Origin of the sequence: Shewanella sp. Scap07 (assembly GCF_013394145.1) — a bacterium.
Taxonomy (GTDB): Bacteria; Pseudomonadota; Gammaproteobacteria; order Enterobacterales; family Shewanellaceae; genus Shewanella; species Shewanella waksmanii.
The window spans coordinates 1914800-1972470 of the sequence record NZ_CP041329.1 but is presented as its reverse complement, the minus strand read 5'-3'; the positions used below and the strand labels follow the sequence as shown (position 1 = coordinate 1972470).

Sequence of the window (57671 nt, the reverse complement as noted above, 5' to 3'; positions counted from 1 at the left end):
TACCACAATATCAAGCTGATATTGCCAATACAGTGCACTACCTGATGTTTGGCCGCTGGCGATCCCTACTACATCATTTGCAGTGCCTTGATACTGATTATCACCCAACTTCTCTAACTGCCAAATTCGGGTCGACTTTTCACCGTCATTAAAACGAAACCACTCTTTAATCTCGCCTTTATTCCCTTGCCAACTGGCAAAGAGATCAACCTCGAACCGACGGATCATTTTTCCGCTTCTATCCAATACAATGCCGTAGGCCACCAGCTTTCCATCGAAAAACTGTTCGAGTTTCAGATCGGGACGAGTGCCTTGGTAATCATCTAGCTCAACAGATGAGCAGGACGCTAGCAGCATGCTAAGGCATAAAACCACCAATATCCTCATTGCGCCGCTCCTAACAGTGCCTGACGTAATTCAGGCTCAGTGGTATTTTCAGACAACCAAATCGCTAAAAAAGCCGGACCAAAATCGCGACTATCAACGCGGCCTAATGCAGTGTCACCATGATAAAAGTCACTCATGCCTTGCTCATCCACAATAATGGTTAACACATCACCCTGTTGAATATCGGGCCATAGTGTATTTAACGGTTGTGACCATCGACTAATTTGCTCGTCACTGTAGGCTAGGTGCTGCCACTGATCTTGTGTCGCTTCAATCAGCACATCGCTATCAATATCTCTTAAATATTGGATCTGCAGCGCCAAAGGATAGTCACTTTCAGCACTGCCCTGCAAGGTTTGCCCGCTACTGTACAAGGATGCACGATAGACATCCCAAAACAGGTAACTCATCTGCCCTTCACCGACTTTTCTCATCGCATCTATCGGCGCTGCGACGGCCATTGAGCAACTTAGCCACAATGACACCGCAGCGATACATAATTTACCCATGCTATTTTCCCCCGACTAGGCTAGTGCCAGCTTCGCGGCGCATACCTGCCATCAAAGTGCGATAACAACCTGCGAGTACAGGTAACAAGATACTCCATACCAAGGCCAAGAAGGCTATCATTTGCGGCATTGGCCAGCCTTGCCCTAAGCCACCGGCTTGAATACCAACCCAATAAGTCAATGGACCGGCAACGGCGCCAACGAGTGCAACCACAGCCAAAGACTGATGCATCAACCACTTTAAGCTATGGTTGAAAGTTAAAATAAACATGTACCATAACAACGCCAACCATAGCGGTAATAATGATGAGTCACTAGTAAACACCTGTAGTGACAACATTAATTGGTCAACCGCGATGCCAATAGGCACCAATAGAATCAACAGTAGATCACCACGCCGACTCGGTGATAACACGAAGTGCAACGCCAAATTAATGAAGATGACTGCTGCGGCAACATCAGTATATTTAGCTGCCGCAAACCAGCTCAATTGAAATAACAGTAAGTTAATAATCCAAAACGCTTTCATCTGACTTCCCCACATATTGTGGTTTTCTGGCCACTAAATGATGAGTACTGATCACACGTTGCTTAAATGCCCCTTCGCAATAGGCAAAATAAAACAACCATAACCTCTTGAATTCGTCGCTGTAGCCTCGCTGAGCCAGTTCATCCCACTTGGCTTCGAAATTAACTCTCCAATCGTTTAACGTTCGAGCATAGTGCAAACCTATGTCTTGCAGGTTTTCGACCACTAAATCTGTTTGTGTCGCCATATGGTCAGTCATTATCGCGACAGACGGTAGGCAGCCACCTGGAAATATGTACTTTTGAATAAAGTCTGTACCTTTGCGATAGGACTCATACCTGCCATCAGCAATCGTTATCGCTTGGATCAACATTTTTCCATCGGGCTTCAATAGGCTGGAGCACTTGTGGAAAAAGCCTGCTAAATATTCATGGCCAACAGCCTCAATCATCTCAATCGACACTAGCTTGTCATACTCGCCAACAAGCAAGCGATAATCTTGCTTTAACAAGGTGATTTGACTTTGTAGTCCCAGTTGATTGACTCGCTGTTGCGCCAGCTCGAACTGCGCATCTGAAATGGTTGTGGTGGTGACATGACATCCATATTCTTGGGCCATAAAAATCGCGAGTCCACCCCAACCGGTACCAATTTCAATGACATGCTCACCTTGGGCTAGCTCAAGCTTTTCACAAATAGTGCGCATCTTATTTTGCTGAGCTTGTGCTAATGTTGAGTTCGCTTGGTCATATACGGCACATGAATAGAGCATGGTCTCGTCTAGAAAGCGCTCATAAAGGTCATTGCCAATGTCATAGTGAGCCAAGATGTTGCGCTTTGAGCCAGCTTCAGAGTTGCTATTTTTGATTCTGAGCAGTTGTTTCTTCAACTTACTCAACCAAGCCGTGCTTTGCTCAAGTTTATCTAACTGGTGCTGATTTCTGGCCATGACACCGATGAGATCCGTGAGATTTTTGCTGGCCCACTTACCATCAATATAGGCTTCAGCGGCGCCAATACTGCCATTGACCACCATATCTTTATAAAAACTACTGTCGAACACAGTAATTTGTGCCTTAAGATCAGAATGCTTGTCGCCAAAATGGAAATGCTGGCCTTGATCATTAAGCTCAATTGCACCATGACTAATATGATTCAGGACGGAAAAAACCAGTTTACGATAACGCTGCTCTAACCAATTGAGTGGCTTAGTCGTCATGACGGTATTTTGTATTTGTTCCATTAATAACCTCGTAAAATGCTAAGCAATCCAGTCTAAATTAGGCTTCAGGATGGGCGATAAACGGCACCCGCTTCCAAAAAAGTTTTAATGCTTGCCAGTAGATCCCCACAATCATCTTGCCGGTCATCATTGGCGTACTAAGCCAGGTTTTAAGCAACGACTTAGGCGTTATCTCCTGGCGACTCATCGCCAACGTGGCATCAAACACTTTAGTTTGCTGATGATTCTCTATGTGCACCATAACTTTGCTTTGCGGTGCCATAATCTTCCAGTGATATTGCATGTTCATTTCCATGAACGGTGACACATGAAAAACTTTATCGGTCTTACAGCTGCCAGCTAAGTCAATCAAGTAGTAGTGGCGTTGATTCCAAGGGGTGTTACTGACCTCAGCTAACAGGTACTGACAGTCGCCTTGTGTGTCATAGCAAAAGTAAAAGTTTATCGGGCTAAAGTAGATCCCAAGACAACGGCACTGAGCCATCATGACCACTTTTCCTCCCTGCCACTTACCACCAAGTTGTTGCACTTTATTGCTAATACGCTGTTTAAGTGTACCCGGTTCACTTTTTAGGTAATCTTTTTCACAAAAACGGATCGGGTTGTACCATTTATTACCAAAAACCAGACTCTGCTGGCACACGCTATCGAGTTCACCTAAATCAATAGCCATCATGTACATGCCATAATTGAATCGATGGGGCTTATCACCAAAGCGACGGTGTCTGACTTCGCCGCTATACACTGCACTAGATAACGCCATAGCAATTCTCCCTACAATGACAGACCAAACCGGCGAGTCACATCCAGGGCACTGCGTACCCCATCTTCATGAAAACCGTTGTACCAATAGGCACCGACAAAGTGAGTATTGTTTTGTCCGCAAATGGTATTGCGCTGTTGCTGACAGGCAACTGTGTGTTGATTTAACGTGGGGTGATGGTAGACAAACTGCCTAAGAATTTTATCGGGATCGATCTGTTCCGTTTGATTGAGGGTGACACAAAAGGTGTCACGGCTATCGAACCCTTGCAGAATGTTCATGTTGTAGGTCACACAAGCTGGACGCTGATTATTGCTGTCGAGTTGGTAGTTCCAACTCGCCCAAGCTAAACGTCGCCTTGGCAACAAACTGACATCGGTATGCAGCACCACATGGTTTTCACTATAAGGAATACCGCCTAAGATGCGCTGCTCATCGTCGCTGGGTTGATTAAGTAGGGCCAGCGCTTGGTCTGAATGGCATGCCATAATCACTTCATCAAAACGTTGCGTCACGCCACTTTTAAACACCAACTCAACGCCGTCATCGTCACGATTAATGGTGGCTAAATCCACTCCGGTAACCACTGGCTTTGACAATGTTGCCAACAGCGCAGTAACGTATTCTCTAGAGCCACCAGGTACCACGTACCATTGTGGTCGGTCGGTAATATTCAGTAAGCCATGGTTGAAGAAGAACTTGATAAAGAAAGCCAGCTCAAACTGTTTCATCTCCTTTAAGCTGGTTGACCAAATCGCAGCCCCCATAGGCAAAATGTAATGCTCGCTGAAGAAGTCTGAAAAGCCGTGTTGTTCAAGAAACGCACCAAGCGTGTCCCCCTCTGTGTACTCTTGATTATGAAAAACATGCTTACACAGCTTATTGAACTTAATGATCTCTAAAATTAATCGCCAGAAGCGCGGCTTAAAAATATTACGTCTTTGGGCAAATAACGTGTTAACCGTATGCCCATTATATTCAAAACCACTGGCCATATTAAATACGCTAAAACTCATCTGCGTTTTCTGGCCACTAATATTGAGTTGTTCGAGTAGACGATTAAAGTTGGGATAAGTACGGTCGTTAAAAACGATAAACCCGGTATCAATGGCATAGTCTTGCCCATTGTGTTCAATATCGACGGTGGCTGTATGGCCGCCAACATAATGGTTCTTTTCAAAAACTGTGACTTCATATTGCTTATCAAGCAGGTAAGCACAAGTCAGACCGGAAATGCCCGAGCCTACAATAGCGATTTTTTTCATGATTGCATCCTTAGCGCAATTGCGCGCCACCAGCTTAGGGGCAAAGCCTTAAGTAACTTTAAGATAAAAATAAAACCGCCGGGGAAAGCGATCTCTGACTGGCGTTTTTCCACGCCATCAATAATATGTTGCGCGGCTTGCTGAGCGGTCACTTTAAAGGGCATATCGAAGGTATTTTTGTCGGTCAGTGGGGTAGCCACAAATCCGGGATGCACTAAGCTGACCCCTATTGCATGTTGTTGTAACTCAATTTGCATAACCTTAGCTAAATAACTCAAGCCCGCTTTAGACGCACCATAGGCTTGCGCCCGAGGAAAAGGTAAAAACTGCGCACTAGAGCTGACAAAAACTAGCTGCCCACCAGCTGATAGCTTACTTGCCCATGCTTCTAAGCAATAACCGATTGAAATCAAGTTAGTTTTTATCACTCTTTCAAACAGCGTACTGTCAAAATGCATCACATCATCTATGTACTCGCAGTCACCGGCGTTTAAGATGACCACGTCGAGCGACGGCATTTGTGCCACAGTGGCCAGCACCTGTGACTTATCGGTCACGTCAAATTGCAAAGTATCAACGTTGGCAAGTTCGCCTAAAGCCGCGAGTTTTTCAGCATTTCGACCACAGGCTATCACCTGCTCTCCACGCGCTTGATAAGCCAATGTCAGTGCATGGCCAATACCTGAGCTTGCGCCAGTGATAAGTACCCTAGCCATTATGCACCCGCTCGTTGTTTGATTTTCCGCACCATAAAGCCCAGCACAGGCAAGTGTTCGTATAGCATCGCCCCCACATCGAGATAATCGCGATGATAGACCACTTTGTTGTCTTTGCCTTTGAGCATCGAATGACCTTCAACCACTATAGGCTTCGCCCCATTTAATTGTTTATGTCGGTAGGTCATGGTCCAATAAACAGCCGCATATTCATCAATGGTAAAACAGTTATCAATATGGAAACTACATTCGAGAACATTTTCATAAAGACCATCAAAATAGCCCAATAATTGCTCGAGCCCCTCGACCTTATGCATTGGATCTAAAAAGGTCACATCATGGTGATAAACCTTATCGAGTGCGACGAGGTTGTCAGTCCCTAGCCGCTCATAGACAGCAATGAAATTTTCTAACCATAGCGGCTTGGTCATCATGCGAGTATTTCCTAAGCTTGTTTGTAAAAAGAGAGTGCCCGTTCTCTGGCCTGTTTATGCTCAACAATGGGCTTACAATATGTCCCAGATTCACCTTTATCAGCGAGAAAATCATGGGGAAAATGAATCGCTTTATTCGGTACATTTTCTAGTTCTGGTAAATACTTACGAATGAAGTCACCATTTGGATCAAACTTTTTACTCTGTAGCAGTGGATTGAAAATACGAAAATAGGGCTGCGCATCACAACCGGTACTTGCCGCCCACTGCCAACCACCATTGTTAGCGCTAAAATCACCATCAATCAGGTGTTCCATAAAATACTGTTCACCTAAACGCCAATCCACTAACAGATGTTTGCTGAGAAAGCTGGCAACAATCATTCTTAGGCGGTTATGCATCCAACCGGTTTGATTGAGCTGTTTCATCGCAGCATCAACAATCGGATAGCCAGTTTGGCCTGCGCACCAAGCGTTAAAATCACTATCAGTTCCTGGCCAACGCACATTTTGATACTGCGGCAAAAAACTGTCACCTTTAATTAAGTTGGGATAGAAAGCCAATAAGTGCTTGTAAAAATCACGCCATATTAATTCATTAAGCCAACTAAAATGAACGTGTGAGGGGTCGCGAAGCACATCAGGATCGCGTTGAATTAACTGCGTAACCAACCATCGCACACTAATGGCACCAATCGCTAGATAGGGCGATACACCGGAGGTTCCCTTAATACTGGGGATATCTCTATCATCATGATAATTCACTATTTTATTTTCAAAAAAATTCGGAATCACCGTTTCAATAATTCGCTGACTTACAGGCCAAGCGGCAGAACTTACCAGGGGGTAATTGAAATCATCAGGCGCTATTTCGCCGACCTCTGCAATCGCTTCAATACTTGGCTTTGCGGGTGCAGGGATACACGTCACCCCTCTAGCAGCAACCTCACTAAGCCAAGCGCGTTTAAAAGGAGTAAACACTTTGAACATCTGTTGCTGCTTATTGAGCACCCTACCTGGCTGGACGATAGGATCTGCGTCATAGAGCTGCAAATCGATACCTGCAGAACGAATCTGCTCATCGCGGCGCTGCTCGTTAACTTCAGGTTCCGTATTGGCGAACACTTGCTTATCATTTTGGCGGTGACAAAAGTCGCGCAGCACTTCTGCTTGATGCGCAAATGTTGTCGCCTGTAGGTGAACAAGTTTTATCCCTAATGCAGCTAGCTGCTGAGCATATTGATTAAGGTGGCGACGAATGAAATCCACTTTAATGGCTGCTTGATGATGTTCACGCCACTGCTCTGGCGTAGATATAAAAACAGCGATAGTGGCATGATGCTCTATCGCTGCGATTAATGCTGGATTGTCATGGGTTCTCATATCCCGCCGAATCCATAAAATAGCCATTAGTAACCGTACCTTAACCGCAATGCCTGCGGATGTGGATTGAGATAAGTTTGCTTGGCTAGATACTCGTTAGGATACTCCATCAAATAGTGTTTGATGAGCGTTAATGGCACTAAGAGTGGAGTCACACCGTCACGGTAATCCGCTATCTGCTCTGTAAGCTCTTTGCGCTTAGCGGCATCGAGTTGTTTTTTAAAGTAACCCTGTAAATGCTGCAGTGTATTAGTATGACTGCGACGTGTCGCTTTATGCTTTAGCGCCGTCATCAGCCCACTGATATAGGCATCTGCTTGGTCATCCAGGGCCATATCGGCTCTGGCTAACAGGCGACCAAGCTCTCGATAGCTTTCTACATGATGACTCATCACTAAGTATTTGTGTTCACTATGAAATGCAATTAAATTATGTTTGGTAATCCCCGCCTCTTTCAAATCTAACCATTTCTGGTAGGTAAAAATTCGGGTGATAAAGTTCTCTTTAATCACAGGATCATTAAGGCGACCGTTTTCTTCGCAAGGCAATAACGGGTTGGCCAGCATCACTTGTTCCGCAAATACTCCCACTCCCGTGGATTCTGAACCTTTGCCATGGTGATGATAAATTTTCACGCGCTCCATCCCGCAACTAGGGCTTTTGGCGCAAAAAACAAAGCCAGATAACTTATCGTATTGCTTAGCTGCTTTTTGGCCAAACTCTTTGAGCGCATCAGTTACGTCACCGCTGCCATCTGGGCGCGATACAGTAATAATATTGTCGCGAATGATCTGTCTAATTGTCGGTCTAGGTATTGGCAGTCCTATGCCCACTTCAGGACAAACCGGTTTAAAGGATGCAAATTCACCTAACTGTTCAACACAGAAATTAGACTTTTTATGTCCCCTATCAAAGCGTACTTGCTCACCCATGACACAGGCACTAATACCGATTGTTAGCTGCTTTTCCATAACCTACCTCTCCTGCCAGATTGCCACTTAAGCCTAATAGATAAATCGACCAATTGGGTTAAGTATTTGGCTCACACCTTGAGTAAAGTGAATCGCGTCGCTCGATACTGTCAAGCAAACACAGCCCTCTTGAGTTACTGGTTGATGTGTGTGCTCACCATCTAGCCAAATAAAATCGCCTACGCTGTAGTGCCCCATCTCATCATCAAAGCTGCCTTCTAGTAACAAGGTCACCTCAAAGCCTTTGTGAGTATGAGTTGGTACACTGCCACCTTTATCGATATGCAGCAGGCTCATGCGCATTTCATCGTCATCTAAATCAAATCGCGCCCGAGATAGCTTTCCTAGCCCCTGCCATTCCTTGAGACCAACTTGACGCAAGGCACTTGGTAAGGTCAGTAGCTTGTTATTAACAGCCACTTCGACTGGCGCAGTCTCAACGCTGGCGGTATCAGGCTCTAGCGCGGTTATCATGTCAATCATATCAAGCTCATCGATCTCACTCTTAGAGATGGGAGCTTCACCAATTAATGCGTTATCTGAGGCCGAGTTAAAGGCGCTTGCGGCTTGTTGCGCTGTGATTAATTCAACTTGCTGCTGACAGTGCTCACAAAGTTCAACATGGCTGGCCACAACCACCGATACCGACGCTGGCAATTGCCCGCTGACAAAAGCAGTTAAAATGTCATTTTTGGGGTGATGATTAATCATTGGACTCTCCCAGCTGTTTCTTTAATTTTGCAAGCGCTAATCTCAATCTCGACTTAATGGTGCCTACTGGCACGCCCAACTGTTTGGCGAGTTGTTCCTGGGATAACTCTTGGTAGTAAACGCCTTTAACCACGGCTTTTTGAGCCTCGGGTAGACTGTCGACATAGTTAAACATCTGCTTTTCCATCAGATGATCACCAAACATGACCTCTTCAGGTTGCTCATCGGCAAAAGTAGGCCAGATGTCATCCGCAAGTTGAACCTCACCTTTACTCTTGATCCGTCTCAACATATCAAACGAGGCATTACGCATAATGGTGTAAACCCATGTCGTTGCCGCACCTTTGTCTGCATTGTACAAATGGGCTTTTTTCCACACATTAGTCATTGTGTCTTGAATCAGCTCATTGGCTTGAGCTTCATTACCCAACTGTTTAATACCAAAGCGTTTGATTTTGGGAGAGAAAAACCGGAACAATTCAGTAAAGGCGCGTTTGCAGCGCACATTAGCAACGTCTACCAGCCACTGAGACAACTCGGGCGGTACCTGATTTTCCATGGTGTTCGCGTTGATAGTGCAAACCTCTTTTTTGTCGATTGCTGCGACTGATTTTTGCATAGCTCGTGCTTTTAGTTGTTCGACATAATCATCAATACGCAGCAAATAGTTAAAGGGATCAATTTTTATTTACTTGACCTAAAATCAGCGTTTGAAGAAAACAAACTAGATTATCAAACTCATTTTCACCTATGAATTTTTCCTTCTCTATCAAAGATAAAGGAATGATCTCTAGAATTCTAGCACAAACCCAAATAGGGTCATCCAGATGCAGGGCATCATGTAGCTGCTGTAATGCTGGTTGTCTTTCATAAATTTCAGCCAAAAATAGTGCGAATTCATCTGTTATGTCGTTGTGATGACGTGGAGCCCAATTAGGGAGCGTAGTCGCCATGGCGCTTAGCAGCCCATTATCACGATAGTTAAAATCATTTAATGCCACCAGCTTTTTGGCGCGTACCTCAATGACTAAGACATTGTCTTCACTGGTGTGAAAATCAACGATTTCAACATGACAGCCCCACTTAGGCACATTAAAGGCGAAATCCTTGTCATAGCGGGCAATAACAAAACCGCCTTCTTTATAACTAGCGGTGACCATATCCAAATATTTCGCTTCAAAAATACGCAGATGACTCACCGCTCCGGGAAGCAGAAATAACGGTAACGGGAAAACACTTAATCGTGTGCATTCCCTATGCTGGGAGTGCTGATTAGCGACAGATGAGGAGTTTGATAAATTTTCTACAACCACAGAATTATCCTATTGCGACGGCTAATAACTAATACGCGTGGGACAAAACTTGCGATCACCTGTGTATCTTTTAAGCGTGAAGTCAGCAAGAAAAACCCGTTTTACTCTATCGCTTGCAACGGGAATAAATGGGTTTTAAAGCGAATCAAATACCCACCAAGGGCCTTACAACAACCAGATAATCATTAAAAATGTGAATATCTAAGGTTTTTTACAACATAAAAGACATTATTTTTGTATCAATTTGCATCCACCCGTTAACGCGCGAAACGAATGGTCGATATGCGATATCTGAGCAAAAAATCAGACGTAACCGTTTTAAATGCTATAACTACCCATATAAAAATCTATACTGAGACTAACTGACAGCAATTTACGCCACCAACCAACAACATCCCATACATTTTTCAACCGTTATGTACTTCAACTTATTTTACTAAACAATCAATCGTTTCCAGTATATTTATCGTGATTAAACAAACCTGACAGTATAAACGCCAATTATCAGTAATGAGTAAACTAACGGCCTTCTACACCTCGTTAGCAATTGGAGTTTTCACTCAATAGATCAGGTTAATTAACTCCTGCATAATAATACCATTACAATATTTAGGGTTTTCTTTAAATAATGATACGCCTGCTGTTATATATCATTCCTTCTGCCATCTTAATCACCGTGGTGATGGCTTTTGTGACGCTCGATATTCACTATAACCATCAAAAGGCTGAACAAGACGCCCATAGTAAACTAGTGGCAAAAGCACATGCGATTTCAACTTTTGTGGCGACCCAAATGCGTCAAGATCAGCAGGAAGTCGACTACTTGGCGCAATTGATCAGCACCCGTAATGCACTCAATACCAGTCGATATAAATATATCGAAGATATCTTTACGCAAATGATGTTAAGTAAACCTCGAATTGTTCAAGCTAGGTTGATTGATAATCAGGGGCTAGAGTTATTTAAAATCGTCCAACGTGGTGGTGCGCCTCAAACCCTTGATAGACAAGAGCTACAAGATAAGTCAGGCCATTTCTATTTTAAAGAGATGAGTACCCAAAGTGACCATGAACTCTATATCTCTAAAGTTAGTCTTAATCGCGACTACGGCGTGTTTGAACTGCCCCATCGTCCGGTTGTACGGATTGGTAAAGCCGTGCTTGATGACACTGGTAATAAACTCGGCAGCGTCATCCTTAACTATGACGTCAATACCTTGTTTAATAGTCTCAATGACCTAGCAAGTCCCAACATCAATGTCATCATTGTCGATAAACAGTCGCAATTTCTACTTCACCCTAATCAGTCAATGACCTTTTGTGAAGACTTAGGCTGTAATAGAAAGCTGGACTTTAATAACTTCAAGATCAATCAAAATGGCCTACTTTATTACGAAGATATCATGGCTTTTTCAGATATATTTAAACATGCGGACAACAGCCATTATTTCGACCGCATTGTGCTGCAATACAAAGCAGATTATCAGCCAACAATCACAGCGAACAACCGCCACTATGACTTGTACCTAACCTCTCACAAGTGGTGGGGATACATGGTGTTTTCCTTTATGTTTTGCATTTTATTGAGCACGCTGCTTTATAAAAACTATCAGCGCATTCAGTCGCAGATACAGAAAATGAAAATGCATGCAGTATTAGAGAAAGTCACCGAGCTTATAGAGCGATTACATGAAGGTGATGATCCGGTCACGGGCAGCCATGTGCAACGTGTCAGCCACTTCTCTCGATTAATGGCAGTAAAAGCTAAGTTGCCAAAACCTGTGATAGATGATATTCATCGCTATGCATCACTGCATGATTTAGGCAAGATCACTACACCCGATGCCATCTTAAGCAAACCAGGAAAATTAGATCCCCATGAATGGGAAGTCATGAAATTACATGTGGAAAATGGCTATAACTTGATTAGAGAGTTTAATCTCAGTCCGGTGGCAGAAAACATCGTCTATTGCCACCATGAAAGATGGGATGGTACGGGTTACCCAAGAGGGCTCAGCGGCAATGAGATACCAATTGAAGCGCAAATAGTCAGTATTGTGGACTGCTTTGATGCCTTGATGTCCATCAGGCCCTATAAGCCTGCATATGATTTTGAAAAGTCTTCAGCAATCATCAACGAACTCAGCGGTAAGGCATTCAACCCTGAACTTGTGGCAACATTCAATCAACTTGCCCACGAATTTAGACATAGCCGTAGCCAAATAGAAGACCGCACCGTCAAAGTCATGGCTGCCACCCTCTCCTAAAACAAAAAAGCCAGCAATGATGCTGGCTTTTAGTTCTACGCATTACCGTAGTGAAGATGGTTTACATCTCGTGGCAATCAGCACACTCAGTGATCGTAAGATCTGGAGTATGTAGGTCCATATCAATCTCGTGCGCATCTGCAATCGAGTGACAATCTGCACAATTTGCTAGCGTTGCTTCAGACTCAACGTGCATAGTGGTGTCAATTTTTTCGTGACAATCAGTACAGTCTACTGCTACCGCTGAACCAGCGAAAACCAATGCTGCTACCATAGTTAAATATTTCATACATGCTCCTCATCAAGATGGGCTATCGCCCTTAATTGATGTCATCTCACATCAATTTATGAAACCATTAATCGCTAGTTACTCCGCTAAGCTAGAGTACTTCTGCCTAACCCTAATGTTTCACTTATTAGTTAATTTTCCCTGCCAAACTGTGCATAAAAAACCATGTAATTAATAGCGTTACCACGGAATTCATCAGCAAGTTAAGGCTATTTTTAGCTACGTTCCTTAATTGAAGCTTAAGAATGTTATACTTGGTAGTAACTTGTCTAGCAGTTAACGTTTTATCCTTCGACGTTGTGAGCTACATCCAATTATTCTTAAGTTCCAATATACAAGAATACCATACCAGCAAAATAAAAAATTAACATTTGCAACATTTTGTTTGAACAAGCTTCTAATAGCGGCTAGCATGATAACTAAGCAGAAACAAAGCAAAAAAACCATGCCCAAAGTCCATTTATCGCGTCTCAAGTTCACTATTTTGCTCGGCCTTATCGGCTTAGTTATCAATCTGTATCCCATCCCGCTGTTTGGCAATGCACAATTGATTGTCGGTAATGCCGCCTATGTGATCGTGGCAATTTTACTTGGCCCTTGGTACGCACTACTTGCCGCTACAATGACTTCAATTGGGCTATTTATCGCCTGGCAAAGTTGGCATATTTTTGTGTTGTTTTCGATTCAAGCACTCTGGCTAGGCTTTGCTCGGCGTAAAGATATTTACTCCCTATATGCCGACATTGCCTTTTGGTTAATCGTTGGCATGCCTCTATTTTATGGTTATGTGGTCATGTTCTCAGACATGCCTGGGAGCCATTTAACTTTTGTGACATTAAAGCAAGCAATTAACGGTATATTTTGTACGTCTTTGGGCTCGTTGTTGGTCACTTTTATCCCGCAACTGTGGCAGTGGCCGGGTAAAATTGCCGATAGTCAGTCACGCCCTTTTAATGCCCAGCTCACCTATACGTTTACGCAAATTTTGACCATGGCGCTGATCTGCTCAGCACTCCTTTTTAATAACTACTTTATCGATAACCAGCAGGTTCATTTAAAACGCAACCTCGAAGACACAGCAACTCAGATAGGTATTGCAACCAACAAATACATTGCACACCATCAAACCGCCATCAACAATGCGGCGAGTTGGCTTAGTTTGTCGAGTCAACAAGACCAGCAATGGCAAAATATGTTGTCACGTATGCATCAAAATTACCCCAGCTTTATCACTATGTTGATGGCCAACGCTGACGGTAATATCAATGCTGCAAGTCCCATTAGTCGCCTAAACCAACAAAAAATTGCTAAAGGTAATATCAATATCAGTGACCGCGACTATTTCCATGAGGCGTTTTACAACCAGAGAAGCTATGTATCACCGGTTTTCCAAGGTCGCGGGTTTGGCAGTGACCCAATAGTAGCGATTAGTGCACCTATTTATCAGCAAAATCAGGTTGTTGGTATTATCGAGGGGTCGTTAAATCTCAACAATTTTGGTCAGTTTGATATTAAACATGGTGTTGATGGCATCTCTATGGTGATCATCGACAATGACAATCGCGTTATCTATGCCTCTCCTGAATTGGGAATGGCAGCGCTCTCAAGCTTTACATACAGCTTAAGTGGTGAAAACTACAAAACAATTTTGCAAATGATTAACTTCGGTGATATTGACAACCAAAGTCCAGAATATGTCTTTACCCAGTTCGGGCTAGACAACGGTTGGTCACTTTATACCGTTAAACCTTTCTCACCACTGCTAAAACTGCTTGAGACACAATATTTATCTACGTTTGCAGTGCTGGTTATCTCGTTAATTATCACCGTCTTTTTAATCCAAACGATTAGTCAGCGATTAACGAGACCGCTAGAACTTATTGCTAAGAAGTTCTCTGAAAAGCGTACCGACTTTGAAGATGAGGCTGTCATCATTGAAGCTGAAGTACCGCTTGAAATTCAAGCGTTACATAGCAGTATTCGCCAAAGTAAGCGGCAACTCATTAGCTATCAGCTAGAGCTTGAAGAAAAAGTAGCCATTCGCACATTTGAATTAGAAAAAGCCAATACTATGTTAAAGTCCCTTGCAGAGCGTGATGATCTCACCGGGCTTTACAACCGTCGCTATGCTGAGCAGAAATTTGCCAGTATTCAAGAGATGTGTCAGCGAACGGATGAAGCTATGACCCTTGCCATTATCGATATCGATCATTTTAAGGACATCAATGATAGCCATGGTCACTTAGTCGGTGATGAGGCGATTCGCATACTTGCTAAACAGATGCTGAGGTCTTTTAAGCGTGATACTGACATGGTTTCTAGATACGGCGGTGAAGAGTTTTTACTGATTTTGCCGCTATGTAATGTCCTTAAAGTTGAAGCGCACCTTAACCAATTTAAACAACAAGTGGCAGCACTATCGATTCCAACCGCTAAAGATGATAAAACCATCTCGATGACAATCAGTATTGGTGCTGTGATGGGGAATGCCAGCTACTCAAAAGATCTTGAAGATTGGTTTAAGATTGCGGATAGAAACCTTTATCACGCCAAATCAAATGGCCGCAATCGAGTGGTAACCTCAATGCAGCCAGACGCACCTTTACAGGTAACAAAAATTTAGCGCTAGTGACCTATATGTTGCTCAATTCGTTGCAACATATAGGGATAAAAAGGGTTCCATTTTTGCCGTAATATTTCATTAGCCGGCACGCTTAACAAGCCCCTTTCGCCGCGGGAATCTGCGGCACCAATATGCACCCGTGGCAACTCATCCTTTGCAGTAGGGCCATACAGACTATCTTCTTTAGGGATAGGTAAAGCCACATGGGAAAGAGAATACACTGATGGCGGCCAAAACAGCGACAAAGCCTCTATTTCGGTCGTGCCAGATTGATAGCGTACCGCTTCGACTTCATTTTGTGGTTTTAACCCCATGTAAGTCGCTAATGATGGCTGCGCTTTATTTTGAATCAAAGTAAATTCAAAATTGAACTGATTGGCTGCCAGTAAACTTTCATATGGCACCCGTGGATCTTCTGGAATAAGTCCCATATTTATCTGAGTTCGATTGATATCAAACATCACCAGTTGGTGCGCTACTGATTGCGGCAAATGCAGATAAAAATCATTGACTACGGCAGGGCTAGATACGGTCGCATCCATGAGTGATTGAAATGTCAGTGTCTTCGGTATTCGCTCACGCTGCGCTAAGGGCAACTGTAACAGACGCCTAGAGTTGCGCTGTGACAACTGATAGACAACATCACCAGCATTAACCGCAAAAGAGCCATATTTAAATGGATCATATTCAGTCTGAATACTATTCCAAAGTAATTTATCCAGTGACAGTAAACGTCCAAGGTTTGCCTGCCATTTAGCCCCAGCCGCAACGGGCGGTAAACCAATAGCGGGTGAAATGAACACCATAGACTGATAAGCCGTAGCATCGCCTTGCTCTATCGCGGTCAATTCATGGTTTAATGCCAAAGCAGCACCGGTTGAAAAACCAACCACATACAGTGGCTTGCCCTGCAATTGCTGCTGCAAATGCTCCGTTGCCAGATTGACGGCCGCAGCCATATCTTGCCAAGATAAATTCACCAACCCCGAGGGCAATGTGCCATGCCCAGGTAACCGCAAGCCAAGTACATGGGCCTTATCACGAAAGTGATTGCCGATATGCGATAAGACATAGGGTGAATCAGACATCCCATGTAACAAGAGCAAACCATACTCAGCCTGGCTATTTGGCCACTCAAAGCTGCGATTCCAATCAGTAGACCAATGCTTAGGATCAGCCAAGCTGCCACGTACATAACGGTTAATAGGCGAGTGTTGCGCTAATGATGTGTTTTGATAAACATGAGTTTCGACTTCATTGAACAAATCTTGCTCATTGGCAATATAGTCACTAAATGAGTCTATGGCGCTGTCCTGGTGATATTGATGCGCTAATAAACGGGTATGCCAAATATCTAAATCAGGCCGAGCATTGAGAAAGATAACCGCGGTAACAATTAAAGTCGCAAAGCCTCCCATCGCGATGTACATTGCGGCCATCAGCAGGTGCTTTGTTGATCCAATCACTAAGGTTTTCATTACCTGTCCTAAGATAGCCAGTTGAAGCTTATCATGGCTAATCCGTTAAAATCGTTTAATCAATTCCTATACCCAGTATGCAGAGGTATAGTAAAAGCCTCAACCGTATCTGTTTTTGCGCTGGCAGTTGTTATGCTATGCAACCCCCACAAAGGTGATTTATACCGTTATGATTATTGGCCCAAGTGATGCTCGCAGCATTTTCTATCTACCCACACCACCGATATTAGCTACGGACTGGCGGCACGAAAACAACCACGCGATAGAGCAATTAATCGCTGACAATGGTAATCATTGGCGCAAGATCATGGTAATAATGGCAAAGTTGATGAGTCCATCAGATGAGTGGCGTGATTACCTAGCAAACCATTTGCTCAAGCATCATGAAGCAATTTATATCAACGCCATACAGTTAGCACCGCATGCAACGCAGCACTTTATTTGTGGCAATAAGATGCAGCACCAACTTGAGCAGCAAATGAAAAACTGCACAAATGGACAAATTATTGCCCTACCCTATTTAGATTATCGACAATGCCCAAACGCGCTAATTGAGGCGACAAGAACCCAATGGTTATCGCCTCAATCTTAGCAATTAATCATAAATGGTGGGAATCGCTTCACGCTTGTGTTGAGTGCGCAAATAGATAGCCGTTAGCTTATCTTCAACCTGTTGACTGACCGCTTTGCCTTCAAGAAAATCGTCAATCTCATCGTAACTTAACCCTAAGGCAACTTCGTCTGCTAACTGCGGTTGGTCATCTTCTAAATCTGCTGTAGGCGCTTTGTTAACTAACAGTTCTGGTGCGCCTAAGAAGCTGGCAAGTTGCCTAACCTGGCGTTTGCTCAGTCCAAATAAAGGGGCTAAATCACAGGCACCGTCACCCCATTTAGTATAAAAACCGGTAATATTTTCGGCACTATGGTCTGTCCCAACAACCAAACCACCGAGCAAACCGGCTATCTCATACTGGGCAATCATACGCATTCTGGCTTTAACATTGCCTTTATTAAAGTCGACGCGACTTTGCTCTGGCAAAGCCAATCCTGCTGCTTCAACCGCTGATAAAGTCTGCTGATGAACACCATCAACACCGGCATGTATGTTCACAGTCACTCGTTTTGAGGGGGCAATAAAATCACACGCTAACTGCGCTTCATCTTCATCTTTTTGTACATCATAGGGTAAACGTACTGCGATGAATTGATAGTCACTGCTTTGATGTTCTGCGTTTAACTCATCTACGGCCAGTTGACACAATTTGCCGGTCAAAGATGAATCGACCCCGCCGCTTATCCCAAGCACGAGCTGAGTTGCATTGGCGTCTTTCAATCTTGTTTTGATAAATGCAATACGACGCTGAACTTCATAATCAACCTCAATTACAGGTTGAACCTTCATTTCGCGAATGATTTGTCCTTTCACAACACAGCTCCAAAATAAATTAATTTAACCCAAAATCCCCGCATCATTATGTGATAACTTGAAATAAAATTCACGACTAAATTGTGATATTTGCGATTGAATAATAAGATTTTGACCCAATAGCAATTAGCTTAATAAATGGGTCTACTCAGGTTAAATGTTGACAGACGGACTCAACCGACAAGTCGCTAGTTAAAGCACTCCGGCATGGCAAGCAAACCTGTGTTCTAATGGGGTTTAATTAAACCGCGCTGCTAAATTGAAATCAGCGCTAGCGATTTAATCAATTTTGTAACAAGCTAAGACGGCGTTTGCCCTGAAAACATGCCGAAACACAATAATAAAGATAAGTGAGCTTACAAATGGAATGGCAACTACTTTTTTCTCTGGCAATCATTCATAGCGTTGCCCTAATGAGCCCTGGCCCTGACTTTGCCTTAGTGGTCAAATTGGCCAGTCAACAACAGCGTCAAGTTGCTATTGCCGGTGCCGTGGGAATTGCTTTAGCTATCCTGATCCACTGCATACTAAGCTTGACGGGGATCAGTATTGTCATTCAAAGTTCGCCAGTATTGTTTATTTGTGTGCAGCTTGCAGGCGCAACCTATTTAGGGTGGATGGGGCTATCAGCAGTCAAAGGGGCAACGGCTCAATGGCGGGCTAAGCAACAACTCACTCATCTTGATAATCAGCAGCCACAGCTAAGCCGAAGCCAAGGTTTTCTGCAGGGCTTATACACCAACCTACTCAACCCTAAAGCCTTAGTTTTCTTTATTACCTTATTTTCAGCCATGATAACGCCGCAAACTCAGCTATTAACTAAAGTTTCCGCCGCATTATTGTTACTCGTGCTGTCACTGGCTTGGTTTTGTATTATTGCGCTTTTCTTATCACGTCCCAACATTCAGCAAAAATTACTGAATGCCAGCGCCCTGATAAACCTGTTAACAGGGGCACTGTTTATTATTGCATCCAGTGTCATCATCATCTCATTGGCCACGTCATTAACATAGCAACCACGCCAACGTAGTACTAACGCCAGTCTGCGATTTTGCCGTTAACTCAACAAGATTGACGTTGTGACATAGAAATAGATGAGCAATCCAGTAATATCAACCAAGGTAGTGATAGCGGGGCTTGCTACTACCGCAGGGTCTTGCTTTAACACTTGCGCCATCAGTGGCAGCGCAGCGCCAATCACCGTAGCCGAAATTACCTGTAAAAATAAGGCGAGGCCGATTGCAAACGCCACTAGAGAAAATGTTAGGTTTTCGGGCAATTCAATACCATACGACAACAGATAAACTTTTGATGCGGTTAGCAAGCCCAAGCACGCGCCGATGAACAATGAAATACGCAGCTCTTTCCACAAAACATGTAACCATTGAGAGAGCTTTAACTCACCCAATGCCAGTGCTCGAACAATGACCGTGGCCGCTTGACTACCCGAATTGCCGCCAGTATCGGCCACCATAGGCATATACAAGGCTAAAATGGTCAATGCCATAATGGCATCATCATAGCTTTGAATTACCATACCTGAGGTAATGCCCACCACAGCGAGGCCCAAGATCCAGTAAATGCGCTTACTGATATGGGAAAATACCGACGTTTCTAAATAAGTGCCACCTAGCGCATCGGCCTGAATCCCCATCATTTTTTCTACATCTTCAGTTTGCTCTCGCTGCATAACCGAGATGGCTTGCTGGCTATTGAAAAAGCCGACCGGACGGCCATAACTATCAATCAGTGGCAAGCAGTCAATACTAGACTGACTCAATAAAGTTACAGCTTGCTCTTGATCTAAACTGACATGATAGGCCGGTACCCGCTGCATCAGACTCGCAATAGAACTGCTATGATCTTCGCCAGCTAAACGCGCCAGTTCCAACACACCGAGATATTGGCCATCGCTATCAGTAAGGAAGCAGCTAGAATGGGTATAATTTTGCGTTTGCAACAAAGCCAATACATCACCAACCACCATGCCATCCACCAACGGCATTGAATAGCCACCGGACATCACCGCAATAACGGGTTCGGTTTGGCTTAATGCGATGGTCAGATCGGCATAGATATCCTCACTGATGGCTGCGCGCAATACTTTGCGTTGTTTAACGGATAACGGCGCAATGAGCTGATAACTTTTTGCCAAACTACACTGTGCAAGCACTTGCTTTTGCTGCTGCGAATTCATTTTCAACAAGCTTGTGCCGCTCAGAGTCGTATCGAGTTCTGATCCTAAAGCCAGCGAATTGGCTGTGTGCGTAATCGACAAACCTTGCTCACAAGGTAGTGCAATATTGGACATAAATCGTCCTCCCTAATTTTCTCGGGTTTAACGTATCGCTAAGTAAAATAAGGGGCGTGGGAGAAGCGGTTTATAAAAAAACAGATGGGCGAGCGAATATCAATGAGTTGCTGTCCTTCTCCACGCCGCACATACTAGGAGGGTAATCAATTTCCATGTTTATCTCCTGATGTAGGGGTGAATGAAAAGGCACAAGTCACCTATGGGCGAGTGAGTACCAACTAAAGATTTTGAATAAGCTTTGTTTTTGCACGAGCTTTTTGCTGAATGAGCTCAGTTATCGCCGCGCATTATAGGTGGGCATATAGGCAAGTCAATTAACAGACTAAATAATCTTGAAAAATAATAGTTTGACTACAGGCAGAACACCTTGTGCAAACATCAACACCAGATGTATTAACACCTTAATCGAACTGTCACAGCCAGTCATGAACGACTGCAACAGTTCAAAAAACAAGATTAAACTAGCCTAGCTGATGCTGGCTAATCATATAATCAAGTCCAGATGTAATGGCAGTAACTTGAGCAGCAATACAGTTTTCATCATCAACTAACGGGCTGTCTGGGTAGACTTCAGTAGTGGTATTGTACTGAGCATCAGAAAACCCGGTACAGAGGCTCAGCGCTTTAGTGGCGTAATTAATCACCCCAAACTGACTGACGTCGACTCCAATCAACTTGTCATTGTCATCAGCAGGCGCAATATGAGTGACATGTGATACCGCCTTGATAATGGCCTGTTGAAAATCATCACAGGGATTTTCACTATCACCCACTAAATAAAAACCATCGGGTATGTTCCAATTGGTATGCGCTACCGCATCCCTCGCGGCTAACGCTGGGCGAAACTCACTATTATCGGTGTCAGTGGTTTCATGCAGGTCAATATGGGCAATCAAATCAATCCCCAAACTGGCAACCATGGCCATCAAAGCTGCTGACTCTGGCGCGGGGCTATTAACCATAAAAGAGCGATTAGGATCAACAGCATTGGGGTTCCAACGATTGATGGTCTCGTAACCCCAAGGACTGACACAAGGCGCCACTACAAAATTAAACTGTGGATAATGGGCAATTTGAGTTTCTAGAAAACGAATCGCTCCTTGTACGCCGCTTGTCTCATACCCGTGTACGCCCCCGGTGACTAACACAGTAGGTTTAGCTTGATCCCACGCCCGAGTTTTAACCACAAACAGTGGGTAATTGCGTTCATTGTATGGCAACTCTCCATACTGACTAACAACCAAGCTATCGGGCAGTACATCGAGCTTCGCCACAACTTCTTGCTGATAACTGCGTTTAATGCTTTGTTTGCTTAGCCATAATGTACGTTCATCCTTGCCCCATTTCTGCCCTACGCTACCGATCCCATAGGCTGAGCTTTGCTTGTCTGTCGTCATGCTGATCCTTTCAATTACTATTTTTACAGGCAGCGTAAGAAAAGCCTCAGGTATTTGCAATGCAAATTTACTCAAGTATTAGTGCTACGCTATACCAATTGGTGTTTTTCTAAACGATATAAAAAGGCTTTGTAGCTTAGCCCTAGCAATTTCGCCGCTTTAGTCCGGTTGCCATCATGCCTGTCCATCGCTTGCTGTAGGCAATGCTTCTCAAAGCTTTCCCACTCGATGCCCTCATCAGGCAACACAAATTGCGACTGACTGATTGCCGGAGCACAACTATTGAGCTCGGCAATCATCTCCTGTTCATCGGCAAGTAACACAAAACGCTCGATGCGATTAGCCAGTTCTCGCACATTTCCTGGCCATGGGTGATCTAACAGGACTTTTAATGTTTTCGCTGTCAGCTTAGGCGCTGTAACGCCGTATTGTTTTGCGTGTAAGCAAAGGAAGTGTTCAACAAGCCGACCGATATCTTCACGGCGCTGACGCAATGCAGGCATGTGAATCGGCACCACATTGAGCCGATAATACAAATCTTCACGAAAACGCCCCGCCGCAACTTCAGCCTGTAAGTCTCGATGAGTTGCGGCAATCACCCGCACGTCGAGTGTCATTTCAGTATTTTGCCCAATGCGAGATACAACGCCTTCTTGTAAAAAGCGTAATAGTTTAGTTTGTTGTAGTAAGGGCAGCTCACCAATTTCGTCCAGAAACAAGGTGCCGCCGTCAGCGGCTTCTAATTTACCGATTTTTAGCGTGTTAGCGCCGGTGTAGGCACCTTTTTCAGCGCCAAACAATTCAGCTTCAGCTAACGACTCTGGAATTGCGCCACAATTAATAGTGACAAAGGGTTTATTATGGCGCTCTGATAACTGATACAAGGCTCTGGCGGCTAACTCTTTGCCTGTACCGCTCTCACCACCAATGAGCACGGTGGCGTCGGTTGCACTGATGCGCTGGACCCGGGTATAAACTTTTTGCATACACGGCGCTTTACCCACTAAGCCAACCAGTTGTTGCTGCTCTGCCAGCGCTGAGGTTAACTGCCGGTTTTGCTGCTTTAACTGGGTAGATTTAGCCACTTTATCGATGGCTAACAGTAACGTCTGTCTTTGATAAGGCTTGGCCAAGTAATCATCTGCGCCAGCTTGCATTGCATCAACAGCATGGGTAATCGTGCCGTATGCTGTAGCAATAATAAAACCGATATCAGGGTAGTGAGTGCGTACATAACGCAGCAAATCCATCCCCGTAAGTTGACCGAGCTTCCAATCGGAAAATATCAAATCCGGCGTTTGCTGCTTTAAACTGACAATCGCATCTTCGACACTGGCTGCACTCGTCACCCTGTGCTCCTGCGCTGCTAACATCTGCACAATCAGTTTACGTTGTGCCGGTTCATCCTCCACCACTAAGATGGATATCGGACTATTTTGAGTCATGCCTACTTCCTTTTAAGATGCTGTGATTGCGCGAGCAAAAGTAATTGTGGCTAGCGTACCGCCACCTTCATTGTCTCGGTAATCGATGCTGCCGCCATAATGACCTCGTAGCAGCCGTTGAGCAATGTATAGCCCCATCCCTGAGCCTTCTGCTTTAGAGGTAACATGAGGCTGAAATAGCTTTTGCTTGATAGCTTGGTCGATCCCCTGGCCTGTATCTCTAACTTGAATGACTTGAAACTGTGCTGACTGGGATAGCGTTACAGTCACCGACCCTTTCTCTTCAGTTGCTTCAACTGCATTAATCAACACTGCATGGATGATACTACGTAGCTCGGCTTCGGCACCTAAAATGGGCGACAATGTTTGCTCACTTTGTTGTTCAAACTCGATGTCAGGTTTGATGCCGCTAACAGCAAGTTCAAGCATAATATCTTGCACGATTGCACCTAGCGGTACCGGCGTGTCGCGCCTAATTTCACTACTCGATAATGTGAGTAGTGACTGGATACTCTTATCCATTAGACTAATTTTCTGTTGGATTTGTACCAGCATCTGCTGTGATTCGTCCGCATTATTGGCATGAGATGCAGCCTCGGATAGCAAGCCCACTGTATGCAGCGGATTACGTAAACTATGTGCAATACCTCTGGTGACTTCGCCAAGCTCAGCAAGCTGCTTCTGCTCGGCCATCTGCTGCTCTTTATTACTCAAATCCGCCAGCTTAGTGCTCATTTTATTGAAACCATGCAAAATAGATTTAAGTTCTTTAACCCCCTGCTCTTTGACTTGAAACCCAAGCTTTCCTTGCCCAAGCTTCTGATGCCCTTGTGCCAATTTACTTAGCGGCGCACTAATATAATGGCTTAGAAAGTACACCATAATGAGTGCCAACACCGAGGTGATACCAATCATCAACAGGGTAATATTAGTTAGCTTGTTTAACTGCTCTGTGGCGCCGCTGTTAGGGACAGAAATAGCACGAGTGACATTAATCTGGTGAGATGTAGGCGAGTCAGGCAGCTTGATAATTTCCACGTTGCCGTTTTCCAACCACGATTGGGTATCGAGGTGAACCTCGCTAACCGCTTGGTTGAGTTTCGCCTGATAGTTGGCTGCTGCTTGGCGTTTTGCTTGCACAATCCGTAATTGTTGGTCTTTTATCAGCTCTTTTTCATAAACTTCGATCTGCCGTAAATGTTGCTTAAGCCGCTGCTCTTTATCCACTAGTTGCTGCTTAACAGCTTTATCTTCCTGCACTGAGCGAGCGGTCTGCCTTTGGATCTCTAATGCAGCAATTTCTCTGCTAATATCACCTACTTCTCGGCCTATCTCAGCAATTTCCATATCAAAGTCTTGATGTAACGCTTCCATCTCTTGATGTATCTGCTCTTCAACCTGCTGCTCATCAAATTCATCAAACTCCACCACCAGTTCTTGCTCACTGGCAATACTATTAATCAGAACTCGCACTAGGTCCTTAGATAGAGCCTCCGAACTACTACTTAGTTCTGCCTGCAACTGTGCCTTAAAGTAATGGGTTACAAAAAGCTGACTTACCGCTAAAACAATAATTAGCGTACCAAACAATATGAAAAGATAACGTTTTATCGACATAGCACTCTCTGTTAACCCGCAAAAATCAATTTAATCTTAAACCGCACACCTAAATCATGAGCTCACAACTAGCATTTGCTCCAACCACAGACTTATTTAAGGCAATTCACCGGAACACGCCAAACGTCATTTAGCTAAAAGGCCTGCAATTGACGACTTAAACTATTCATTTACAAGAAACATACCAGATCAAGAACACTAGGAAATCAGTACCTTACACTTAGCTAGTCACCAAGTTATTTCCCCATATCAGGAATACCTAACCTGATTTGCGACAATACTCAGCGCTTCTATAGCACAAGCAACAGCCAGAATTAAAACAAGCACCTGTTTTAACGCAAAAATATAACATTGGCATGGGTTTCGCTGTAACAAGATGGCGCCGATAGGTCATTACCTACGGCCAATGATAAGACGACACATGAATAACTTTTGATAAGGACGCCCTATGAAACTCAGCCATCTTTTGACATTAACAAGCCTAATGTTTAGCGGTATTGTTGCCCATAACTTACATGCTGCTCCAACCCAATTACAACAAGCACATACCCAAAAAACCATTAGCACTGAGATCCATCAAGATGAAAATGAACTCACCAATGTTAAAATCAATATTGATGGCGAATCACAACAATACACCTTCACACCGGCAGAGATACAAGATACTGAGGGCTTAAAACAGAAACTCGCTGATCTCGATGAAAAACAGCGCAAAGCGCTTATAGCAACCTTACAGTCTGCGCCCCATCGTGGACAGTACAAGCACATTATTACTGCACCAACATTAACGCCAGAAATGAAGCTCAAGCTACGCGATTTAAAACAGCAAATGGCTGATAAAGAAGCCAAAATGGCGGTCATTGTTAAGCGCTTCGAGTCAGATGCACAAGCGATGGAAAGCCAAAGCGCAGCGATGGAAGCTAAAGCGCGAGAAATTGAAGTTTACTTTGAGCAACATGGTGACCAATTACACCAACAAATAGAAGTGATATCCGATGAAATGGTCGAACTTGCTGAGCAAATTGTTGAAATAGAAGTCGGCGATCTTGATATCGATATCCAAGACCTCACGGCAGACAAAGTATTGGTCTATCACAGTGATAAACATCAAATCGATAAACAACAGTTGTTAGATATCATTTCGCACGCCGACATTTCCGATGCCCAAAAACAGCAGATCCAGCAACTGTTAGACAGCGATGACTAAGAGCTGGCCAACTCGCAATCAGCCGCCTTACTGGTGGACTGATTGCGTAAACTCTGCACTCAAGTTCAAATAAATACAGAAAACCTGACAGAATTTTCCTAAGTTGTGAACACACCTATAGTATGCACCTTTGAAATTACAGTAAGCTCTATGCACTAATTTTCTGGGGGGGAATGATTATGTGGTGGCGCACACTCATCGTATTTTTAGCTTTTGTATTAATTGGCGCACATTTTATGCGTTTTGGCCAAAACCTGATTGCTGCATCCTTTGCACTAGCACCCATATTACTATTAATTAAGCATCCTTTTATCAACCATTTATTAAGTGCAACCTTAGTCATTTGTGCAATATTGGTTTGGGGACTGAGTGGCTATGATTATGTACAAATGCGCATAGCGATGGATGCCCCTTGGCTAAGGCTAGCCGCAATAATGAGCGCTGTAGCACTGTTTACCCTAAGCGCTGCCTTTTGTTCGCAGGGTATCGCCAAACTACGTTTACTACGCTCAAAAAGCCAATTTCACTAGTGCTGCCAAGCACAGCGCGCTAGGTTAGATTCAAATTAAACAGGCAGCGGTGAGACGCTGCCGGAGTGATACCACTGCTCTCCATTTCGATTACTACGCAATTTATTCGACAATTTAGCTTTTTACCCAAGTGATTCAGCCAAGATTAAGTTTTGTTTAGCTACACTTTTCACATCAAACAAACTGATGTTAGTTGGCAACGTTTCGATAACTAGCTAAACTGAACAAAATAATTTTGTAGGCAATAAATGATGAGAATTCTGGTAGTTGAAGACGATCCTATCCTTTCACACCACTTAAAAGTGCAGCTCAGTGAATTAGGCAATCAAGTTCAGGTTGCACTGACCGCAAAAGAAGGGTTCTATCAAGCTACCAATTACCCTATTGATATCGCAATTGTCGATTTGGGTCTACCGGACGAAGATGGCATTAGTTTGATCCAAAATCTCAGAAACGAAGGCCTCAAAGCGCCGATTCTCATTCTCACTGCGCGTGTTAACTGGCAAGACAAAGTTGAAGGCCTCAATGCCGGCGCCGATGACTACCTAGTTAAGCCTTTCCAAAAAGAGGAATTAGTCGCCAGACTTGATGCCCTAGTGAGGCGTAGCGCCGGATTTGTTAAACCACAAATCACCAGCGGCCCATTAGAGCTCGACCTTGCAGCGAAGCAAGTGTCCCTCGATGGACAACCCATGGAAGTCACAGCGTTTGAATACTTAATATTGGAATACCTGATGCGTCACTGCCATGAAGTCGTCGCTAAACAACGCTTACTTGATGTCATTTATGGCGATAAAGAGGGCGATCCCAATACTATTGAGGTAATGGTGAGCCGCTTACGTAAAAAGCTCACTAAAGGTGGCCTAGAAAACCCAATTGCCACTATTCGTGGTCAGGGCTATAAATTCAACCTGCCATGCAGTTAAAATTTCTTAAGCCTAAGAAACGTCTGCTCACGCGGATGTTTCTCACCTCGCTATCTATCATAGCCCTAGTCGGCTTTGGTCTAGCATGGCTAGTTAATATCCTACATGCGCAAAACAATTATAACGAAGAAACCGCCCAGCTAATTGCGGAAATCCCTAAAGTTGCTGCAGAGCTACGTGAACACGATCTCATCCCAGATACCAGCTCATGGCTTGATGATAACAACACTGAAGAGAAATACGTTATTGCCAGTTGTGACGATAACTTCAAGCAGGTATGGACATCTTCTTTAGCAGTCGACAAAGGCTTATTTGATACTTGTGAGCGCTTTGATGCTATCCGCAATGATTCGCCGCCCTACTACCTCAACCTCGCGGATGACCGCGGCTACTTTGTTTACCTTTTAGCGGTGGAGATTGCCCACAATCAATATAACTTGTTGGTAATGAAAGACGCTGAGAAGCTCGAAAAAGAGCTCGACAAATTCAGCCGCTTGACCTACATCCGTTTAGCAATGGTACTCGCATTAGCGTTAGTGTTATTGATCAGTGCCGGTTATTGGGGAATGCGACCGCTCAACCGGATGCGCAACGAATTAGAAAACGTCAGTAGTGGCAAAACTAAAGCCTTGTCGGAAAACTATCCAGTTGAGTTAGAAGGTGTAACCCAAGCTTTAAACCAGCTGTTAGTACAATCAAGTGCACAGCAGCAACGCTACCAAAATGCCATGAACGATTTGGCCCACAGCTTAAAAACCCGGTTAGCCGCTGTCCACGCGTTAACCGATGACAATGAGCTGAGCCGTCAAGCATCAAACGAGAAGATCATGGAACAGGTGAGTCAAATGGATCAGCTGGTCAAATATCAACTCAAACGTGCCATGTTAGGTCGTAAAGGACTCAAGCAGGAACAAACGTTAGTGGCACCACTTATTGAGCAATTGTCGTCGATGTTGTTTAAGGTTTACCGTGATAAAACCGTCGAGTTTAGTGCCAATATTCCTAAGGAGCATGTGTTCCCTGGCGACAAAGGTGACTTAATGGAGTTATGTGGCAACCTGATGGAAAACGCATTTAAGATGTGTATCAGTCAAGTCCGTGTCAGCGCCACATACAATGATCATGGTGAGTTTGAGCTTATTGTTGAAGATGACGGTCCTGGCGTCGATGAAAGTATCCGCCAAAAAATCATCGAACGTGGGGTGAGAGCCGACACCCAAAAAGCCGGTCAAGGTATTGGCCTTGCGGTATGTAACGAAATAGTCTCTAGCTACAATGGCAAATTGATTATTGGCACCTCAAAATTAGAAGGTGCCTCATTCAAAATTACCATCCCTATTTAGCGACTTGCTGATATAACTGCTCGGCACGATTAAACATGATCCAAGAGGTGGCGATATATTTATCGCCACTAATTGGAACATTGCCTCTATGGCTATGGGTAAAGCCAGCAGGGGCGATCACCATGGTGCCTTTTTTCGGTTTAAGCTTACGCTGTTGATAGTAAAACTCAGTTTCGCCACCCTCTGTGACATCATTGAGGTAAAACATATACAGCACCACTCGGTGCAGCGCTTCGTTATGCCCAATCTGTGGAAACTGCTCCGAATGCCAGTGCGGGTAACCGCCCTCTCCTTGCAGATAGTGTTGCACATTAATTGAGCCAGAACGATACAGGTATTTAACTAAGGCTTCTGCTCGCGGTAAGCCTTCAGACTCAAAATTATCAGGTGATAAGGTCACCGGCAGCCCATCTTGCCCGGCAACTTGAACCGCAACGCCGCCCATCAAAGCCAATGCATATTTGGAGAAATATTGGGTAGCATGCTGTAAGGTATATCCGAGCAGCTCATCTCTGATAGGCAATAAATCTTGATAATTATCTAGCATAATATCCGTGCTATGCTTCTTAGATTTATCCACCCCATGACCCGTCTGCCCAGGTTGCGAACCGCTATGATTTGCTACGATAGCCATCAGGCGATCGCATAAATCATCGGGAATGGCATTGGGATATGCTTCAATAAAGTCCATTGTGAGTGTATGTCTGATTAATTTATAATCCTTCTATGCTGACATATCAGTTAAGTAATTGTAAAGCCAGTAAGTTCATATAGAATAGTGATAACAAAAACGCAGACCCCTTAGCTATGAAAAAAAGTCGTAAAGTGATGGTAAATCAACTTCAAGTCGGTAACTTCGTCAGGTTACCTGTGTCTTGGAAAGATCATCCGTTTCTGTTTAGTTCGTTCAAGTTAAAACAACAAGCCCAGATCGAACTTATACGTAAGCTAGGGATAGAGCATGTATTTGTAGATATTGATAAAAGTGAAACAGATCCATTAACGCCAGAGGTGGCGAGTAGCAAACCCCAACCTAAAGTCGACACAGACTTGGCGTCACTTACTGAAGAGATGCAGAAGTCTAAGATAGAAAAAATCGATCAGCTAAAAAAGATGCGTCGCGATCTACAAAAAACTCAGCAAGAATTTGACCGCTCCATCGCCAAAATGCGCAATCTGATTAACAAGCTCAGAAGCCGGCCATTAAATGCCATAGAAGATGGCAAAGAACTCATCCACGACATCAGTAATCAATTACTCAACGCCGACAATCTAGTGTTGCACCTAATGGATGAGGCCAAAAATGACGATGGGATTTACTATCATTCACTCAATGTATCCATTTTGTCGATGATCATGGCGAAAGAATTGGGCTGGGAGCGTAATGAAATAGAACTAGTCGGTTTAGGCGCGCTTTTTCACGACACAGGAAAGCTGAAAGTGCCCGCGCAATTAATGCGTAAAAAAACACCGCTAACACCGCCTGAAATCAATTTTATGAAGCAACACCCGATTATGGGTGCCGAACTGCTTAAATTAGCCGATACTTTTCCAGAGCAAGCGCAGTCCATTGTCCTAAACCATCATGAATATCTCGACGGTTCGGGCTACCCTAAAGGCTTAAAGAAAGACTCGCTCAGTAAACTTGACCAATTGGTCACTGCAATTAATCTTTACGACACGCTCTGTCACCCAGAAGGACGCAACAAAGCGAAAACCCCCTATGCAGCCCTCGGGTTTATATATAAAAACTATAAAGAAAAACTCAATCAAGAAGTGGTAGGCAAGCTGATAAAAATGCTGGGTATTTATCCCCCTGGCAGTATTGTCGAGCTATCTTCAGGCCAATTTGCCATGGTCATGGCCGTCAATCTAGATAAAATTTTACTGCCTCGAATTATGGTTTACGACAATTTAGTTCCCAAAGAGCAAGCCCCAATCGTTGATCTAGAAGATGAAAAATTAACCATTGTTAAATGTATCCCGCCTGCCGCACTACCTGAAAAAGTGATGCAATACCTAAACCCACGAGAAAGAGTAAGCTACTTCTTTGGAGCTAATGGAAAGAAATAGCCCAGTTTGAAGACGCTATTTGGTGTAAAAAACTAGCAAGAAACTTGCTCAAAACCGATCCCTTGTCTAGGTTGAATCTATCGGCCATACAAATTAGGGATAGGTCAATGACTCAGTTACCAGACTTTGACAAGCTCCTGTGGCTTGCACAAAACGACCCTAACCATCTAGATAAACTGCAAAAGTTAGTATGCGAAGAAGCGATAGAATCTTGTGATGAAGGCAATCGCGCTCAATTGCTGTCGACCCAACATCACTTAGAACAGCAACTGGCGCGCTGCACTAATCCTTATCACCGCTGTAATACTGCAATGGCTGTCATGCATGAGAAATTTTTGGTATTGAATCAAGCAATGAGCGACCCGCAAAAATTCAGACAAACCAAAGCTGATGTCATCCCATTTGCGATTAACGAGCGCTAATTAAATAGCGCATCGGCAAGTCGCTACAACCAACCTTTACGTCTAAAAAATAGATAAGTGCCTGCTGCACTGCCCAACATCATCAAAATCGCCATGGGGTACCCTAATTGCCATTCGAGCTCAGGCATATTAGCGAAGTTCATTCCATAAGCACTGGCAATTACAGTTGGGGGAAGGAATATTACCGCTGCAACAGAGAAAATTTTAATAATCTTGTTTTGTTGCAAGCCACTAAAGCCCATAGCCGCATCCAGCAAAAAGTTTAATTTGTCGAAAATAAACTGGCTATGGGGCATCAAAGACTCGATATCAGACAGCATTTCGCGCAGGTCTTTTAGGTTATCTTCGCTAAGCTCTTGGCGGTAATAACGCTGCATGTAGCGCAAAGAGCGCTGTGTATCGAGCAGACTAAGGCGAATTTTACCGTTTGAATCTTCCTGCAGAGTAATAAGTTTAAATACGTCATCCAACTCATTATTGTCAAAAACCTGCTCGCTTACCCCATCGACAACTGAATAAATATCTTCAATTAAATCTGACAGATAATCTACTTTTAGGTTAAACAAAGCCAGTAATAAACCTTGAGGTGTAGCGCTATCGATTCGCCCTAAGCGCAAATAGTTACGCAATAGGCGGATCAGGCCTAAGTCATCTTCTCGGATCGTAACTAAATAATTTTTACGCAGGTTAAAAGAGACGTTAACGCTCTTGATATCTTGACCCGCACGCTGAGGAAAAAGCGAGTTAATATGCAAACCATCTTTGTTTTGATAAAAACGAGCCGAAGCTTCAATCTCGTTAATATCGTCCTCTTCTGGCACTTCTTCAACGGAGTAACGGCTTAACCACTCTCGTTCATCATCATCGGGTTTATACAGATCCAACCACAAGGTGTTAGCCGGTACCGTATCTTTTATATCAAGTTCGACAATAGACAATTTACGTGTCTGGTATACATAAGCTGTGATCATGAAGCCTCCTGAAAAAACACCATGAGCAAAATTTGCTGAACTCAGGCGCAGGGTGAAAACGCTGTCATTCTACCTGATACACAAGTATTGAAAAGATGAAACCTTGAATTAATGAATAAAACTACTGTTGTGGCTGTTTAGCGATCACTATACGCTCTTGATTTGACAGGCGAATACTTAAACCATCAATCGTGGTTATCTGATTCTGACCAATATCTTTCTTATGAACTTTATAGACAGTTTCATTACCATCTAGTGGCGAAACTATGGTGACATGAATAACTTGATTGCCATCTTGCCAATTCCAGTACCAGTAACCGCCACTGGCTAACAGAGATACGGTAATGATGCCAAAAAGCACATACCGCATCACCATACGCTGGCCTATATTGGCGGTAGATTGGCCTCGGCTATCAGCAGTTTTGGGTCGGCGTATATAAAAAAAAGCCCCAGCAATGACCAGTAAAGTCACTAGAATCTTGGTTAACACATTACGCCCTCACAGTTATTTGCTAGTCAGTATAACCACTTCAGTCCAAAAAAACTGTTAAAGCCGTCCAGCATTAGCGATTGAGTATCAAATTATAATCGTGTCGACATAATCTAGATATTTTCACTGATTTAAAGCTAGATCACGTCAAGTAGTGGTAGCAGAGCTAAACTAATGCTATAAAAAACTACGCTTCTTTATTTGGACAGTCGATGACAAAAAATCCTACTTTGCTTAAGCAAACCCTACCTGGTTTTACCTTACTACTTGCCACCCTGGCACATACACCAGCATGGGCTGAAGCCATTATTAGTTTCCCTAGCAATACCGAAGTATTGGTGGCCAATGGCGAAGCGAATACCGCAACCACCTTGACGCTAGCCAATGGTACACAACAAATTTTATTCAAACATATAGACAGCTATCGAGACTTTGGTGATAAGAAACGCTTTACATCTGAAGCCATCGTGCTCACCTTTACCGCTAGTGATGGTCGCTATGAAGTTGAATTACCTAACATCAACTCCAATCGTGGAGCAGATAACTTCAATAGAAGCCCTAGGCTAACCATCACAGATGAGCAAAGTAATGAGGTTAAGTTTAAAATTGATGTGCTAAAAAAAGACGGATTACAACTCGGCCGTAACTATGTCGAAGAGATCCACCTTTACAATGGTTATGCACCGGAGCCAAAAGCCCCGCCCAAAACCGCACCTGCAGCGGTCGCGGCTGTTCCAGCAACCTCAGCGGCTGCAACCTCCAGCCCCAGTGCCGCAAAAGCGGTAACAACTCCTGTTAGCGATACAACAGCAGTCAATACTGATCAAATCAATGTCGGCCAAATGCTAGACTTTTGGTATAGCCAAGCTGATGAGCAAACCCGAAAAGCATTTAAGCAAAGAATCGAAAATCAGTAATTAAAACCAGCCAACATCAAACCCGCCACACGGCGGGTTTGCCCCCTATAGCGAACGCACTTAAGCCACTAATACTTATACCAATCAGTATAAGGATTTGAACTACTCTCTTCGTTCGCGCAGCGAACACAGGGGGGCGAAGAGGCCCTGCCTTGAATGCTGCGCATTCAAGGGCTTTGAAGCGTGAGTAACTTGTTACGAAGCTGGAGGCAAGGCTCACGGCCTTTCCTTGGCATCCATGCCATCAAGGCATTTGTTAATCCTAAACATCAGATTTGCCGAATACCAGAACGCATGGACGCAGTTTCTGGCCAAGCTCAGCGGCGGGGTGACGTGGGGGCGAAGAAGCCCTGCTTTGGATGCATCGCATTCAAGGGCTTTGAAGCGCGAGTAACTTGTTACGAAGCTGGAGGCGAGGCACACGGAAGTGCCGAATGCCAGAAACGCATGGACGCAGTTTCTGGCCAAGCTCAGCGGCGGGGTGACGTAGGGAGTAGGCATTGCACTCACGTGCTTAAGTGGATAAGCCACCTGATAGAAATACTGACTCATTCGAGCCATTAGCTAACCTATTTTATTATGCTCCAAACGCAAAAAAGCCACCTTAATAAGGTGGCTTCTTCACTTAAATAGGCGTCTGGAAATGACCTACTCTCACATGGGGAGACCCCACACTACCATCGGCGCAATTGCGTTTCACTTCTGAGTTCGGGATGGGATCAGGTGGGACCACAATGCTATGGTTTCCAGACAAATTAGGTACAATTTAGAAAGCTAATTATTTATGCCCTATTCAGGCTAAGTCCACTTCAATCAAGTGTTTGTATTCTTCTGCAAGTTTCACCACCAGTAAAACCCATTAGGGTTGTATGGTTAAGCCTCACGAGTCATTAGTACATGTTAGCTCAACGCCTCACAACGCTTACACACCATGCCTATCAACGTCCTAGTCTCGAACGGCTCTTTAGAGGAATTAAATTCCTAGGGATGACTCATCTTAGGACTCGCTTCCCGCTTAGATGCTTTCAGCGGTTATCGATTCCGAACGTAGCTACCGGGCAATGCTATTGGCATAACAACCCGAACACCAGCGGTTCGTCCACTCCGGTCCTCTCGTACTAGGAGCAGCTTCCTTCAATCATCCAACGCCCACGGCAGATAGGGACCGAACTGTCTCACGACGTTCTGAACCCAGCTCGCGTACCACTTTAAATGGCGAACAGCCATACCCTTGGGACCGACTTCAGCCCCAGGATGTGATGAGCCGACATCGAGGTGCCAAACACCGCCGTCGATATGAACTCTTGGGCGGTATCAGCCTGTTATCCCCGGAGTACCTTTTATCCGTTGAGCGATGGCCCTTCCATTCAGAACCACCGGATCACTATGACCTGCTTTCGCACCTGCTCGACGTGTATGTCTCGCAGTTAAGCTGGCTTATGCCATTGCACTAACCGTACGATGTCCGACCGTACTTAGCCAACCTTCGTGCTCCTCCGTTACTCTTTGGGAGGAGACCGCCCCAGTCAAACTACCCACCAGGCACTGTCCTCAACCCCGATTCAGGGGCCAGAGTTAGAACATCAACACTACAAGGGTGGTATTTCAAGGTTGACTCCACAAGAACTGGCGTTCCTGCTTCAAAGTCTCCCACCTATCCTACACATGTAGGGTCAATGTTCAGTGCCAAGCTATAGTAAAGGTTCACGGGGTCTTTCCGTCTAGCCGCGGGTATACGGCATCTTCACCGCAATTTCAACTTCACTGAGTCTCGGCTGGAGACAGCGTGGCCATCATTACGCCATTCGTGCAGGTCGGAACTTACCCGACAAGGAATTTCGCTACCTTAGGACCGTTATAGTTACGGCCGCCGTTTACCGGGGCTTCGATCATGAGCTTCTCCGAAGATAACCCAATCAATTAACCTTCCGGCACCGGGCAGGCGTCATACCGTATACGTCATCTTGCGATTTTGCACAGTACTGTGTTTTTGATAAACAGTTGCAGCCACCTGGTATCTGCGACTGCCGTCAGCTTAGGGAGCAAGTCCCATCACCAACAGCAGCGTACCTTCTCCCGAAGTTACGGTACCATTTTGCCTAGTTCCTTCAGCCGAGTTCTCTCAAGCGCCTTGGTATTCTCTACCCGACCACCTGTGTCGGTTTGGGGTACGATTCCTACTAACCTGAAGCTTAGAAGATTTTCCTGGAAGCATGGCATCAACTACTTCAGTCCCTTAGGACCTCGTCATCAACTCTCAGTGTATGCGCACCCGGATTTGCCTAAGTGCACCACCTACAGCCTTAAACGCGGACAACCAACGCCGCGCTAGCCTAGCCTTCTCCGTCTCTCCATCGCAGTTAGCAGAAGTACGGGAATATTAACCCGTTTCCCATCGACTACGCCTTTCGGCCTCGCCTTAGGGGTCGACTCACCCTGCCCCGATTAACGTTGGACAGGAACCCTTGGTCTTTCGGCGAGGGAGTTTTTCACTCCCTTTATCGTTACTCATGTCAGCATTCGCACTTCTGATACGTCCAGTGTGGGTTACCCCTTCACCTTCAACCGCTTACAGAACGCTCCTCTACCGCTCAATACAAAGTATTGAACCCATAGCTTCGGTGTATTGCTTAGCCCCGTTAAATCTTCCGCGCAGGCCGACTCGACTAGTGAGCTATTACGCTTTCTTTAAATGATGGCTGCTTCTAAGCCAACATCCTAGCTGTCTAAGCCTTCCCACATCGTTTCCCACTTAGCAATAACTTTGGGACCTTAGCTGATGGTCTGGGTTGTTTCCCTTTCCACGACGGACGTTAGCACCCGCCGTGTGTCTCCCGAGTAGTACTCATTGGTATTCGGAGTTTGCAAAGGGTTGGTAAGTCGGGATGACCCCCTAGCCTTAACAGTGCTCTACCCCCAATGGTATTCGCTCGAGGCGCTACCTAAATAGCTTTCGAGGAGAACCAGATATCTCCCGGTTTGATTGGCCTTTCACCCCCAGCCACAAGTCATCACCGCATTTTTCAACATACGTGTGTTCGGTCCTCCAGTTGATGTTACTCAACCTTCAACCTGCCCATGGCTAGATCACCGGGTTTCGGGTCTACACCTTGCAACTAAACGCGCAGTTAACACTCGGTTTCCCTACGGCTCCGCTATTCGCTTAACCTCGCTACAAAATGTAAGTCGCTGACCCATTATACAAAAGGTACGCAGTCACGGTCTCAAGGACCGCTCCCACTGCTTGTACGTATACGGTTTCAGGTTCTATTTCACTCCCCTCACAGGGGTTCTTTTCGCCTTTCCCTCACGGTACTGGTTCACTATCGGTCAGTCAGGAGTATTTAGCCTTGGAGGATGGTCCCCCCATGTTCAGACAAGATGTCACGTGTCCCGTCCTACTCGATTTCACGTAAAGTTAGTTTTCATGTACGGGGCTATCACCCTGTGCCGCTGTGCTTTCCAACACATTCCACTAACACCCTCTACGCTTAAGGGCTAATCCCCGTTCGCTCGCCGCTACTAGGGGAATCTCGGTTGATTTCTTTTCCTCCGGGTACTTAGATGTTTCAGTTCCCCGGGTTTGCCTCATAACGCTATGTATTCACGTTATGATACTCACTTATGTGAGTGGGTTTCCCCATTCGGACATCGTTAGCTCAAATGCTTGTTACTAGCTCGCCAACGCTTTTCGCAAGTTACTACGTCCTTCATCGCCTCTGACTGCCAAGGCATCCACCGTATACGCTTAGTCACTTAACCATACAACCCAAATAAGTTTCTTAATGAAACCAACGCCCAAGCGGGTAAGCTCGGTGGTTGTATTGCAACTAATGGTGTTTACTTTCGCCAAAAGAATACTCATGAACACCCACCTTACGGTGTGTATTCGGCACTTGATTAAAGTGTTTGAGAACTCAATTATAAATAATTTCGCATTAATGCTATAAACAACAACTTAACTTAAGTCATTGTCCCTTTCACATTAATACTATCAGCTTTCCAAATTGTTAAAGAACGACCTCCACGGATGGTGGAAGTGTCGAAAATCGTACGGAACGATTTCGACCGGGCTTAAAAAAGCCAAAGATAAATTCTGCATTTATCTTTGGCATCTCTATCCATGTGCATGACTTCAAGTAAAACAAGAAGTAAATGGTGGAGCTATGCGGGATCGAACCGCAGACCTCCTGCGTGCAAGGCAGGCGCTCTCCCAGCTGAGCTATAGCCCCATTTACATGCAGTCAAACAAAAATATCGAATACCAATTAGATTGGCTTGCCAATTCGTATGCTAATCAAGGCAGTTTAATGCGACGTTTAGCCTGCTAAACGAGTATTAAACTAACGAAGAGTAGAAAAGAATTGGTGGGTCAGAGTGGACTTGAACCACCGACCTCACCCTTATCAGGGGTGCGCTCTAACCAGCTGAGCTACAGACCCATTTCTTTTTGGTCTTTTAATCCTTACTCGGCGTTACTTTCTTCGTTTCTCAGTCATGTGCTAAAGCACACTCCCTGCGAGACTCATCAAGTGCCTTGATTAAGAATCAAAATCCTCAAAAATATCTTTCGATACTTTGCTCTTTCTTCTATCAAGTAATCTGTGTGAACACTCAACAAACATTAAGTTAGTCGTATAGGTAAGGAGGTGATCCAGCCCCAGGTTCCCCTAGGGCTACCTTGTTACGACTTCACCCCAGTCATGAACCACACCGTGGTAAACGCCCTCCCGAAGGTTAAGCTATCTACTTCTGGTGCAGCCCACTCCCATGGTGTGACGGGCGGTGTGTACAAGGCCCGGGAACGTATTCACCGTGGCATTCTGATCCACGATTACTAGCGATTCCGACTTCATGGAGTCGAGTTGCAGACTCCAATCCGGACTACGACGAGCTTTCTGGGATTAGCTTCACCTCGCGGCTTCGCAACCCTCTGTACTCGCCATTGTAGCACGTGTGTAGCCCTACTCGTAAGGGCCATGATGACTTGACGTCGTCCCCACCTTCCTCCGGTTTATCACCGGCAGTCTCCCTAAAGTTCCCACCATTACGTGCTGGCAAATAAGGATAAGGGTTGCGCTCGTTGCGGGACTTAACCCAACATTTCACAACACGAGCTGACGACAGCCATGCAGCACCTGTCTCAGAGTTCCCGAAGGCACTAAACCATCTCTGGTAAATTCTCTGGATGTCAAGAGTAGGTAAGGTTCTTCGCGTTGCATCGAATTAAACCACATGCTCCACCGCTTGTGCGGGCCCCCGTCAATTCATTTGAGTTTTAACCTTGCGGCCGTACTCCCCAGGCGGTCTACTTAATGCGTTAGCTTGAGAACCCAGTGTTCAAGACACCAAATTCCGAGTAGACATCGTTTACGGCGTGGACTACCAGGGTATCTAATCCTGTTTGCTCCCCACGCTTTCGTACCTGAGCGTCAGTCTTTGTCCAGGGGGCCGCCTTCGCCACCGGTATTCCTTCAGATCTCTACGCATTTCACCGCTACACCTGAAATTCTACCCCCCTCTACAAGACTCTAGTTTGCCAGTTCGAAATGCAGTTCCCAGGTTGAGCCCGGGGCTTTCACATCTCGCTTAACAAACCGCCTGCGTACGCTTTACGCCCAGTAATTCCGATTAACGCTTGCACCCCTCGTATTACCGCGGCTGCTGGCACGAAGTTAGCCGGTGCTTCTTCTGCGAGTAACGTCACAGCTAACGGGTATTAACCGTTAACCTTTCCTCCTCGCTGAAAGTGCTTTACAACCCGAAGGCCTTCTTCACACACGCGGCATGGCTGCATCAGGCTTTCGCCCATTGTGCAATATTCCCCACTGCTGCCTCCCGTAGGAGTCTGGGCCGTGTCTCAGTCCCAGTGTGGCTGATCATCCTCTCAGAACAGCTAGGGATCGTCGCCTTGGTGAGCTCTTACCTCACCAACAAGCTAATCCCACCTAGGTACATCCAATCGCGAAAGGTCCGAAGAGCCCCTCCTTTCCCCCGTAGGGCGTATGCGGTATTAGCAGTCGTTTCCAACTGTTATCCCCCTCGACTGGGCAGTTCCCTAGGCATTACTCACCCGTCCGCCGCTCGTCAGCAAAGAAAGCAAGCTTTCTTTCTGTTACCGCTCGACTTGCATGTGTTAGGCCTGCCGCCAGCGTTCAATCTGAGCCATGATCAAACTCTTCAATTAAAGTTTTTTGTTCGACTACGTCGAACGGCTCAATGGAATTCTACTGTTTTGAATTCACTTCGTTCATAAAGAAGTTGGTGAATTCAATAACTACATTTCTGTAATTACATATTGCTATGAACACTCACTATTTCTAGTAAAGAATCATTGAGTAAAATTTTTGATTACCTTCTTTACGAATAAAGAATGGTAATTTCGAATAACTCAACACCTGTGAGTGTCCACACAGATTACTTGATAAATTGTTAAAGAGCGTTAGCACATCTCGGTAGTTCCAAGTGGCTAGGGCTGCGTATTCTACTGATTGCGACTTAGTCGTCAACCCCTTTTTTGAGATTGTTTTAAAAAATCACATCAAAAGAGCAAAAATCGAACAATGACCCCATTTTTTAATCAAATTGTCATCATTTTTAGAAAAATGATCAGCATTAAATCGGTCATTTATGGCCAAAAGGCCGAAAGCGAACAAGTCAGTGTCGCTATAAACATGGCTAGCTTCCCAAGTTTATAGCCTACAATTTTAATAGCGAAGCTTTTTGGGCTGATTAAATCAATCGGTTGATAGCGTTGCTAGATAGGCAGGAACGTCAGCGATAGAGTCAACAACCACTGTAGCGGCTTTAATCGCATCTTCTGTTACTTCTTTACCGGTGCGGACTAAAATACGGTGCGGAATTCCTGCCGCTTGGGCAGCTAGCATGTCATCGCGTTTGTCGCCTACCATTGCCGACTGACCTAAATCGATTTTAAGGAACTGTGCAGCAGACAGCATCATACCCGGCTTAGGTTTCCGGCAATCACAATCAATCTTATAGTCGCCAGTCCCTTTTTCAGCATGGTGCGGACAATAATAGATACCATCGAGCTCAACGCCTTTATCAGCAAAGTTCCAATCCATCCATTCCGTTAAACTATGAAACTGCTCTTCGCTGTACATTCCACGGGCAATACCTGATTGGTTTGTCACAACAGCCAATAGATACCCCATTTTCTTGAGTTCAGCACAGGCTTCAAAGACACCTTCTATATATTCAAAGTCATCCACTTTATGGACATAACCATGATCTAGGTTGATAACTCCGTCTCTGTCTAAAAATACCGCTCGTTCCACAATAATCTCTCTTCGCTATGCAATGGTGGCTATTATTTCATTCATTAATTTAAATTGCACCGTCAACTTGCTATAAAGTGTGGAATCACGTGTAATGAATACAATATACCATAAAGATACATCCTGAACGCTAGGATGGATAACAACCAGTGGAGCCCTGACAATGTCAGACGTACATCAACAAAGAAGAGCAGCCGTTTTAGCTAAGCTGCCTAGCAATAGCATAGCGATTGTCGTTGGCTACCAACAAAAGGTAAGAAGTAAGAATATTAAGTATCATTTTCGACAAGACAATGACTTTCTATATCTAACTGGATTTGCAGAGCCCGATGCTGTTGCCGTACTAGAGAAAGAGAGTGGTCGCTACCACCTATTCTGCCGTCCTAAAGATCCAGCACAAGAAACAAGTTTTGGCACAAGAGCCGGGATTGAAGGTGCAAAATTACAATTTGGTGCTGACAATGCCTATGCTATTGATGAGCTAGAAAAGACACTTCCTTCGCTCATCAACAATTGTGACCATCTTTATATAAGTGATGAACTCGGGCGCTTTGATCAGCACTTAATCAAATGGTGCCGCCATCAACGTCACCATTCCGGTTTTGACATACCTAAACGCTATACGACTATCACACCTCTGGCATCAATAATTCATCCGATGCGAGTCGTAAAAGGCCCCGATGAGCTTGCACACATTCGCTCAGCAGTGACCGCATCAATAGCAGGGCACAATGCAGTTATGCGAGCCTGCAAACCGGGTATAAATGAACGTGAACTAGCCGCTTTGTTTGACTTTACCATCGCGCAGCACGGATGTAATGAAGTGGCTTACCCTAACATTGTTGCCGGTGGAAATAACGCTTGCTGCTTACATTATGAAGATAACTGCAGCCCGTTACAGCAAGGACAAATGCTACTCATTGATGCCGGTGGCGAATATCAGCATTATGCAGCCGATATCACTCGTAGTTACCCTGTCAATGGTCAATTCAGTGCAGCACAGAAGTCCATTTACAGTATCGTATTGTCAGCACTTGATGCCGCCATTGCCATGGTAAAACCTGGTACGCCTTGGCATCAACTGTATGATACTTGCATGCAGGTGATGGCCGAAGGTTTACTCAACATTGGCTTATTGGAAGGTGATTTAGATGAAATCATGGCCAAGGAGAGTTATAAACGCTTTACCGTACATAAAACCGGACATTGGCTAGGTATGGATGTACATGATGTCGGTCCTTACCACGACAGCGATGGCAAGTGGCGTACGTTGTCACAGGGCATGGTCTTTACGATAGAACCTGGTATTTATATCCCAACTGACGCACTGGATGTTCCGGTAGAGTACCGTGGTATGGGAATACGCATAGAAGATGACATCTTGGTTACCGATGAAGGGCACGAAAACTTATCTAAGTCTCTGCCACGCACAGTTGCTGAGATAGAATCATTAATGAATCCTCTATAGCTAACTATAATTAAGGCGAACCATCAACAGGTTAATGGTTCGCCTTTGCAATTATCAATTCTAATCAAACAATAGTATCAATTCTAATCAAATAATAGCCGTAGAATGCCTTTTTGCTGTAACTAACATTCACAAAAACTAGCGACCATAGCGCTCAATTCTATAGGGAGTTAAATCAATATCAGGCTGCTTACCTTGGATCTCTTGCTTTAGTAGTTTGGCTGTCACAGCAGACCATGTCAGCCCAAGATGCTGATGCCCAAATGAAAAGTAAACATTGCTATGTTTTGGACTCCGTCCGAGTACCGGCAAGCTATCAGGCAGAGACGGCCTAAACCCTAGCCAACGAATGCCATCTTCAACACTGGCTTGACTAAATAGTGCCGGCAGTAGCGCTTTAGCATGGGGTAATAGACAATCGGCTCGCGCCTCAACTAACGGCGCATCCAGCCCACCAAATTCTACTGTGCCTGCTAGGCGTGTGCCCTGCTCCATTGGCGTGATGATAAACTTACGATTGTATGACGCGACGGGCCTGGATAAACGGCTATGCTGCGGCATCATCAAATGATAACCCCGTTCGGTCTCCAGCGGCACATTATAACCGAGATGTTTGGCAAAAGGTTTAGACCAAGCGCCCGCGGCAACTAATAAGCTAGCGGCAAAGTGTCGATCGCCAGACTGCATAGTCAGCTCAACACCCGCGTTCGCAGTGGGCGTATTAACTGCCGCAACCGATTCAATCCGCATTTTGCCACCAGCCGCAACAAACTTTGCTGCTAAAGCCTGACACAAACGCATCGGATCTGCGCTATGGCCAACATCAGTAAAATACAGGGCATGGGTAATGTTATCACTTAAACTCGGCTCTAAAGCCCGTACTTGTGCACCATCGAGTAATTGTACGGCCACGCCTGCTTCGCTATAAGCACGGTATTGCGCCTCGACTTCTGTAAGTGGCGTACTTTCAAAGACCAACAAACTGCCATTGAGCGTTAGCAATTCTTCGCAGTCGCAATGGCGCACTAAGTCCTGCATTGCAGCAATTGCGGCTTTATTAAGCGCTGTGATCCCTTGCTGATTCTGCTTACGTTTGCTTGGCAGCATATTAACCAAGAATCGACAGAACCAAGGTAAAGCCTTGAAGAAGTAGCGTGGCTGAATGCGAAATGGCCCAAGGGGGTCAAGTAGCATTCCTGGTAACTTCAGCAGCATGGCAGGATCTGCCAACGGAAACATTTGCTCGGTGGCAAAGTGGCCGGCATTCCCCTGAGAGGCGCCGGCCCCTGGGCCCTCTTTATCAATAATGGTGACTTGATAACCCACTCGTTGCAGCTCTATAGCGGCAGCAAGGCCAACAATACCCGCACCTATAATGGTAATGCTTCCATCGCCTTTAACCATTTCATTGCGCTGTTGCGTCTCTAAACTCATGTTCACAATTCCTTGTTGTTAACCTGCGTATGAATCAGCGCAACATAAAACCATGCTGAAATTGGTCTTGTGGATCGACGATAAATTGATGTTTGCCGGTAATATAGGAGCGCCCGGCAACCTCTGGAATAACAGCTTGTTTGCCATGAAAATGGGTCGTCTCAGTGGCACTAACAATCATTCTGCCATCGACAATACTTTCAATCATTAGCGGTGTATTAAGGCCAACTTCACCCTTGGCATGCAGCAAGGCTATACGACCTGCTACGCCGGTTCCGGTTGGCGAACGATCTACCTCGCCGTCGGCAAATACACATACATGCCGAGAATGTGCTTCCACATTAGTAACTTTTGTTGAAGTGAAGATTGTGCCATATAAAAAACTCAAGTCCGGCTCTAATGGATGCGTTAAAGGGTGGCTTGCCATCACGGCATTTTTAATCCGTCTGCCCACATCGATTAATTGCGCTACATTGTCTGGCCTGCAATCAATGCCATACTTATCAGCATCTACATAAGCATAATATGCACCACCGAACCCAATATCATAATCAAACGAACCAAGGCCTGGCACGGTAACATTGCAGTCCAATGCTTCAGCCCAGGAGTCAACATTCTTAAAGCTTGCTATCAGCGATCCTTGGCTGTCACGATACGCTTGGGCTGTAATAAGCCCAGCCGGTGCATCAATTTTTATCACCCTAGGCTCAGTACCAACTTCGATAGTACCGGTATCTGCTGCGACTTTTACCAACGCCAGAATACCGTGACCACACATACTGCTATAGCCTTCGTTATGCAAAAACAGTACGCCAAAGTCAGCACCTTTAGTCACAGGCGGCGTAAGTATAGCGCCGTACATATCCGCATGTCCCCTAGGCTCATGCATCAGTAATTTTCGGTACTGATCTAAATGCTGCGTCACATATTGTCTTTTTTGGAGAATCGTCTCACCTTCAAGTGCTGGATAGCCTGAGGTGATAATTCGAAGCGGTTCGCCTTCAGTATGTGCATCAAGCGTGGTGAATTGTTGACAGTTATTAAGCCAGCTTTGACTAATATCCAATAGACGCATGTGCTTTTCCCTCTTATTATTTGTATGCAATATATCGTATCTCGATGCCCCAAAAAACCAATAATCTAACAAAGGGGTTTTCTTCGTCGAGAAATTGTATACAATATACTATAACTTTTGGAACAATCCAAAAATTGGTATAACTTTATTTTCGCATCAAACTTATAGTGAAAAAGCAACAAGAGGTCTCAACATGAAAGTAAACTGGCAAGGTGTATTCCCAGCAATCTCAACGCAGTTCAACGATGACGGTTCTATTAACTACGAATCAAATGCTCGGATGCTAGAAGACCTAATTAGAGATGGTATTGATGGAATCATCGCCCTTGGCACTATTGGTGAAAATGCTTCGCTAACACCTCAAGAAAAGCGTGACTTCATCAAGCACACAGTCGACACCGTTAATGGCCGCATTTTGGTACTTTCAGGTTGTACTGAAAACACCGCTGAAGCCGCTTCTGCATATGCACAAGATGTTGAAGAGCTAGGTATTGATGGCTTAATGCTGCTTCCTGCCATGGTTTACCGTGGTACAGACCGCGAAGTAGTCGCTCACTACCAAACCGTTGCACGTGCGACTAAATTACCTATCATGATTTACAACAACCCAGTGGGTTATGGTGTTGATATCAACCTTGATATGACAGCAATTTTAGCGGAAGAGCCTAACATTGTGGCGATCAAGGAATCGACTACTGATACTCGCCGTTTAACTGAACTGCAAAGTCGTTTCGGGGACCGTTTCAACATCCTATGTGGTGTTGATGATATCGCCCTAGAAAGTATCTTCCTTGGTGCAACGGGTTGGATTTCAGGTTTAACCAACGTATTCCCTCGCGAATCAGTCACTCTTTTCAAGCTAGCTCGTGCGGGTCGAATTGAAGAAGCGCGTGAAATATATCGTTGGTTCATGCCACTGCTGCGTCTAGATACCATTCCAACATTAGTTCAGTGCATCAAATTTGCGGAACAAATTGTAGGTCGAGGCAGCGAAAACGTGCGTATGCCGCGCATGACGCTTATTGGCGAAGAGCGTGCTTATGTAGAACAGGTCATAAAACAAGCAATGGCCACTCGCATTGACCTTGATAAATATAACTTGGACTAAACCAAGTTATTAGGCCAGGGAGGCGGCTTAACATCGCCTCTCTTTGCCCACCAAAACAAACATACGGAGTATGGCTCGAATGTTAAAAGGTACTTTCTTTTGCGTCGATGCTCATACTTGCGGAAATCCAGTGAGATTAGTGACCAGTGGTCACCCTAACCTTACTGGACGCAATATGAGCGAAAAGCGCCAGCATTTCCTGAACGAATACGACTGGATACGCAAAGCGCTAATGTTTGAACCCCGCGGACACGACATGATGTCTGGGGCTTTTTTGTACCCTCCCTGCAGTGATAACGCAGACGCTTCCATTTTATTTATTGAAACCAGCGGCTGCCTGCCCATGTGCGGACATGGCACTATAGGAACTATCACCGCCGCCATCGAATCAGGGTTATTAACCGCGAAGCTGCCGGGTAAACTAATCATTGATGTACCCGCCGGCCAGATAAATATCGAATACCAACAAACGGCTGGAAAAGTCGATTGGGTTAAGATCTTTAACGTTCCCGCTTACCTGGCTCATAGAGACGTGATCCTTGATATTCCCGAGCTGGGTCCGCTCAAAATCGATGTGTCTTACGGGGGGAACTATTATGCCATTGTCGACCCACAGCAAAATTTCCCAGGCCTTAGACAATGGAGTGCCGCTGACATCCTACGCTGGAGCCCAATAGTGCGCGAAGTGGCTGACAAAGCACTGACCTGCGTACATCCACTTGATGCCACGGTTAAAGGCGTATCTCACGTGTTATGGACAGGCGATACGCTCACCGAAGGTTCTCAAGGTGCTAACGCAGTATTTTACGGAGACAAAGCCATTGACCGCTCTCCATGCGGCACCGGTACCAGCGCTCGATTGGCTCAGCTTTATGCCAAAGGTCAATTAAAAGTCGGCGATCAGTACACCCATGAAAGCATTATCGGCAGCCAATTTATTGGTCGCATAGAGTCCGCGACTCAAGTGGGTGAATTTGAAGCTATTAATCCAAGTATTCAAGGCTGGGCAAGAATAACTGGTCAAAACGCGATTACCGTTGACGATGACGATCCTTATGCTTTTGGATTTCAAGTCGTATAGTCAGCCTAACAACTTTCAGGAATGAACATGACAGAATTGACACAAATAACAATCACAGGTCAACACTATATCAATGGCCAATGGACTGGCGAAGCCAACGATTTCGCCAGCTTTGATCCTCAAGCTAACCAACCTTTAGCCTGGACTTTTGCCAATGCGAGCAAAGCAGACGTGAATGCTGCGGCCCAAGCTGCTGCCAGTGCATTTATCGAATACCGTAGCAAAACAGCGCAGCAACGAGCTGAATTTCTAGAAGCCATTGCCAGCGAAATAGAATCTGAAGTGAGCGCAATCACCTTAGCGGCTAATGCTGAATCAGGTCTGCCTATGGCTCGCTTACAGGGCGAAACGGGTCGCACTTGCGGTCAATTAAGATTGTTTGCCAACAATCTACGTAACCCCCTTCACCATGGCGTGATTGATCAAGCCAATCCTGACCGTGCACCTTTGCCTAAACCTGACACGCGTTTAAGTGTCATTCCTTTAGGCCCAGTTGCAGTATTTGGTGCATCAAACTTTCCATTAGCCTTCTCAACTGCCGGTGGCGATACCGCATCTGCACTGGCAGCTGGCTGCCCAGTGATAGTAAAAGGTCATCCGGCCCACGCCGCCACCAGCGAACTGGTTACTCGCGCTATCGCCAAAGCAATAAGTCGCTGCGATATGCCAGCAGGCGTATTTGGTTTAGTTCAAGGCCGAACGGCAGAAGTATCGACACAACTAGTCAACCATAAATCAATTCAAGCGGTTGGCTTTACAGGCTCTTTAAAGGTCGGCCGAATTCTAGCCGATGCCTGCGCAGCACGAGCCCAGCCAATTCCATTTTATGGGGAGCTCGGCTCAACCAATCCGCAGTTTTTACTAAATGGCATCCTATCTGAACAAGCAGAAAAATTAGCACAGAATCAAGTGGCTTCAATGATGATGGGACATGGTCAGTTCTGTACAAGCCCAGGGGTAATCATTGCCGTTAAAGGTGATGCACTCACACGCTATCTTGCTGCTATGGCCGAATCACTGGCTGAACAAGCGGCGAACGCGATGCTAACTCCTGGTATCGCTGCGGCTTATCAAGCTCAAGTGCAGGAGCTACTCGATAAAAACACCGTCAGCTTAATCGCTCAAGGACGCTCAAGTGAAGCGGCGCATCAAACTCGCCCCTGCGCTGTAAAAGTGACAGCCGAGGCCTATTTAACAGATACGGTATTGCAGCAAGAAGTGTTTGGCCCCTGCGCCATTGTGGTCGAGTGTAGCAACCTTGATGAAATGCTGGCTATTGCCGCGTCGTTGGAAGGCCAGTTGACTGCAACAATTCATGGGCTTGAAAATGAGCTGCCCTCACAAACAAGTTTGATTGATGCCGTCACTTATCGTGTTGGACGGATCATTTTTAATCAAATGCCTACTGGTGTTGAGGTTTGTCACTCAATGATGCATGGCGGCCCTTACCCGGCGAGCACCGACGTACGCAGTACCTCAGTCGGCAGCGAAGCGATAGCGCGCTACCAGCGACCAATATGTTACCAGAACATGCCGCAATCAATCTTACCTGATGCACTTAAAGATAATCACCCACAGGTGAATAAGTTTTAAATCATCATTTTTCATAAAGGGAAACCACGGTTTCCCTTTATTTATAGTGTTATAAGCGGTAATCTTAGGCGGATAACTTAAAATAACGACAAAAATGATACGGGAACTATGAGCCGAAATACCCCCATCGTCCATAAGACACGCACACAAGTTGTGGTCGAAGTGCTGAGGGAAAAGATCCTTTCAGGCGACATCGCTGCAGGTGAACCTCTTCGTCAAAGCGCTTTAGCCGAAGAGTTAAATGTCAGTCGAATCCCAGTTCGAGAAGCGTTATTGCAGCTCGAAGCAGAAGGTTTGGTTAAATTCGAAGCTCACAAAGGTGCGACAGCCACCGAGCTATCAGTCGACCAAGTCACCGAGTTGTTTGAATTAAGAGCACTTATTGAAACTGACTTATTGGCAAAAGCAATTCCTAATCTGCAAGATGAAGATCTATTGCAAGCCGAGAAGTATTTAACAGAATTAGAAACGGCGTTTAAACAAGAAGATGCAGTTAGCACTTGGAGTGAGCTCAACACCTTATTCCACACTTGTTTGTACAAGCCTGCAAATCGACCTCATACCCTAGAAGTCGTCCATGGTCTAAATACTAACTGTGACCGCTATATTCGCCTACAATTGTTATTGGCTGGCGGCATACCACGTGCGGCACAAGATCATCGCGACATGCTGAGCTATTGTAAAAATCAACAAATCGATGAAGCGGTTGAGTTATTGCGCGCGCATATATTGCACGCTGCAGACGCCATCCGCGACCTAGTAGCACAACAAGTCGACTAGGTCACATTTGACTAGCTTGCATTTTGCTAGGCTTAATTATTAGTTTGACTAGGCAGAGCTGAGGTTCTGCCTTTTATTTCTTGAGAGAATACCACATGCAGTACGCCACGATTACCGGCTGGGGAAAATGTGTTCCGCCCGCCACACTGACTAACCATGATTTAGCCACTTTCATTGACACTTCTGATGAGTGGATCAAGCCGCGCACTGGTATTAGTCAGCGCCACATTAGCCATGTAGATACCTCTGAGATGGCATCGGTAGCGGCTAAGCGTGCACTGGCGGCAGCGGGGATTGATGGCAGTGAAATCGATCTAATTATTTTAGCCTCTGCTAGCCCTGATACGCTGATCCCCAATATTGCATCAACCGTACAAGCCAATATTGGCGCCAGCTGTGGTGCATTTGATATCAATGCTGCCTGCAGCGGCTTTTTATATGGATTGGGTTTAGGTTCATCACAAATAAAAAGTGGCCAAAGCCAAAAAGTATTGGTGATTGGCGCCGAAAGACTGTCTTTTTATCTTGACTGGTCTCGACGTGAAACCGCAGTGCTATTTGGTGATGGCGCAGGTGCCGTGGTGCTTGAAGCAACGGATAAAGTTGAAGGTGTTTTAGGTTACGAGCTAAATAATGATCCCGCTGGCCGCGATATCCTTAAAGCTGGCTTCGGTACCGCAATGGATCGTTTTAGCGCTGCATCACTTGATTTCTATATTGAGTTCAATGGCCAAGAGATTTTCAAGCGCGCGATTGCCGGTATGGGCAAACTCAGTACCGCCGTATTAGAGAAATGCGCAGTGAATAAAGATGATGTTGATTGGGTGATTCCTCATCAAGCCAATGAGCGTATTATCGATACCTTGATTAGTCGCATGAAAATTCCGAAAGAAAAAGCTGTGGTTAATATTGCCAACTATGGTAATACCTCAGCTGCGACCATCCCTATCGCGATTTGCGATGCTTTAGAAAAGGGCATGATTAAGCCGAATCAAACCATATTGTCTTGTGCGTTTGGTGCTGGTTTAACTTCGGCAGCAGCACTAATTAAGTGGGGCGATCGCGTAACGCCAATCAGCACTTCTGATGCTGAATTACCGCCATGTGAACAAACCGGAATTGAATTAGTGAGCAAAGCAGTAAAACATTTTTGCTCAGATAAATAGCCATTTGATTTAGTTAAAAACGCCAGCTCTCGCTGGCGTTTTTTATGCTTAATTATACCAATCAGTATAAACATTTAGTCACTCAGCGAGAGTTTAGCGGTTCTGAGGCAAGGTCCTTAAATGCTCCTCGGTAACTGCTCCTGCGTTACCCTACCTCCTATATCCCTATAGTCGTGCATTAATGACATTCACCACATCCATGTGGCTTGCAACGAGTGAAGAGCATAGTTATTCTACGGTTAAGCTCGTTAACACAGCATCAGAATCGCTAAAACTCGCCATTCTGGCGCGTTTTAGGCTGCCTACTTCTGCGTTGAATAATTTCGCAAGGGAACAACCATTGTTTCAATCATTCGCCTTGAATTAGTTTGCCCAGAGCGCGCTGAGTAGATCAAATTCTTATACTGATTGGTATTACAAGCTAAACATCGCCTCATCCCAGTAAATATTGTTGGCAAAGTGTTCGGCAATCAGCTGATTAAACTCATTAAAGCTCGAAATAGCTCGCTCTTCGTTGGTGAGACAAGTCCAGACAAACCTATGACAGTTATTGTCCAATAGATCGTACTCTCGGTACTGGTAGATTGACCGCTGGGCCCGTTCTAACATCATTTCATCGACTAAAGGTTGGTGGCGATGATCGCACGCTAAATAAATTTTACTGCCTGTGCGCCCGGCTAAAAACCGTTGCGTCGACACCGCCCTCACTAAGCCACTACCATGCAGCTCTATAAGCGTATGTTCATCAAGCCAGATTGCGGTGTGCTCTATTACCCCATAAACAAAACAACACACTATGGAGCCGGGTTTTGGCCTCACTTTTATTGCGCTGCTTTGCCACAGGCTTGGATTCAAACTTGCACCTTGGCTACTGCTAGAGTCACGCTTACCTAAGCGTCGTTGAGATTCTATGGTTTTACGCTTTTCACGCTGGTCCGCCAGCACTACCGCACCAATCACTGCTCCACCCAACCAAATTAAAGGTAATGCCATAAAAGCCTTGTAAATTATTCATCTGTAATAGCTATAACATAGGCAATTGTTTACCGAATCAGCAAACCAAAAATGTAACTAAATCTGCACCGCAAAAATTCAAACGATGAATCACCAAGTCGATTGCCGAGACTAGTGGTATGAGACCAAGGTGAAAATAGGTTGATAATCAACTGAGTTTAAACTAGTTTTTAATTAGCACTGTTTTACAAGGATGATAAATGAAAGGTATTATTTTTTCTGAATTTCTCAATCTAGTCGAAGACACTTTTGGCTTAGAGGTGTGTCAAAAAATGCTAGATGAGAATCAAAATGACGGCGTATATACCAGTGTGGGCACTTACGATCATCGCGACCTAGTCAAACTGATCATCACCCTAAGCCAACTCACTGGTGTCGATGCTGAAGAACTGCAGCGCGTATATGGCAAATCTATTTTTATTCGCCTATATCAAAGCATGCCCGGTTTACAAGGCCAGGCTAGCTCAACCTTTCAGTTTGTAAAAAGTGTCGAAGAGTACATTCATATTGAAGTGAAGAAGCTCTACCCTAATGCCAACCCGCCTAAATTTACGTTTATTTCCGAGTCCACTGCCCAACTGGTTATGGATTATCACTCAGCTCGGTGTATGTCCCATGTCTGTTTTGGACTACTGCAAGGCTGTGCCGAGCATTTCAATGAGCAAATGAACATCGATATGCAACCACGCGATGATGCCGGCTCAGAAGTTCGCTTCGTGCTCAATATCGTATAACTAAAGAGCACGCCATGAATGACGAAATAGCTAAACTAGAGCAAATGGTCGCTTTGCTGACACGCAAAGCTGACCGTGAGCGGCAAGCAAAAATAGCCGCAGAAAAGCTACTGGATGAAAAGAGCCGTGAGCTTTATCTAGCTAAGCAACTCGTCGAAGAAAGCCTTAGCAGTATCCAAGAAAAATCCGACCAAGATATTGCCCTGATTAAATTAAAAAGTTATTTGGAATCAATTCTACTGGATTTCAATCAAAACTTTTTGCAAAAGCCGCTTTCAAATTCCTTGCTGCAACTACTGGTTGATGACCTGTCGGCCATCGAGCAAATTGATGCCATTGAACTGGTATTTAGAAACGCGCAACAAGCCCAGAGCTTACTGCGCTTTCATACTGGTAAAGAAGTAAACTGGCAAGCACTACCAGAAACGATTAAATTCGGTTGGAGCGACGATTTTAGCCAGTTAACTGTCAACATCAGTGCCGATAAAGAGTTCTTGGGCCACTTTCGCATTGCACTTTCTGTACCCGAAAATTGGATCCACACCATAGAAAAGCAATTACTCGTATTTGGTGATATGTTGCTTGCGGCCTATCAGCGCCAAGCCCTGCTAGACAGAACCTTAGCAGCCAAACAACGTGCAGAACAATCAGAGCGCTCTACCCGCGATTTCGTGGCAATGATAAACCATGAACTGCGTACACCATTAAGTGGCGTAGTTGGTTCAACTGAACTCATGCTGCAAACCCAGCTCACCGCCGAGCAAAAAGCGCTGCTCAATACCATGATGCAATCTGGGGAGTTACTCAAAGTCATCATCAATGATCTGCTCGACGTCAGTAAAATCAACGCCGGCATGCTACAACTCAATGAAGCGGCATTTGATCCCTTGCAGCTATGCAACATGATTAAAGATACCTTTACCATCCAAACTCAAGAAAAACAGCTGGCATTCGAATTTTCCTATCAGCCCACCATTCCACCAAGGCTTGTTGGTGACCCAGATCGTATTAAGCAGTTATTCGTCAACTTAATTGGTAACGCGATAAAATTTACCGAGCAAGGCAGCATTAACGTCGATGTACAGTGGAGCAATGAGATGTTTTGCTTTACCGTCACGGATACTGGCTGCGGCATACCACAAGAGAGCATAGACAGTATTTTCGAACCCTTTACGCAGGCGAATAATCGTAGCAATCGAAAATTTGAGGGCACAGGCTTAGGCTTAACGATTTGTCGTTTATTAGTCAGCGAAATGAATGGGCATATCAGCATAGACAGTGATATTAATGTCGGTACGACATTCAGCATTGCCTTACCTTTACGCATCGCCAAACAAAGTCAGGTAGCGACATCAACACCAGAGACTCAAATAGATATTAGCCAACTATCGGTGCTAGTGGTTGAAGACAGTCATACGAACCAAATGCTAATAAAGCTGATGTTGGCTAAGCTCAACATCGAGCCGAGTATTGCCGCTAACGGTCAAGAAGCCATTGAATACCTTAACCACAACCAAGTGGATATTGTTTTTATGGATTGCCGTATGCCAATTGTTGATGGGTACGAAGCCACGATGATATTGCGCAATCAAGGCTACGCTGAACCGATTATTGCCCTGACCGCTGGCACAACATCCACCGAGAGAGAGTTATGTTTTGATGCCGGCATGGATGATATTGTCAGTAAACCCTATAAACTTGACGATTTAAGATGCGCGTTAACTCAGTGGGGCAATCAACCCAGTAAAGCGGGTAGCCATTAGCCTATCGTTAATGGTTTAGTACCCAAATACAGGGCTAAAACAGATCCGTCACCGTAAGCTTATCGCCATCCCCCATGGCTGCCATTTGAGCTATTAATAACTCTCCACAGGCAATCGCATCAATTAAGGCATTATGTGCATTGTAAACGGGTAAGTTATAGCGCTCTCGGCAAGCACCTAGTCTCAGCTCCCCCTCTTTAAACACCTCTTGCTGGCGCAACAAACGCCGCTTTTCAACAGCAAGAGTATCCACCGCAAGCAATTTCACTGGCTCGGCTAAGTGGCGGCTAATCCCCTGCTCTAAAAAAGCTAAATCTAACGGCGAGTGGTGAGCGACTAACAAATATCCTTTCGATTGCTGCATAAACCATTGCATCGCCTGCTCAGGAGACAACGCATCTTGCAATTGGTTGTCCAAAATACCGTGAATTACCGCACTTTGACCAACGCTACCATCGATACTCACCAATTTATGTTGCGCCTTTGCCATCTGCAACTGGCCATTTTTTATCGGTACAATGCCAATACTTAAAATCTGATCAAATGCGGGGTCAAGCCCTGTCATTTCAAGATCAATTGCTAGCATTGGAATGTCAGCAAGTTTGTACTGCAATAGCTTAGCAAGCTCGGCATAGTAATCTTTAATCAATGGATGCTGAGTACGCCATGCGCGCCAGAATAGTCCCAGTTTTGACAATATTGCGTTCAATTAAAAACTCCGAGTGAACTTCAACTTCAACCCAGCTTGCGCGTCATGGACCACTTTAAACGCATCCCTAAGCTGATGCCTTACCAATGAAGACAATTGTTGTGGCATAAGATAGTTGGACACGGTCTCGTTGTGAGTATATTGATAGCCTTGGTTAGACAAGCGCATATGGGCGATAAATTCATGGGCATCGGCAAGGTTGAGTGCATCCTTACGATTAATGATATTAAGCTGCATCAGTTCGCGGATCCGTTTAGCGGTATTGACCTCTTTAATACCGGCAAACAACGCATATACCCGCGCGATGTCATTAATTAGGGCATTACCTTTGTGTTTTAAATCAATGCCTTTTACTTCGCTGCCATCTCGTTCTAAAACAAACTTCTTAAAGAACCCTAGCGGCGGCGATACCTGCAACGAGTTACCCGCCATCCCCGCTAAGAAAATATCATTGCCCTTGGTATTTGCCAGTACATGATCTTGTAAACTGTCAAACAAACTGGCCGAGCCAAACACACAGCGCATATCAAAAAAGATACTGGCATGCATCAAGGCTTTAGGCTCAGGTTGCTTTACCCAATGTTCAAACTTTTGTTGCCACTGGGTCAACGTCATACGCCATTTGGGATTTTGCGCCATAATATCCCCAGGACAATAGACGTAGCCGCAGCTGTCTAGGCCTTTACATACTGCTTTGGTCAATGCCTCAAAATAGCCTTGAGCATGCTCATCCATCTCACCGGCGACCAATAGACCATTATCTTGATCAGAACAAGCTGCTTGGTCCTGTCTACCTTGCGATCCAAACGCTAACCAACAAAATGCCAGCGGTGCCTCACCTAAAATCTGTTGATTGAGCACAATCAAACGCCGTGTTAGCGCATCGGTAACTGAAGTTAATACCCGGCCTATCTCCTCGGCACGGGCATCAGCACTGATAAGGTTTTGCAATAGCAGCGGGATCTGCTTACTAACGTTAATTAAACTCTCTAGATTGCTTTGTCGCTCTATCTCACCAATTAACAATAAAGGTTGTGTGCTTTGTCCACGCAAAATATCGGTACTGGTGATCACCCCGACTGGCTCACCATCATCAATAATTGGCAGATGATGAATATTGCACTCGCTCATCAGCAACATGGCTTCGAATACCAACGCTTGTGAATTTAATACGGTGGGTGATGTGGTCATGGCTTGATGAACCGGTAATTGACCGTCGTGACCGAGGGCAATCACTCGATTACGCAGATCTCTATCGGTTAGAATGCCTTTTAATTGCTGGTTATCAATGACCAGAACAGATGACACTCGATTATCGCGCATTAACCTTGCCGCATCAGCCACACACGCGTTGATATCTATAGTCAGTGGCTGCTTTGTCATTAACGTGCTAATGCGGTTTGTCGTTGCCATCTCTTTGGCTTTAAACCGACCTTGATGTCGCATTCGCTGGGCATAGGCACGATTAAAAAATCGATCGAACTCGCGACTTTCATTGCGTAAAAAATTAAAAGTATCGGGATCTAAGTGATAGACCAAGCCATCTTCGAGAATTTGTATCCGATTGCTGATCTTGTCGCCTGACAATAATGATGGAAAACCAAAGTAGTCACCATCACCTAGCCTATCGACGAGTTCACCATCTTGGTTACGCACCTCAAAAGCCCCTGTGCGCACGATGTATAGCTGCGGGTGATCTTCATCAAGCGGCACATAGGCTGATGCTTTACTGTAATAACCTATGGTCAACGCGCGGCAGCAACGCTGTAGCGCGGCGTCGCTCAAACTGTCAAAAGGAGTTAACGCTGAGAGAAAGTCTGAGATTGGTTGCAGTTCGCTCGCATCCATAAGCCCACCTTAGTTAATGATATCTATGGCGTGCAGACCTTTCGCGGTAAAATTGTGCTCCAAAGGTCACACGCCCTAATTCAAAGGTAACAAGATTAACTAGCGAAGCGTATTCGACCAAAGGCCATAAAATGGCAGCAAATAAAAAGGGACGCCATGGGCGTCCCTTCATCGAGCTTAGTTTGTGACTAAGTTTGTACCTAAGTTTGTGCCTTAGTTTTTGACTTAGTGGTCGTGAGCTTCACCAGCCCCTTTAGGGAAACGAATACCTTCAACCATATCGACAACATTTTGTGGCACTGCTGCAGTCACCTTGCTTACAGCAAATGCAACGGCAAAGTTAATCACCATACCAAGCATACCAATACCTTCAGGTGAGATACCTAGGAACCAGTTGTCTGGGTTATTATCTGCAACATTAACAAACTTGAAGTAAATGATATAGCTTGCAGTAAATGCTAAACCAATCACCATGCCCGCAATCGCACCTTCTTTGTTAATCGTTCTAGAGAAAATACCCATAATAATTGCTGGGAACAGTGACGATGCCGCCAAGCCGAACGCAATGGCCACCACCGCTGCTACAAACCCTGGTGGATTAATACCAAAGTAACCAGCCATGACAATACCGAGCGCGGCTGCA

The 57671-nt window shown here is 45.0% G+C and carries 49 protein-coding genes, 2 tRNA genes and 3 rRNA genes (2 of these 54 running past the window's edge); 19 read left to right on the top strand and 35 right to left on the bottom strand.

From position 1 onward, the window contains the following. From FLM48_RS08585 to FLM48_RS08525, 13 genes are all read right to left on the bottom strand, one after another. Positions 1-387, bottom strand: the 5' portion of a protein-coding gene (locus FLM48_RS08585) for a DUF3833 domain-containing protein (RefSeq protein ID WP_179024361.1). The gene continues 138 nt to the left of window position 1, outside the view; the window shows 387 of its 525 coding nt (coding positions 1-387); it begins with the start codon at positions 385-387; the stop codon falls past the left edge of the window. After that, positions 384-896 carry a chalcone isomerase family protein gene (locus FLM48_RS08580; protein ID WP_179024360.1) on the bottom strand — a complete coding sequence of 171 codons (513 nt, stop codon included), beginning with the start codon at positions 894-896 and terminating at the stop codon, positions 384-386. Before FLM48_RS08580 ends, FLM48_RS08585 begins: the two co-directional genes overlap by 4 nt. A 1-nt stretch (position 897) precedes the next feature. Further along, a complete protein-coding gene (locus FLM48_RS08575) occupies positions 898-1425 on the bottom strand; it encodes a DUF2878 domain-containing protein (protein WP_179024359.1) in 528 nt (175 codons plus the stop codon). Then, positions 1403-2668 carry a cyclopropane-fatty-acyl-phospholipid synthase family protein gene (locus FLM48_RS08570; RefSeq protein ID WP_028773824.1) on the bottom strand — a complete coding sequence of 422 codons (1266 nt, stop codon included), beginning with the start codon at positions 2666-2668 and terminating at the stop codon, positions 1403-1405. Before FLM48_RS08570 ends, FLM48_RS08575 begins: the two co-directional genes overlap by 23 nt. A gap of 37 nt (positions 2669-2705) precedes the next feature. Beyond that, positions 2706-3431: a DUF1365 domain-containing protein gene (locus FLM48_RS08565; protein WP_179024358.1), complete on the bottom strand. Its 726-nt coding sequence runs from the start codon at positions 3429-3431 to the stop codon at positions 2706-2708. Positions 3432-3442: 11 nt separating this feature from the next. Continuing rightward, a complete protein-coding gene (locus tag FLM48_RS08560) occupies positions 3443-4696 on the bottom strand; it encodes an NAD(P)/FAD-dependent oxidoreductase (RefSeq protein ID WP_179024357.1) in 1254 nt (417 codons plus the stop codon). Then, on the bottom strand, positions 4693-5412 hold the full coding sequence (locus FLM48_RS08555) for an SDR family NAD(P)-dependent oxidoreductase (RefSeq protein ID WP_179024356.1): 720 nt from the start codon (positions 5410-5412) through the stop codon (positions 4693-4695). Before FLM48_RS08555 ends, FLM48_RS08560 begins: the two co-directional genes overlap by 4 nt. Then, entirely contained in the window at positions 5412-5846 is a 435-nt protein-coding gene (locus FLM48_RS08550) for a nuclear transport factor 2 family protein (RefSeq protein ID WP_306294445.1), read from the bottom strand. Before FLM48_RS08550 ends, FLM48_RS08555 begins: the two co-directional genes overlap by 1 nt. A gap of 11 nt (positions 5847-5857) precedes the next feature. Then, on the bottom strand, positions 5858-7255 hold the full coding sequence (phrB, locus tag FLM48_RS08545; RefSeq protein ID WP_179024355.1) for a deoxyribodipyrimidine photo-lyase: 1398 nt from the start codon (positions 7253-7255) through the stop codon (positions 5858-5860). Continuing rightward, positions 7255-8199 (bottom strand): DUF523 and DUF1722 domain-containing protein, encoded by a 945-nt coding sequence (locus FLM48_RS08540; protein ID WP_179024354.1) that lies wholly within the window; start codon positions 8197-8199, stop codon positions 7255-7257. Before FLM48_RS08540 ends, phrB begins: the two co-directional genes overlap by 1 nt. Positions 8200-8232: 33 nt before the next feature. Then, positions 8233-8910: a ChrR family anti-sigma-E factor gene (locus FLM48_RS08535; protein WP_179024353.1), complete on the bottom strand. Its 678-nt coding sequence runs from the start codon at positions 8908-8910 to the stop codon at positions 8233-8235. Continuing rightward, positions 8903-9469 (bottom strand): sigma-70 family RNA polymerase sigma factor, encoded by a 567-nt coding sequence (locus FLM48_RS08530; RefSeq protein ID WP_245608443.1) that lies wholly within the window; start codon positions 9467-9469, stop codon positions 8903-8905. The genes FLM48_RS08535 and FLM48_RS08530 overlap by 8 nt, the downstream gene beginning before the upstream one ends. Positions 9470-9587: 118 nt before the next feature. Continuing rightward, positions 9588-10223, bottom strand: a complete 636-nt coding sequence (locus FLM48_RS08525; protein WP_179024352.1) for an LON peptidase substrate-binding domain-containing protein — start codon at positions 10221-10223, stop codon at positions 9588-9590. 628 nt (positions 10224-10851) lie between these two features. Between FLM48_RS08525 and FLM48_RS08520 the strand changes: the two genes are divergently transcribed. Beyond that, positions 10852-12489 carry an HD domain-containing phosphohydrolase gene (locus FLM48_RS08520; RefSeq protein WP_179024351.1) on the top strand — a complete coding sequence of 546 codons (1638 nt, stop codon included), beginning with the start codon at positions 10852-10854 and terminating at the stop codon, positions 12487-12489. A gap of 61 nt (positions 12490-12550) precedes the next feature. Here the strand turns inward: FLM48_RS08520 and FLM48_RS08515 are convergent, their stop codons facing one another. Then, positions 12551-12778, bottom strand: coding sequence for a cytochrome c3 family protein (locus tag FLM48_RS08515; RefSeq protein ID WP_179024350.1), 228 nt, complete (start codon positions 12776-12778; stop codon positions 12551-12553). Between the two features lie 412 nt (positions 12779-13190). Between FLM48_RS08515 and FLM48_RS08510 the strand changes: the two genes are divergently transcribed. Next, positions 13191-15401, top strand: coding sequence for a diguanylate cyclase (locus FLM48_RS08510; protein ID WP_256871093.1), 2211 nt, complete (start codon positions 13191-13193; stop codon positions 15399-15401). Positions 15402-15403: 2 nt separating this feature from the next. Here the strand turns inward: FLM48_RS08510 and FLM48_RS08505 are convergent, their stop codons facing one another. Next, entirely contained in the window at positions 15404-16879 is a 1476-nt protein-coding gene (locus FLM48_RS08505) for a carboxylesterase (RefSeq protein WP_179024349.1), read from the bottom strand. 169 nt (positions 16880-17048) lie between these two features. Between FLM48_RS08505 and FLM48_RS08500 the strand changes: the two genes are divergently transcribed. Further along, positions 17049-17471 (top strand): hypothetical protein, encoded by a 423-nt coding sequence (locus FLM48_RS08500; RefSeq protein ID WP_179024348.1) that lies wholly within the window; start codon positions 17049-17051, stop codon positions 17469-17471. 3 nt (positions 17472-17474) lie between these two features. Here the strand turns inward: FLM48_RS08500 and nadE are convergent, their stop codons facing one another. Continuing rightward, positions 17475-18305, bottom strand: a complete 831-nt coding sequence (gene nadE, locus FLM48_RS08495; RefSeq protein ID WP_028773836.1) for an ammonia-dependent NAD(+) synthetase — start codon at positions 18303-18305, stop codon at positions 17475-17477. Between the two features lie 362 nt (positions 18306-18667). Between nadE and FLM48_RS08490 the strand changes: the two genes are divergently transcribed. Next, a complete protein-coding gene (locus FLM48_RS08490) occupies positions 18668-19318 on the top strand; it encodes a LysE family translocator (RefSeq protein ID WP_179024347.1) in 651 nt (216 codons plus the stop codon). A gap of 44 nt (positions 19319-19362) precedes the next feature. On the opposite strand, the gene FLM48_RS08485 is transcribed toward FLM48_RS08490, so the two are convergent. The 4 genes from FLM48_RS08485 to FLM48_RS08470 all read right to left on the bottom strand — a co-directional run bounded on the left by FLM48_RS08485 (position 19363) and on the right by FLM48_RS08470 (position 25078). Next, positions 19363-20616 carry a magnesium transporter gene (locus tag FLM48_RS08485; protein WP_179024346.1) on the bottom strand — a complete coding sequence of 418 codons (1254 nt, stop codon included), beginning with the start codon at positions 20614-20616 and terminating at the stop codon, positions 19363-19365. A 464-nt stretch (positions 20617-21080) separates the two neighbouring features. Further along, positions 21081-22016: a M14 family metallocarboxypeptidase gene (locus FLM48_RS08480; protein WP_179024345.1), complete on the bottom strand. Its 936-nt coding sequence runs from the start codon at positions 22014-22016 to the stop codon at positions 21081-21083. An 89-nt stretch (positions 22017-22105) separates the two neighbouring features. Further along, positions 22106-23461: a sigma-54 dependent transcriptional regulator gene (locus FLM48_RS08475; protein WP_179024344.1), complete on the bottom strand. Its 1356-nt coding sequence runs from the start codon at positions 23459-23461 to the stop codon at positions 22106-22108. A gap of 12 nt (positions 23462-23473) precedes the next feature. Continuing rightward, positions 23474-25078, bottom strand: a complete 1605-nt coding sequence (locus tag FLM48_RS08470) for a PAS domain-containing sensor histidine kinase (protein ID WP_179024343.1) — start codon at positions 25076-25078, stop codon at positions 23474-23476. Positions 25079-25526: 448 nt separating this feature from the next. Here FLM48_RS08470 and FLM48_RS08465 point away from each other — a divergent pair, with 448 nt between their 5' ends. The 4 genes from FLM48_RS08465 (at position 25527) to FLM48_RS08450 (ending at position 29084) form a co-directional block, all read left to right on the top strand. Then, complete coding sequence (locus FLM48_RS08465; protein ID WP_028773840.1) at positions 25527-26285, top strand: hypothetical protein; 759 nt, start codon at positions 25527-25529, stop codon at positions 26283-26285. A gap of 179 nt (positions 26286-26464) precedes the next feature. Then, complete coding sequence (locus FLM48_RS08460) at positions 26465-26815, top strand: hypothetical protein (RefSeq protein ID WP_028773841.1); 351 nt, start codon at positions 26465-26467, stop codon at positions 26813-26815. Positions 26816-27066: 251 nt separating this feature from the next. Further along, positions 27067-27741 (top strand): response regulator, encoded by a 675-nt coding sequence (locus FLM48_RS08455; RefSeq protein WP_179026314.1) that lies wholly within the window; start codon positions 27067-27069, stop codon positions 27739-27741. After that, a complete protein-coding gene (locus tag FLM48_RS08450) occupies positions 27732-29084 on the top strand; it encodes a sensor histidine kinase (protein WP_028773843.1) in 1353 nt (450 codons plus the stop codon). The genes FLM48_RS08455 and FLM48_RS08450 overlap by 10 nt, the downstream gene beginning before the upstream one ends. Here the strand turns inward: FLM48_RS08450 and FLM48_RS08445 are convergent. Beyond that, entirely contained in the window at positions 29077-29775 is a 699-nt protein-coding gene (locus FLM48_RS08445) for a 2OG-Fe(II) oxygenase (protein ID WP_179024342.1), read from the bottom strand. The two genes, FLM48_RS08450 and FLM48_RS08445, sit on opposite strands and share 8 nt — an antisense overlap. Positions 29776-29891: 116 nt before the next feature. Between FLM48_RS08445 and FLM48_RS08440 the strand changes: the two genes are divergently transcribed. Both FLM48_RS08440 and FLM48_RS08435 read left to right on the top strand, forming a co-directional pair. After that, the gene (locus FLM48_RS08440) at positions 29892-31157 is read left to right on the top strand and encodes a DUF3391 domain-containing protein (protein ID WP_179024341.1); all 1266 of its coding nucleotides are present in this window, start codon (positions 29892-29894) and stop codon (positions 31155-31157) included. 107 nt (positions 31158-31264) lie between these two features. Next, positions 31265-31579, top strand: coding sequence for a DUF3135 domain-containing protein (locus tag FLM48_RS08435; RefSeq protein WP_028773846.1), 315 nt, complete (start codon positions 31265-31267; stop codon positions 31577-31579). 23 nt (positions 31580-31602) lie between these two features. Here the strand turns inward: FLM48_RS08435 and corA are convergent, their stop codons facing one another. Further along, positions 31603-32550 carry a magnesium/cobalt transporter CorA gene (gene corA, locus FLM48_RS08430; RefSeq protein WP_179024340.1) on the bottom strand — a complete coding sequence of 316 codons (948 nt, stop codon included), beginning with the start codon at positions 32548-32550 and terminating at the stop codon, positions 31603-31605. A gap of 121 nt (positions 32551-32671) precedes the next feature. Next, entirely contained in the window at positions 32672-33040 is a 369-nt protein-coding gene (locus FLM48_RS08425) for a hypothetical protein (protein ID WP_179024339.1), read from the bottom strand. 212 nt (positions 33041-33252) lie between these two features. On the opposite strand from FLM48_RS08425, the gene FLM48_RS08420 reads away from it, so the two are divergent. Further along, positions 33253-33957, top strand: a complete 705-nt coding sequence (locus FLM48_RS08420) for a DUF2057 domain-containing protein (RefSeq protein ID WP_179024338.1) — start codon at positions 33253-33255, stop codon at positions 33955-33957. Positions 33958-34592: 635 nt separating this feature from the next. On the opposite strand, the gene rrf is transcribed toward FLM48_RS08420, so the two are convergent. From rrf to gmhB, 6 genes are all read right to left on the bottom strand, one after another. After that, positions 34593-34708: ribosomal RNA gene (gene rrf, locus FLM48_RS08415) — 5S ribosomal RNA — on the bottom strand. 118 nt (positions 34709-34826) lie between these two features. Beyond that, positions 34827-37719: ribosomal RNA gene (locus FLM48_RS08410) — 23S ribosomal RNA — on the bottom strand. A 394-nt stretch (positions 37720-38113) separates the two neighbouring features. Then, positions 38114-38189 (bottom strand) — tRNA-Ala (locus FLM48_RS08405). Between the two features lie 133 nt (positions 38190-38322). Next, a tRNA-Ile gene (locus tag FLM48_RS08400) sits at positions 38323-38399 on the bottom strand. Positions 38400-38599: 200 nt separating this feature from the next. Next, positions 38600-40144 (bottom strand): 16S ribosomal RNA (locus FLM48_RS08395). The 16S, 23S and 5S rRNA genes sit together here with 2 tRNA genes alongside, the layout of an rRNA operon. Before the next feature lie 550 nt (positions 40145-40694). Continuing rightward, positions 40695-41255 (bottom strand): D-glycero-beta-D-manno-heptose 1,7-bisphosphate 7-phosphatase, encoded by a 561-nt coding sequence (gene gmhB, locus FLM48_RS08390; protein WP_179024337.1) that lies wholly within the window; start codon positions 41253-41255, stop codon positions 40695-40697. 163 nt (positions 41256-41418) lie between these two features. Here gmhB and FLM48_RS08385 point away from each other — a divergent pair, with 163 nt between their 5' ends. Then, positions 41419-42723 (top strand): aminopeptidase P N-terminal domain-containing protein, encoded by a 1305-nt coding sequence (locus FLM48_RS08385; RefSeq protein WP_179024336.1) that lies wholly within the window; start codon positions 41419-41421, stop codon positions 42721-42723. Between the two features lie 138 nt (positions 42724-42861). Here FLM48_RS08385 and FLM48_RS08380 read toward each other — a convergent pair whose 3' ends face one another. Together FLM48_RS08380 and FLM48_RS08375 are read right to left on the bottom strand one after the other, a co-directional pair. Further along, entirely contained in the window at positions 42862-44157 is a 1296-nt protein-coding gene (locus tag FLM48_RS08380) for an FAD-binding oxidoreductase (RefSeq protein ID WP_256871090.1), read from the bottom strand. 34 nt (positions 44158-44191) lie between these two features. Next, positions 44192-45232 (bottom strand): proline racemase family protein, encoded by a 1041-nt coding sequence (locus FLM48_RS08375; RefSeq protein ID WP_179024335.1) that lies wholly within the window; start codon positions 45230-45232, stop codon positions 44192-44194. A gap of 193 nt (positions 45233-45425) precedes the next feature. On the opposite strand from FLM48_RS08375, the gene dapA reads away from it, so the two are divergent. From dapA to FLM48_RS08350, 5 genes are all read left to right on the top strand, one after another. After that, complete coding sequence (dapA, locus tag FLM48_RS08370; RefSeq protein ID WP_028774344.1) at positions 45426-46340, top strand: 4-hydroxy-tetrahydrodipicolinate synthase; 915 nt, start codon at positions 45426-45428, stop codon at positions 46338-46340. A 79-nt stretch (positions 46341-46419) separates the two neighbouring features. Then, entirely contained in the window at positions 46420-47421 is a 1002-nt protein-coding gene (locus tag FLM48_RS08365) for a 4-hydroxyproline epimerase (RefSeq protein WP_179024334.1), read from the top strand. A gap of 27 nt (positions 47422-47448) precedes the next feature. Continuing rightward, positions 47449-49014 (top strand): aldehyde dehydrogenase (NADP(+)), encoded by a 1566-nt coding sequence (locus tag FLM48_RS08360; RefSeq protein ID WP_179024333.1) that lies wholly within the window; start codon positions 47449-47451, stop codon positions 49012-49014. A gap of 108 nt (positions 49015-49122) precedes the next feature. Next, the gene (locus FLM48_RS08355) at positions 49123-49794 is read left to right on the top strand and encodes a GntR family transcriptional regulator (RefSeq protein ID WP_028774341.1); all 672 of its coding nucleotides are present in this window, start codon (positions 49123-49125) and stop codon (positions 49792-49794) included. A 95-nt stretch (positions 49795-49889) separates the two neighbouring features. After that, positions 49890-50960 carry a ketoacyl-ACP synthase III gene (locus FLM48_RS08350; protein ID WP_179024332.1) on the top strand — a complete coding sequence of 357 codons (1071 nt, stop codon included), beginning with the start codon at positions 49890-49892 and terminating at the stop codon, positions 50958-50960. Positions 50961-51374: 414 nt separating this feature from the next. On the opposite strand, the gene FLM48_RS08345 is transcribed toward FLM48_RS08350, so the two are convergent. Further along, positions 51375-51953 (bottom strand): hypothetical protein, encoded by a 579-nt coding sequence (locus tag FLM48_RS08345; protein ID WP_179024331.1) that lies wholly within the window; start codon positions 51951-51953, stop codon positions 51375-51377. Positions 51954-52174: 221 nt separating this feature from the next. Between FLM48_RS08345 and FLM48_RS08340 the strand changes: the two genes are divergently transcribed. Continuing rightward, complete coding sequence (locus tag FLM48_RS08340; RefSeq protein ID WP_179024330.1) at positions 52175-52708, top strand: heme NO-binding domain-containing protein; 534 nt, start codon at positions 52175-52177, stop codon at positions 52706-52708. Between the two features lie 14 nt (positions 52709-52722). Further along, positions 52723-54471, top strand: a complete 1749-nt coding sequence (locus tag FLM48_RS08335; RefSeq protein ID WP_179024329.1) for an ATP-binding protein — start codon at positions 52723-52725, stop codon at positions 54469-54471. Positions 54472-54505: 34 nt separating this feature from the next. Here the strand turns inward: FLM48_RS08335 and FLM48_RS08330 are convergent, their stop codons facing one another. The 3 genes from FLM48_RS08330 to FLM48_RS08320 all read right to left on the bottom strand — a co-directional run. Beyond that, positions 54506-55180, bottom strand: coding sequence for an exonuclease domain-containing protein (locus FLM48_RS08330; RefSeq protein ID WP_179024328.1), 675 nt, complete (start codon positions 55178-55180; stop codon positions 54506-54508). Beyond that, positions 55181-57028, bottom strand: coding sequence for a DUF294 nucleotidyltransferase-like domain-containing protein (locus FLM48_RS08325; protein WP_179024327.1), 1848 nt, complete (start codon positions 57026-57028; stop codon positions 55181-55183). It abuts the gene before it with no gap. 225 nt (positions 57029-57253) lie between these two features. Next, positions 57254-57671, bottom strand: partial view of a sodium:solute symporter family protein gene (locus FLM48_RS08320; RefSeq protein ID WP_028774334.1) — the 3' end only. 1301 nt of this gene lie beyond the right edge of the window; only the last 418 of its 1719 coding nucleotides appear in the window; its start codon lies beyond the right edge, outside the window; it ends in the stop codon at positions 57254-57256.

Excerpts from the sequence above, each read along its gene's own strand:
- FLM48_RS08515 (WP_179024350.1), bottom strand. The coding sequence starts at position 12,778 with ATGAAATATTTAACTATGGTAGCAGCATTGGTTTTCGCTGGTTCAGCG.
- FLM48_RS08450 (WP_028773843.1), top strand. The coding sequence starts at position 27,732 with ATGCAGTTAAAATTTCTTAAGCCTAAGAAACGTCTGCTCACGCGGATG.
- FLM48_RS08510 (WP_256871093.1), top strand. The coding sequence starts at position 13,191 with ATGATAACTAAGCAGAAACAAAGCAAAAAAACCATGCCCAAAGTCCAT.
- FLM48_RS08555 (WP_179024356.1), bottom strand. The coding sequence starts at position 5,412 with ATGGCTAGGGTACTTATCACTGGCGCAAGCTCAGGTATTGGCCATGCA.
- FLM48_RS08505 (WP_179024349.1), bottom strand. The coding sequence starts at position 16,879 with ATGAAAACCTTAGTGATTGGATCAACAAAGCACCTGCTGATGGCCGCA.
- dapA (WP_028774344.1), top strand. The coding sequence starts at position 45,426 with ATGAAAGTAAACTGGCAAGGTGTATTCCCAGCAATCTCAACGCAGTTC.
- FLM48_RS08435 (WP_028773846.1), top strand. The coding sequence starts at position 31,265 with ATGACTCAGTTACCAGACTTTGACAAGCTCCTGTGGCTTGCACAAAAC.
- FLM48_RS08520 (WP_179024351.1), top strand. The coding sequence starts at position 10,852 with ATGATACGCCTGCTGTTATATATCATTCCTTCTGCCATCTTAATCACC.
- FLM48_RS08500 (WP_179024348.1), top strand. The coding sequence starts at position 17,049 with ATGATTATTGGCCCAAGTGATGCTCGCAGCATTTTCTATCTACCCACA.
- FLM48_RS08490 (WP_179024347.1), top strand. The coding sequence starts at position 18,668 with ATGGAATGGCAACTACTTTTTTCTCTGGCAATCATTCATAGCGTTGCC.
- FLM48_RS08375 (WP_179024335.1), bottom strand. The coding sequence starts at position 45,232 with ATGCGTCTATTGGATATTAGTCAAAGCTGGCTTAATAACTGTCAACAA.
- FLM48_RS08455 (WP_179026314.1), top strand. The coding sequence starts at position 27,067 with ATGAGAATTCTGGTAGTTGAAGACGATCCTATCCTTTCACACCACTTA.
- FLM48_RS08475 (WP_179024344.1), bottom strand. The coding sequence starts at position 23,461 with ATGACTCAAAATAGTCCGATATCCATCTTAGTGGTGGAGGATGAACCG.
- corA (WP_179024340.1), bottom strand. The coding sequence starts at position 32,550 with ATGATCACAGCTTATGTATACCAGACACGTAAATTGTCTATTGTCGAA.
- FLM48_RS08380 (WP_256871090.1), bottom strand. The coding sequence starts at position 44,157 with ATGAGTTTAGAGACGCAACAGCGCAATGAAATGGTTAAAGGCGATGGA.
- FLM48_RS08440 (WP_179024341.1), top strand. The coding sequence starts at position 29,892 with ATGAAAAAAAGTCGTAAAGTGATGGTAAATCAACTTCAAGTCGGTAAC.
- FLM48_RS08485 (WP_179024346.1), bottom strand. The coding sequence starts at position 20,616 with ATGTCCAATATTGCACTACCTTGTGAGCAAGGTTTGTCGATTACGCAC.
- FLM48_RS08565 (WP_179024358.1), bottom strand. The coding sequence starts at position 3,431 with ATGGCGTTATCTAGTGCAGTGTATAGCGGCGAAGTCAGACACCGTCGC.
- FLM48_RS08385 (WP_179024336.1), top strand. The coding sequence starts at position 41,419 with ATGTCAGACGTACATCAACAAAGAAGAGCAGCCGTTTTAGCTAAGCTG.
- FLM48_RS08355 (WP_028774341.1), top strand. The coding sequence starts at position 49,123 with ATGAGCCGAAATACCCCCATCGTCCATAAGACACGCACACAAGTTGTG.
- FLM48_RS08445 (WP_179024342.1), bottom strand. The coding sequence starts at position 29,775 with ATGGACTTTATTGAAGCATATCCCAATGCCATTCCCGATGATTTATGC.
- FLM48_RS08535 (WP_179024353.1), bottom strand. The coding sequence starts at position 8,910 with ATGATTAATCATCACCCCAAAAATGACATTTTAACTGCTTTTGTCAGC.
- FLM48_RS08570 (WP_028773824.1), bottom strand. The coding sequence starts at position 2,668 with ATGGAACAAATACAAAATACCGTCATGACGACTAAGCCACTCAATTGG.
- FLM48_RS08365 (WP_179024334.1), top strand. The coding sequence starts at position 46,420 with ATGTTAAAAGGTACTTTCTTTTGCGTCGATGCTCATACTTGCGGAAAT.
- FLM48_RS08550 (WP_306294445.1), bottom strand. The coding sequence starts at position 5,846 with ATGATGACCAAGCCGCTATGGTTAGAAAATTTCATTGCTGTCTATGAG.
- FLM48_RS08480 (WP_179024345.1), bottom strand. The coding sequence starts at position 22,016 with ATGACGACAGACAAGCAAAGCTCAGCCTATGGGATCGGTAGCGTAGGG.
- FLM48_RS08580 (WP_179024360.1), bottom strand. The coding sequence starts at position 896 with ATGGGTAAATTATGTATCGCTGCGGTGTCATTGTGGCTAAGTTGCTCA.
- FLM48_RS08470 (WP_179024343.1), bottom strand. The coding sequence starts at position 25,078 with ATGTCGATAAAACGTTATCTTTTCATATTGTTTGGTACGCTAATTATT.
- FLM48_RS08575 (WP_179024359.1), bottom strand. The coding sequence starts at position 1,425 with ATGAAAGCGTTTTGGATTATTAACTTACTGTTATTTCAATTGAGCTGG.
- FLM48_RS08345 (WP_179024331.1), bottom strand. The coding sequence starts at position 51,953 with ATGGCATTACCTTTAATTTGGTTGGGTGGAGCAGTGATTGGTGCGGTA.
- FLM48_RS08350 (WP_179024332.1), top strand. The coding sequence starts at position 49,890 with ATGCAGTACGCCACGATTACCGGCTGGGGAAAATGTGTTCCGCCCGCC.
- FLM48_RS08360 (WP_179024333.1), top strand. The coding sequence starts at position 47,449 with ATGACAGAATTGACACAAATAACAATCACAGGTCAACACTATATCAAT.
- FLM48_RS08540 (WP_179024354.1), bottom strand. The coding sequence starts at position 8,199 with ATGGAAAAGCAGCTAACAATCGGTATTAGTGCCTGTGTCATGGGTGAG.
- FLM48_RS08335 (WP_179024329.1), top strand. The coding sequence starts at position 52,723 with ATGAATGACGAAATAGCTAAACTAGAGCAAATGGTCGCTTTGCTGACA.
- FLM48_RS08325 (WP_179024327.1), bottom strand. The coding sequence starts at position 57,028 with ATGGATGCGAGCGAACTGCAACCAATCTCAGACTTTCTCTCAGCGTTA.
- FLM48_RS08340 (WP_179024330.1), top strand. The coding sequence starts at position 52,175 with ATGAAAGGTATTATTTTTTCTGAATTTCTCAATCTAGTCGAAGACACT.
- phrB (WP_179024355.1), bottom strand. The coding sequence starts at position 7,255 with ATGGCTATTTTATGGATTCGGCGGGATATGAGAACCCATGACAATCCA.
- FLM48_RS08465 (WP_028773840.1), top strand. The coding sequence starts at position 25,527 with ATGAAACTCAGCCATCTTTTGACATTAACAAGCCTAATGTTTAGCGGT.
- FLM48_RS08560 (WP_179024357.1), bottom strand. The coding sequence starts at position 4,696 with ATGAAAAAAATCGCTATTGTAGGCTCGGGCATTTCCGGTCTGACTTGT.
- FLM48_RS08460 (WP_028773841.1), top strand. The coding sequence starts at position 26,465 with ATGTGGTGGCGCACACTCATCGTATTTTTAGCTTTTGTATTAATTGGC.
- FLM48_RS08530 (WP_245608443.1), bottom strand. The coding sequence starts at position 9,469 with ATGGAAAATCAGGTACCGCCCGAGTTGTCTCAGTGGCTGGTAGACGTT.
- FLM48_RS08420 (WP_179024338.1), top strand. The coding sequence starts at position 33,253 with ATGACAAAAAATCCTACTTTGCTTAAGCAAACCCTACCTGGTTTTACC.